This window comes from Nocardia transvalensis NBRC 15921, assembly GCF_000308875.1.
Classification (GTDB): domain Bacteria; phylum Actinomycetota; class Actinomycetes; order Mycobacteriales; family Mycobacteriaceae; genus Nocardia; species Nocardia transvalensis.
Window position 1 is genome coordinate 1 of record NZ_BAGL01000119.1, and the last position, 47,344, is coordinate 47,344.

43 protein-coding genes and 1 pseudogene are annotated in these 47,344 nt (G+C 67.1%); 35 read left to right on the forward strand and 9 right to left on the reverse strand.

Annotated elements, in window-relative coordinates:
- From ON41_RS31430 to ON41_RS31495, 14 genes and pseudogenes are all read left to right on the forward strand, one after another.
- A pseudogene (locus ON41_RS31430) lies at window positions 1-261 on the forward strand (hypothetical protein); the annotation flags it as partial.
- A gap of 75 nt (window positions 262-336) precedes the next feature.
- The gene (locus ON41_RS31435; protein WP_040751780.1) at window positions 337-1,254 is read left to right on the forward strand and encodes a hypothetical protein; all 918 of its coding nucleotides are present in this window, start codon (window positions 337-339) and stop codon (window positions 1,252-1,254) included.
- A complete protein-coding gene (locus ON41_RS31440) occupies window positions 1,251-2,168 on the forward strand; it encodes a hypothetical protein (RefSeq protein ID WP_040751781.1) in 918 nt (305 codons plus the stop codon). Before ON41_RS31435 ends, ON41_RS31440 begins: the two co-directional genes overlap by 4 nt.
- Complete coding sequence (locus tag ON41_RS31445) at window positions 2,165-3,103, forward strand: hypothetical protein (protein WP_040751782.1); 939 nt, start codon at window positions 2,165-2,167, stop codon at window positions 3,101-3,103. The genes ON41_RS31440 and ON41_RS31445 overlap by 4 nt, the downstream gene beginning before the upstream one ends.
- Window positions 3,104-3,157: 54 nt before the next feature.
- On the forward strand, window positions 3,158-4,123 hold the full coding sequence (locus tag ON41_RS31450) for a hypothetical protein (protein ID WP_040751783.1): 966 nt from the start codon (window positions 3,158-3,160) through the stop codon (window positions 4,121-4,123).
- A gap of 29 nt (window positions 4,124-4,152) precedes the next feature.
- Window positions 4,153-5,097, forward strand: coding sequence for a hypothetical protein (locus tag ON41_RS31455; RefSeq protein WP_040751784.1), 945 nt, complete (start codon window positions 4,153-4,155; stop codon window positions 5,095-5,097).
- 154 nt (window positions 5,098-5,251) lie between these two features.
- Window positions 5,252-6,010, forward strand: coding sequence for a hypothetical protein (locus tag ON41_RS31460; RefSeq protein ID WP_157185681.1), 759 nt, complete (start codon window positions 5,252-5,254; stop codon window positions 6,008-6,010).
- Window positions 6,007-7,311, forward strand: coding sequence for a hypothetical protein (locus ON41_RS31465; protein ID WP_040751786.1), 1,305 nt, complete (start codon window positions 6,007-6,009; stop codon window positions 7,309-7,311). Before ON41_RS31460 ends, ON41_RS31465 begins: the two co-directional genes overlap by 4 nt.
- Window positions 7,312-7,384: 73 nt before the next feature.
- Window positions 7,385-9,247: a type IV secretory system conjugative DNA transfer family protein gene (locus ON41_RS31470; RefSeq protein ID WP_157185682.1), complete on the forward strand. Its 1,863-nt coding sequence runs from the start codon at window positions 7,385-7,387 to the stop codon at window positions 9,245-9,247.
- Complete coding sequence (locus ON41_RS39420; protein WP_051162896.1) at window positions 9,244-10,110, forward strand: DUF4913 domain-containing protein; 867 nt, start codon at window positions 9,244-9,246, stop codon at window positions 10,108-10,110. Before ON41_RS31470 ends, ON41_RS39420 begins: the two co-directional genes overlap by 4 nt.
- 45 nt (window positions 10,111-10,155) lie before the next feature.
- The gene (locus ON41_RS31480) at window positions 10,156-10,824 is read left to right on the forward strand and encodes a GNAT family N-acetyltransferase (protein ID WP_040751787.1); all 669 of its coding nucleotides are present in this window, start codon (window positions 10,156-10,158) and stop codon (window positions 10,822-10,824) included.
- 1,216 nt (window positions 10,825-12,040) lie between these two features.
- Complete coding sequence (locus ON41_RS40740) at window positions 12,041-14,893, forward strand: NACHT domain-containing protein (protein ID WP_083905773.1); 2,853 nt, start codon at window positions 12,041-12,043, stop codon at window positions 14,891-14,893.
- A 442-nt stretch (window positions 14,894-15,335) separates the two neighbouring features.
- Window positions 15,336-16,466 (forward strand): M20 family metallopeptidase, encoded by a 1,131-nt coding sequence (locus tag ON41_RS31490; protein ID WP_040751789.1) that lies wholly within the window; start codon window positions 15,336-15,338, stop codon window positions 16,464-16,466.
- A gap of 18 nt (window positions 16,467-16,484) precedes the next feature.
- On the forward strand, window positions 16,485-17,522 hold the full coding sequence (locus ON41_RS31495) for an NAD-dependent epimerase/dehydratase family protein (protein ID WP_218003584.1): 1,038 nt from the start codon (window positions 16,485-16,487) through the stop codon (window positions 17,520-17,522).
- A gap of 4 nt (window positions 17,523-17,526) precedes the next feature.
- On the opposite strand, the gene ON41_RS31500 is transcribed toward ON41_RS31495, so the two are convergent.
- On the reverse strand, window positions 17,527-18,816 hold the full coding sequence (locus ON41_RS31500; RefSeq protein WP_157185683.1) for an NsdA family TPR-like regulatory protein: 1,290 nt from the start codon (window positions 18,814-18,816) through the stop codon (window positions 17,527-17,529).
- 406 nt (window positions 18,817-19,222) lie between these two features.
- On the opposite strand from ON41_RS31500, the gene ON41_RS31505 reads away from it, so the two are divergent.
- The 14 genes from ON41_RS31505 to ON41_RS40745 all read left to right on the forward strand — a co-directional run bounded on the left by ON41_RS31505 (window position 19,223) and on the right by ON41_RS40745 (window position 29,244).
- Window positions 19,223-19,657 carry a hypothetical protein gene (locus ON41_RS31505; protein WP_040751791.1) on the forward strand — a complete coding sequence of 145 codons (435 nt, stop codon included), beginning with the start codon at window positions 19,223-19,225 and terminating at the stop codon, window positions 19,655-19,657.
- Window positions 19,647-20,099, forward strand: a complete 453-nt coding sequence (locus ON41_RS31510) for a hypothetical protein (RefSeq protein WP_246461647.1) — start codon at window positions 19,647-19,649, stop codon at window positions 20,097-20,099. Before ON41_RS31505 ends, ON41_RS31510 begins: the two co-directional genes overlap by 11 nt.
- Before the next feature lie 30 nt (window positions 20,100-20,129).
- On the forward strand, window positions 20,130-20,363 hold the full coding sequence (locus tag ON41_RS31515) for a cold shock domain-containing protein (protein ID WP_373281375.1): 234 nt from the start codon (window positions 20,130-20,132) through the stop codon (window positions 20,361-20,363).
- Window positions 20,360-21,673 (forward strand): cytochrome P450 family protein, encoded by a 1,314-nt coding sequence (locus tag ON41_RS31520; RefSeq protein ID WP_063709983.1) that lies wholly within the window; start codon window positions 20,360-20,362, stop codon window positions 21,671-21,673. Before ON41_RS31515 ends, ON41_RS31520 begins: the two co-directional genes overlap by 4 nt.
- Window positions 21,655-22,956 carry a cytochrome P450 family protein gene (locus ON41_RS31525; RefSeq protein WP_063709984.1) on the forward strand — a complete coding sequence of 434 codons (1,302 nt, stop codon included), beginning with the start codon at window positions 21,655-21,657 and terminating at the stop codon, window positions 22,954-22,956. Before ON41_RS31520 ends, ON41_RS31525 begins: the two co-directional genes overlap by 19 nt.
- The gene (locus tag ON41_RS31530; protein ID WP_083905767.1) at window positions 22,953-23,951 is read left to right on the forward strand and encodes a nucleoside hydrolase; all 999 of its coding nucleotides are present in this window, start codon (window positions 22,953-22,955) and stop codon (window positions 23,949-23,951) included. Before ON41_RS31525 ends, ON41_RS31530 begins: the two co-directional genes overlap by 4 nt.
- Window positions 23,948-24,547: a hypothetical protein gene (locus ON41_RS31535; protein WP_157185684.1), complete on the forward strand. Its 600-nt coding sequence runs from the start codon at window positions 23,948-23,950 to the stop codon at window positions 24,545-24,547. The genes ON41_RS31530 and ON41_RS31535 overlap by 4 nt, the downstream gene beginning before the upstream one ends.
- A complete protein-coding gene (locus ON41_RS41945) occupies window positions 24,544-25,077 on the forward strand; it encodes a hypothetical protein (RefSeq protein ID WP_040751795.1) in 534 nt (177 codons plus the stop codon). The genes ON41_RS31535 and ON41_RS41945 overlap by 4 nt, the downstream gene beginning before the upstream one ends.
- On the forward strand, window positions 25,074-25,973 hold the full coding sequence (locus ON41_RS39425; protein ID WP_051162901.1) for a nucleoside hydrolase: 900 nt from the start codon (window positions 25,074-25,076) through the stop codon (window positions 25,971-25,973). Before ON41_RS41945 ends, ON41_RS39425 begins: the two co-directional genes overlap by 4 nt.
- A 26-nt stretch (window positions 25,974-25,999) precedes the next feature.
- A complete protein-coding gene (locus tag ON41_RS31550) occupies window positions 26,000-26,323 on the forward strand; it encodes a hypothetical protein (protein WP_157185685.1) in 324 nt (107 codons plus the stop codon).
- Window positions 26,320-27,165: an SAM-dependent methyltransferase gene (locus ON41_RS31555; protein WP_246829639.1), complete on the forward strand. Its 846-nt coding sequence runs from the start codon at window positions 26,320-26,322 to the stop codon at window positions 27,163-27,165. The genes ON41_RS31550 and ON41_RS31555 overlap by 4 nt, the downstream gene beginning before the upstream one ends.
- Window positions 27,162-27,668 (forward strand): phenylalanine--tRNA ligase subunit alpha, encoded by a 507-nt coding sequence (locus tag ON41_RS31560; protein ID WP_040751797.1) that lies wholly within the window; start codon window positions 27,162-27,164, stop codon window positions 27,666-27,668. Before ON41_RS31555 ends, ON41_RS31560 begins: the two co-directional genes overlap by 4 nt.
- 40 nt (window positions 27,669-27,708) lie before the next feature.
- On the forward strand, window positions 27,709-28,395 hold the full coding sequence (locus tag ON41_RS31565) for a hypothetical protein (protein WP_040751798.1): 687 nt from the start codon (window positions 27,709-27,711) through the stop codon (window positions 28,393-28,395).
- A 696-nt stretch (window positions 28,396-29,091) separates the two neighbouring features.
- On the forward strand, window positions 29,092-29,244 hold the full coding sequence (locus tag ON41_RS40745) for a YMGG-like glycine zipper-containing protein (RefSeq protein ID WP_174411380.1): 153 nt from the start codon (window positions 29,092-29,094) through the stop codon (window positions 29,242-29,244).
- Between the two features lie 376 nt (window positions 29,245-29,620).
- Here the strand turns inward: ON41_RS40745 and ON41_RS31575 are convergent, their stop codons facing one another.
- Window positions 29,621-30,406, reverse strand: a complete 786-nt coding sequence (locus ON41_RS31575) for a hypothetical protein (RefSeq protein ID WP_040751799.1) — start codon at window positions 30,404-30,406, stop codon at window positions 29,621-29,623.
- Between the two features lie 531 nt (window positions 30,407-30,937).
- On the opposite strand from ON41_RS31575, the gene ON41_RS31580 reads away from it, so the two are divergent.
- Complete coding sequence (locus tag ON41_RS31580) at window positions 30,938-31,879, forward strand: hypothetical protein (RefSeq protein WP_040751800.1); 942 nt, start codon at window positions 30,938-30,940, stop codon at window positions 31,877-31,879.
- Between the two features lie 534 nt (window positions 31,880-32,413).
- On the opposite strand, the gene ON41_RS31585 is transcribed toward ON41_RS31580, so the two are convergent.
- Window positions 32,414-33,742, reverse strand: coding sequence for an NsdA family TPR-like regulatory protein (locus ON41_RS31585; protein ID WP_040751801.1), 1,329 nt, complete (start codon window positions 33,740-33,742; stop codon window positions 32,414-32,416).
- 229 nt (window positions 33,743-33,971) lie between these two features.
- On the opposite strand from ON41_RS31585, the gene ON41_RS41950 reads away from it, so the two are divergent.
- The 4 genes from ON41_RS41950 to ON41_RS31605 are packed head-to-tail and all read left to right on the forward strand — an operon-like array spanning window position 33,972 to window position 37,232.
- A complete protein-coding gene (locus ON41_RS41950) occupies window positions 33,972-34,229 on the forward strand; it encodes a hypothetical protein (protein ID WP_157185686.1) in 258 nt (85 codons plus the stop codon).
- Window positions 34,226-34,531, forward strand: a complete 306-nt coding sequence (locus ON41_RS41955; protein WP_157185687.1) for a hypothetical protein — start codon at window positions 34,226-34,228, stop codon at window positions 34,529-34,531. The genes ON41_RS41950 and ON41_RS41955 overlap by 4 nt, the downstream gene beginning before the upstream one ends.
- 38 nt (window positions 34,532-34,569) lie before the next feature.
- Window positions 34,570-35,853 carry a radical SAM protein gene (locus ON41_RS31600; protein WP_040751804.1) on the forward strand — a complete coding sequence of 428 codons (1,284 nt, stop codon included), beginning with the start codon at window positions 34,570-34,572 and terminating at the stop codon, window positions 35,851-35,853.
- Window positions 35,850-37,232 (forward strand): radical SAM protein, encoded by a 1,383-nt coding sequence (locus tag ON41_RS31605; protein ID WP_040751805.1) that lies wholly within the window; start codon window positions 35,850-35,852, stop codon window positions 37,230-37,232. Before ON41_RS31600 ends, ON41_RS31605 begins: the two co-directional genes overlap by 4 nt.
- A gap of 410 nt (window positions 37,233-37,642) precedes the next feature.
- Here ON41_RS31605 and ON41_RS40750 read toward each other — a convergent pair whose 3' ends face one another.
- From ON41_RS40750 to ON41_RS31625, 4 genes are all read right to left on the reverse strand, one after another.
- The gene (locus tag ON41_RS40750) at window positions 37,643-38,764 is read right to left on the reverse strand and encodes a helicase associated domain-containing protein (protein WP_169336527.1); all 1,122 of its coding nucleotides are present in this window, start codon (window positions 38,762-38,764) and stop codon (window positions 37,643-37,645) included.
- A 1,221-nt stretch (window positions 38,765-39,985) separates the two neighbouring features.
- Entirely contained in the window at window positions 39,986-40,861 is an 876-nt protein-coding gene (locus tag ON41_RS31615) for a glycosyltransferase family 2 protein (protein ID WP_040751821.1), read from the reverse strand.
- An 85-nt stretch (window positions 40,862-40,946) separates the two neighbouring features.
- The gene (locus ON41_RS39430) at window positions 40,947-42,014 is read right to left on the reverse strand and encodes a phosphotransferase family protein (RefSeq protein ID WP_157185688.1); all 1,068 of its coding nucleotides are present in this window, start codon (window positions 42,012-42,014) and stop codon (window positions 40,947-40,949) included.
- A 460-nt stretch (window positions 42,015-42,474) separates the two neighbouring features.
- Window positions 42,475-42,993 (reverse strand): P-loop NTPase family protein, encoded by a 519-nt coding sequence (locus ON41_RS31625; RefSeq protein ID WP_040751807.1) that lies wholly within the window; start codon window positions 42,991-42,993, stop codon window positions 42,475-42,477.
- 274 nt (window positions 42,994-43,267) lie between these two features.
- On the opposite strand from ON41_RS31625, the gene ON41_RS31630 reads away from it, so the two are divergent.
- Both ON41_RS31630 and ON41_RS31635 read left to right on the forward strand, forming a co-directional pair.
- Window positions 43,268-43,765 (forward strand): hypothetical protein, encoded by a 498-nt coding sequence (locus ON41_RS31630; protein WP_040751808.1) that lies wholly within the window; start codon window positions 43,268-43,270, stop codon window positions 43,763-43,765.
- Window positions 43,766-43,795: 30 nt separating this feature from the next.
- On the forward strand, window positions 43,796-44,866 hold the full coding sequence (locus tag ON41_RS31635) for a hypothetical protein (RefSeq protein ID WP_040751809.1): 1,071 nt from the start codon (window positions 43,796-43,798) through the stop codon (window positions 44,864-44,866).
- Between the two features lie 207 nt (window positions 44,867-45,073).
- Here the strand turns inward: ON41_RS31635 and ON41_RS31640 are convergent, their stop codons facing one another.
- A complete protein-coding gene (locus ON41_RS31640) occupies window positions 45,074-45,583 on the reverse strand; it encodes an HNH endonuclease family protein (RefSeq protein ID WP_246461645.1) in 510 nt (169 codons plus the stop codon).
- A gap of 495 nt (window positions 45,584-46,078) precedes the next feature.
- A partial coding sequence (locus ON41_RS31645; RefSeq protein ID WP_040751811.1) for a hypothetical protein occupies window positions 46,079-47,344 on the reverse strand: 1,266 nt, incomplete at its 5' end.

Here is a 47,344-nt window from a genome sequence, read left to right on the forward strand (position 1 = left end):
ATCCCCACCGATCCCGCCGGCCACACGCTCCCGCCGCTGCCGGAACTGCTGGATCACCTACGCGACGCCCTCGCCACACCATCCGCCCTGCCGGGCCCCGACCGTGAGGCGAGCAGGGGACGGGGCGTGGTGACGGCGGCCGCGGTCGAGGCGGCCGGGCTGGACGGGACGCTCGGCGCCGAGATCACCGGCGGTGGCACCGACCCGCCCCCGGCCTCCCCGCACTCCGCCGCCGACCCCGGCCGAGACACCGAACCCTGACCCGACCCCGGGCGCCCGACTGCGCCGCTGTGCGCCACCGACCCGTGACTACTGCTCGACCCGAAGGGGGACATCATGACCGAACCAGCACCGTGGGATACCCAGCCGCCGTGGAAGATCCGGCTGCTGCAACAGATCCAGGACCTCGCCGCCGCCCGGACCGCCCTGTACCGCCGCGGCTACGAACCGCGCCCCGGCAGCGAGACCACCGCCCTGCGCACCTGGCGCACCGACCTGCACCGTCTCGCCGACCTGCGCACCGACCTCGAAGCCCGCGCCGCAGCGACCGGGGTGCCGCGGCCGTGGATCGACGCCGTCGTCGCGGACGGCAACCGCGGCCACCGCTACACCGACCACCACCCGCACCCGGCCGGCGCGAATCCCGCCCGCGACACCGTGATCGACGCCATCGCCGCGGATGTGTGGCAACTGCAGCACACCGCCGCCCTGGTGGCCGCCCGCCGCGACCGGCTCCACACCGCGGGCGTGCTGACCGAGCCGGAGCCCGCCGTGTCGACGAATGCCGACCGCAACATGGTGTGGCTGTGGCTGCGGGCCGTAACTGCCGCCGACGCGCTGCGGCTGACCGAGACCGAACGAGATCGGCTGTGGGCCACCGACGCCGCCGGCTGGCGGCGCATCATCGCCGCCACCGTCGCCACCTACGACGACGCCGCACTCGACGCCCGCTGGCGCGCCCACGCCGACCCCGACATCGCCCTGCACACCGCACTCACCGCAGGCGATATGGACAACCCGGTCCCGACGGGGGAGCGGGGCCCGATCCCCCCGAGCCCGCCGCACATGATCGCCGCCGCAGAACGCGCCCTGGCGGACACCGACAACCCCGCGATGTCCCCGCCCGATAATACGTTCACCACCGGCATCGAGGCCGTCCTGCCCGACCCCGATGCGGCCCTCGGGATGCACGGTCCGGCTGCCGGGTCGCCGCTGCCGTCGGGGAGAGGGCCGGGATCGGAGGTCGGACCGTGACCGTCGACCGTCCCGAGCCGGTGCGCGCGGCCCCCAGCCCGCAGCAGACGGTGTTGCTGCACCGCATCCACACCCAGGCCGCCACGGCCCGCCTGTTCCGCGGAACCACCGCTGCCGCACCGTATTCGGGACCGGAATGGGCGGCGTGGCCGCTGCTGCAGCCTACGGTCGTCGCCGAGCGTCGCCGCCTCGAGCGCCTGGCCCGCGCCGCCGGTGTCGCCGATCGCACGGTGGTGCTGGCGTGGCTGACCGGGTACCGGGGCCTGCCGTGGCCGTCGGGCGACCCGGCCCGGCTGGGCGGCGCCCTGCGCGAAGGTGCACGCGCGGTGCTGGACGGCGATATCGCGCGCGTGCACGATATGGCGGCCGTCGCCGCCGCGCGCACCTATCACTGGCCGACCGGGCGACGACTCCGACAGCGCCCCGACCCGCACGCGCGGGACCGGTACCTGCGCAACATGACCGCCGTCGGGTGGCAGGCCACCGCGCTGGGCGATCTGCTCGACGTCGACGCGCTGGAGTGGAAGCGGCTGTGGCGGCTGCCCGGCAGCGACCGCGACGCGCTCGCGGCCCGATACCGCGACCCCGCCGCGACCGCCACCGTCGAGAACCGATGGCACCACTACGCCGACGCGACCATCCAGGCCGACGCCCAGGCGGAGCTGACGGTCCTGGGACGCGGCCTGGACACCACCATCCGCTGGCGGTTCATGCCCGACCCGAATCTGTTGATCACCCAAGCCGACCCAGCCCAGAGCCCCACCTCCGGGCCGCCCGGTCGCAGCGCATCGGTGACCGCGATCGACGCCGCCCTGCCCGCCGGACTCGACCGCAGCTGGGAGCCCGGCACCGCCACACCGGCGTCTCTGGCCGAGCAGCCCGGACCGGCGTCGCAGCGCTGGGCCGAACCGTGAGCGCCGCACGCGGCCGGCGGGCGTGGCGCGCGGGCTCGATCCGCCCGGAGCAGGCGGCCCTGCTGCGGGAGGTGCAGCAGCTGGCCGCCGAGGGGGCCCGATTGCGCGACGCCATGTACGAGGCGTCGTCGGACCTGACGGAGATGGCCCGGATCCTGCACGACGCCAACGCCGTCGACCGCCGCCGCATCCTCGCCGAGGTCACCGCACGCAGCGCCGGAGTCCCCGCGGCCTGGGTCGACCACGTCCGCGAACACGGACAACTCGGCCACCCGTGGGACGACCAGCAGCTGCTGCCCACACCCCCGCCCGACCGGCGGCGACGCTCGGAACGCCGCGTCGCCGACGACACCCGCCAGCTCACCGACATGGCCGCGATCAGCGTCGTGCGCGACCACCTCCACGTCGCCGCCGGGATCACCACCGAACCCGAACCGGTCGCGGCCGAACAATTCGGCCGCAACATGGCCGCCCTGACCGCCCGGTCGCTGCGGGTCGCGCGCGCGGTCGGGCTCACCGACTCCGAACGTGTAGCGCTGTGGGAACGCACCGACCGCGACTGGAGCCATGAGATCGCGCCTTACCTGCACCACTACGGCCGCGGCGACATCGACTCCCTGTGGCGCGCCCACGCCGACCCCGCCATCGCCGCCGGGGTTAGCAAGGCAATGACCCGATGGGCCAAGACCAACAGCAAGTACCCCCGCCCGGCCGAGCCGTCCCACGAACACCTGCCGCCCCCACCGACCTACCTGATCAGCCAAGCCCGCCACGCACTCGACACCCTCCTGGCCACCGGCCACCACCACGACGCCTCGATCAGCACCGCCGTCGACGTCGCGCTGCCACCGGCGGCCCGCGACTGGCAGCCCGACCCCGCCGCGGCACCGGACCCCGCACCGGGCCGCGACACCGATCCCGGCCGCGACCCGTAGGCCCGCGGCTACTTCACCACCCCGCCACCGTCTTTCGAGTTGGAGAGAACTGTCATGACCGGATCGGAGCAACCGGTCGGCTCGAATCTGGAGCCGGACGAGGCTGTCTCGCAGTGGCATCAGCGGCTGCTGTGGCAGATCCAGTACTTCGCCTCCGAGCACGCCCGCATCAGCCGTGCCGGGCCCGAGGGCTACGACAACGGCGACGGCAGCCCGGAGGACGCCTGGCGCAGCCATCTCGACGCCCTGGCCGCCCATCGGGAGGTCGCCGAACAAGACGCCCAGTCGGCGGGAATCCCCGCCGACCTGGTCACCCGCGCCCGCGACACCGGTACGCGGGGAGGTACTGCGACTGCGACCGTGGCCGCCGCCGCGAATGCCGATCCCCCCTCGGTCCGCGACGAGGTCAAGGAGTTCTACGGCGACATGCTGTCGCTGGACTGGTGGCACCTGGAACGCATGGCCCTGATCGACACCGCTCGCACGCTGCGGATGCCCGACGGCCTCTACGGCCTGGGCACCGACAGTAACGCCCGAGACTCCTTCGCCCGCAACATGCGTCACCTGCACACGCGGGTGACCGCGCTCGCCGCGGCCGCGGAACTGACCGACGCCGAAGGCCGCCTGCTGTGGGGCGACCCCGGCGTGCAGGCGTGGCGCCGGTACGCCGCGGCGACGGTGGACACCGTCGACGACCTGACCCTCGAACACACCTGGCGCGGCTACGCGGACCCGCTGACCGAGCCCGACATCCCGCCCTACATCCCCACCGACCCCGCCACCGGCGCCCCCGCCGGGCAGCTGCACACCCTGCCACCCACCCCCGACGAACTGCTCGCCTGGACTCGCCACGCCCTCACCGCCACGCCCGAACGGGCGGCCTCGACCCAAACCGCCGTGGACACCGCCCTGCCCGACACCGCCGACCGCGCCTGGACCGCCGAGCCGACCACCGGTCTCTCGCAGCGAGACCACCAGCCAGGCCTGGCCAGCGACCGTGGGCCCGACACCGGCCGCTGACCCGGCCTCACCCGACCCGAAGGACACCGATGCCCGCCGACTCCTCCTCCCGCGCTGCGGATACCGTGCTGGCCGCGCGGATTCCGTGGTGGCAACGCCAGCTGCTGCGCCAGATCCAGACCCTCAGCGCCGACCACACCCGTGCGGCGCAAGGACCACCTGGCGTCGGCAGCGACGCCGCGGTGCTGCGCCGCGACAGCGACCTGCGGTACCTGCACAACCAGCGGCTGGACTGCATCCGCCGCGCCGACATCCTCGGCGTGCCCGGCGCCTGGATCGACTTCGCCCGCGCCGAAGGCGACGCCGCCGTGGACTGGCGCGACGACGCCCGCTTCCCCGCCCCCGGGCCCGGCGCCCGCCGGGTCATGCTCGAGCGCCTGTACGACCAGCTCGCGGTGATCGGCGAGATGGCCGTCGTCGACGCCGAACGCCGCGCCCGACCGGCCATGGCGTACGTCACCGACATCGACGGGCTCGGACCCGACAACGCCTACCAGCAGTGGACCTTCCGCCGGAACATGAACCAGCGGTGGATGCTGGCCGCCACCTACGCCGACGCCATCGCCGCGACCGGCAACGAACGCGACCAGCTGTGGGCCACCGCGACCGCCGCCCGCACGCGCCTGCGCGACACCGCCGCGGCGATGGACCGCTACAGCCTCGAACGGCGCTGGGAAACCTTCGCCGCCGACTGGTTCGGCACCGACGCCGTCCGGCTGACCGACACCCTCGAACCCGACCCCGCGACCGACCCCGGCCACCACCCCGGCACCAGAACCGGATTCCCCACCCCCTACACCGTGGTCGCACAGGTCGACGCCGAACGCCAGGCGCACCGCACCGCACCCGCCCACCCGGGGACGGACGCCGTCGAGGTCACCGTCCCCGCAGACGTCGACCGCACCTGGACCGACAGCCCCCAGCCGGCCGTCGCACCGGAGACCGGACCGTCACCGTCGGGACCCGATCCATAGCCCACGCCGACCCGCCCACGCGCTGCGGTTCTGCTGGCGCCGGCCTCCGCAGCCACATCACATCTTTGCCAGATCGACCCATTTCACCGCGAGGGACATCTCAACCGCCGCATCACGATTCACCGCGGCACCGCTTCGACCGAGGCCAATTGCGATGTCCGACAACACTATTCCTGACCAGGCTCCTGCCACCGATACTCCGATACCGTCGCGCGACGGGTTACCGCTCTCACGCGGTAGCGAGGCCGCCGAGCGGTTGTTGCGGCTGCTGTACCGCGACATGACAGTTCCCGCCGCGTTGCGCGACGGGCCGATCACCCACACCTACCGCGACGCCGCCACCGACACCGGCCACGCGCAGCATCTGCGCGAGATCCAGAACCTGGCCGCGCTGCGAGCGGGCGCGGTGGACGGCATCGTGCTGGACGACGCCGCCGACACCCGCCGCGGCATCCTCACCACCGCACTCGACGACGCCTGCCGCGACGCCACCGCCGCCGGTATCGCGGCCGCCGATATCGCGCTGGCCGAAGAGGTCGGCGCCGCCGGGCTGCCGTGGACCGAACACCCCGCGCATCGACTGCTGGGCCGCATCGAACAACTCACCCACCAGCTCCATGAGGCCCGCGAACAGATCGCCGCGCTCGACAGCGTCCTCTACACGAGCCACCAGCGTGAGGTCGCCGCGACCACCACCATCCACCGGCTGCGCGGCCAACTCGCCCACCACGTCACCACCCCCGCGGCCGGGCTCGGCCTGGACCCCGCCGGTGCGGGGATCACCGCGGCCGTCGACACCGCCTGGCCCGATCCCTCCGGCCCGGCCGGTAGCTGGCCGGGCGGCGCCGATGCGGAGGGTGCGCCTGCGGCGGCGGCCTCGCCGGTGGCGGTGGACCGGGAGGTGGAGCGGTGAGCTGGCCGGAACAGCGGTACGGCCTGACCGACCCGGAGTACTACCGCGACGCTGCCGACGCCACGGAACGACAGTTGCGGGCCGACTTCGCGCACCACTGCTTGCTGATGGATGCCGCAGTATTCGCCGAGTCTCCGCGACAGCGCAGCGAGTTCCTGAACCAAGCCGGTGCCCTGGCGGTGGCCTGGGGCCGTCACCGCGACGAGCGACTGCGCAAGATGTGGCAGGGCTCGCAAACCGCGAGGGCGGCCTACGAAAGCCGCCCGATGATCGCGCAGGCCCGCTACAGCGCCGTCGCCCGCGCTCGGGAGCGGGGCGAACCGACCGTCGACGACGTCACCTGGCGCACCCTGCAGCAGGCGCGCGAAATCACCGGGCACGCCCACAGCGGCCCGATCGCCGGATCCGAACAGGACGCCCCCCACTACCACACGAGGGTCACCGCGCCTGCTCCCGAACGCGCCGTATCGCACAGCCCGGGGCCCGACCACCGGACCGCAGTGCAGAAGGCCCTCGGCGCTCCCCGGGATATGGTGCGCGACAGCGGCGAGGACATGCTGGACCGGGTCGATGCGGTGCTCGCGGCCACCGAAGACGCCCTGGCCGTCGAGGAGACCGAAGCCGCACTCCAAGCCCGCGCGCAGCTGCTGCCCCGCGCGGTCCGCGACGCCCCGATCGCGTTCAACTACGGCGCCGGCGACGACGCGATCTGGACCACCCGACAAACCACCGTGCTGCGGCTGCTGCAGGACCTCACCGCCGAACACACCACCGTCGCCGACGGATTCACCGGCGACCGCGCCGCCGACCAGAAACTGATCCGGCGGTTGGAGAAGCTGCAAGCCGCGATCAGCGCCACCCGCCTCGACGCCGTGCACGCCGGCGTGTCCACCGACGACGTGGACCACGCCTACCAACTCGGCCGCGACGGCATCCACTGGAGCGTCGAACCGGCCAGCCCGCGGCTCGGCCGGATCGCGCAGCTCACCGAACACCGCGACCACGCGCGCGCCGAAGCTGACGCCCTGCGCACCCAGATCGCCGACCTCCAACGTCAACTCGACCACTACACCCGCGGCGCGGGCCGCGACAGCCCGCCTCCCGAACACCTGGCGACGGCCCGCCCGGCACCCGGTCCGGGCATCCGCGCGCACGGCGCCGACATCGGCGACGCCGTCGACGCCGCGCTCCCCACCGCCGAGTCCGGCGGCTGGACTCCGCCACCGGCACCGCACGAGTCCGCGCACCCAGCTGGGGTCCCGGTGATCGAACCGGAGTCCTCGCCCCAGCCGCAGTTGTGAAAAACATTGCGGCACAACGCTATCCACATTCATCCACAGATTCATGCACACCCTGGGAGGTGAGTGGGCCGTGATGGCTCGTCGTGAAACCCGCCGCCGCAGCACCGGCGGCCTCGGAGAGGAAACCTGGCTGCTGATCTGCGGTCTCGCCGCCATCGGAGTCGGACTGCTGGCATGGGCAGCGCTCGAGGTGGGCTGCTGGTGGGCCGCAATACCCGTCGCCGGCCACCCGGTGGCCGCGCTGCTGCAGGTCATGACCGGACGGCAGCGGTGGCCGTGGCAAGCCACCGTGATTCTGGCCGTATTCGCCAGTGTCGCAACCGTTGTGGGGCATCGTGCGTGGCGACGGTTCCCGCGCACGGATGCGATCGACGCCGCCGCCCGCACGATGGTGTCGCCCCGGGCCATCACGCTGGGGCGGCGGGAGGACAACGCGGCCGCGGCCAAGCGGTTGCTGAAAGACGCTCCCGCGGAGATCCGGAAACTGCCGGGCCCGTTGCTCGGCAGGACCGTCGCCGGTGGCATCGACCTGTATCTGCCGGTCGAGCTGGGGATGTTCATCGCGGCCGGGCAGCGGACCGGCAAGACCATGGCGTGGGCGATCCCCGCGACCCTCGGCGCGTGGGGCCCGGTGGTGTGCACGTCGAACAAGCCGGACCTGTACCGGCACACCGTCGCCGGCCGGGAGAAGAAGGGCCGGGTGTGGCTGTGCGACTTGCAGGGAGTGGACGGAGAACCGCGGTGCACGTTCTGCGTCGACCTGCTCGCGCTGGTATCGCGGCTTCCCGCCGCGCGGAAACTGGCGTCGTACTTCGTCGCCGGCGCCACCGGCTCGGCCGCGCAGCAGGCGGTGGCGAAGAAGGACGACTACTTCGACGGCGGCGCACAGGAGTTGCTGGCGTTGCACACGTTCGCCGCCGCATGCGCGCAGGGCGATCTGCTGCACGTGGGGGAGTGGCTGTCGGCGGACCAGGATCAGACCCCGGCCCTGATCCTCAAGGCGAAGGGGCACGAGTATGCGGCGCAACGAATCCTGGATGCGCAAAGCCTCTACAGCAGGCAGCGCGACGGCCTCTACGACATGGCCAGACGGTTTTTGAACACCCTGTCCGACGAGGGCTACGCGCGGATGGTGGTCCCGCCGATCCGCCGACGCTTCTCGGTCTACGAACGAGGCCCCGGGGACATCGTCATCGACGTCGAGTACGAGCAGAAGATCAACCACCATCTGCCGCAGTTCCGGCCCGACGAATTCGTCACCAGCACCGACACCGTCTACGCGCTGTCGATGAAAGGCCCGGACTCGGCTACCGCGCTCACCGCCGCACTCATCGGGCAGATCGTCGACACCGGACTGGCGACCGCGCGACGACGGGTGGACGGCCGGTTGGCGGTGCCGATGACCGCGGTCCTGGACGAGGCCGCGAACTGTGCGCGGGTGGCGGAGCTGCCGGATTGGTACACCTACTGCGGTGGCTGCGGGATCGTGCTCATCGCGATCGTGCAGGTCCTCGAACCGGCCGAGGAGCTGTGGGGGCCGGGCCAGGTGAAGACGATGCGCGCCCAGAGCATCGAGATCTACGGCGGCAGCATCGCCACCCCCTCGTATCTGGAGGAATGGGTGCGTGCGATCGACGACCACGACGTCGCCGATCACTCCCGCTCCCACGGCGCCGGCGGCACCAGCCGCAGCACGTCCTGGCGCGCCGAGCCCATCTTCAACATCGCGAAACTCACGCGCTTGCCGAAGAACCGCGCCCTGATCCGGCTGCCCGGCCACGAACCGGTGCTGGTGCGGAAGGTCTTCTGGTGGGACAACCCCGCCCTGAAAGCCGTTGTCGCCGAATCCCTCACCCGCTTCGACGACCCCGGATTCGAACCAGCACCCCCGCCACCCCCACCGCGCGGGGACGGCGCTGCGGGGGTGGAACTGTGACCGCGGCGACCGGCGGTGGGGGAGCGGGGAAACAGGCCCCGATCCCGCCCGCGTACCCGGACTTCGTGGTCTTCGCCGAGAAATGGCTGCTGCCGTTCGTCACCGTCCGGCTCGCCGAAGCCAACCGGGAACAGACCTACACCTGGTGCACCCAATGGTGGCGCCACCGGCCGGTGTCGGTGCGGATCGCGCACCTGCACACCGCGTTCGAAGCCGCCCGCCGCTCCCGCAGCGGCAGCACCGTCTCGAGCTACCTCACCGCCCACGTCGACGCCCACATGCAACTCATCCTCGACGCCGCCAACGGCCCGCTGCACCGCTGCACCCGCACCAGACACGTTGCCCTGCCATCCCTGTCGGCCGACCCGGTGCCGCCGGGATGGTTCGGACCACCTCGGAAACCCCCGCCCGCGAATGCCGACAGCGAGGGAGGTGACGGGAAGAAACGGCCGCCGCCGCGGTTCGCGCACTACGCCGACTGGGTGGAGCAGTGGCTGCTGCCGGTGACCGCGGTCCGGGTCGCGGGCAACCACCGCGAGGGCCAGTACACGTGGTGCCGGCAATGGTGGGCCCACCACGGCGTCGCCGTGCGGTTCGCCGCCCTGCACGCGGTCTTCGAAGCCGCCCGGCTCGCCGACGACAAAACCGCCATGAGCACGTTGTTCGTCTCCCACATCGACCCGCACCTGCGGCGCATCCTCGACGCCGCCCAAGGCCCCCTGCACCGCTGCACCCCCGACCGGCACACACCCCAACCCGGCCTGCCCACCACCGACGTCCCACCCCACTGGTTCACCACCCCGGTCCCGGCCGAAGACCTCGGATTCGGCCCCGACTTCCGCGCCTTACACCCCAATCCCTGACCCGTTCAGCGTCACTCCGCTCGGCGCCACCGCGCGGCGCTCGACGTGACGCTCCGACTGGAGGACCTCGTGACTATTCCGCGCCGCGGCGACCAACTCGCGTTCGACATCCGCCACCCGAACGGCCGCAACGAATTCCGTGCCCTGTTGCGCCTGAGCGTCATGGCCGCAGATCCCGACCCGGTCCGTGCCGTCCGCATGTGGCTGGCAGACAAAACAGGGCTGCTGTCCTCCGCCCTCACCCCGGCCGCCCACGCCGCCCTGGACCGCGCCCACCACACTGCGGGCATCGAAGGCATGCTGATGGCGCGATCCTTGGCCCTGGTCGCGGTCTCCCACGGCGAAGTGATCGGCGGACTCACCGCCGGACCGCCCGAGCGGGTCATCCACCACCTCGAACTCACCGCCCCCGACACCCTCCGCCACGCACTCACCGCGCTCACCGAAATCCACACCCTCGCCGTCGAACCCGCCTACCAGCGCAACGGTGTGGGCAGCGCCCTGCTCAGTCGCGCCATCACCACCGCCCACACCGCCGGCGCCGACCTGCTCTACAGCCAGATCACCCCCGGCCACACCGACCTGTTCCACCGCGCCGGACTCACCGTCCACACCCCCGCCACGCGACTACGCCTGTTCCGCTACGGAATCCCCGCCATCCGATACCCCGACCCGGACCGCATTCTCGTATCTGTGAACCTTCAGGACCTATGAATCGCAGTTTGTGAGCAGATCGCGAAGACACGAGCTTCACGGCTACCGTCCGACCGCTGGAAAGTCGAAGCCGCCCGGGTCGCCGATGACAAGACCGTCCTGAGCGCCCTGTTCGTCTGGCATCGACCCGCATACGCGACGCATTCTCGACGCCGCGCAAGGCCCCTTCACCGTTGCACCCCCCCGACCGGCGCACTCCAACCCGGCCTGCTCACTATCTAGGTCCCACCCACTGGTTCGCGACCGCCCCGGGCCCGGCCGAAGGCATCGGATTCGGCCCCGACTTCCGCGCTCTACACCACGGCGCATCCAGTTGACCACGATGCCCATAGAACATGCCCGCAGCCGATGCGTATGCGATGTAGCGCCCGTCGACAGAAGGAAGGTATGGCAGTCTCGCGATCCGACGAAAAGACCATTCCAAATCTGACACCCGGAGCGCCGCAACGAATTCCGCGCATTACAACGGGTCAGCCTCGTGGGCGCGGGCTCGACCCGCGCGTACGATGCGGATGCGATTGGCACCTGACCGGACTGCTGTCCTCGGCGCTGACCCACGCCACCCAGTCGCCCTTGACGATGCTCGTACAGCAGCCTGTACCAAGGACATGCTGGTGTCGCCAGCGTTGGCGCTGGTGGCGGCATCCCACGGTGAAGTGATCGGCGGACTCACCGCCGGACCGTCGGTCCCAGTCGATCGGCAAACCGAACTCGCCGCCAGCGACAGCACCGTGATCACCGAAATCTGTGCTTCGCAATCGAACCCAACTACCGACGCAATGGCATCTGCAGCACCGTGGTCATCCGAGCCGTCACCACCCACACGACTGCGGCGCCGGCCTCCTCTCCAGCCAGGTGCCGCCCGGGTACGCCGACATCTACCGGCGTGCCGGACTGACGGTCCAAGCCCTCCGCAACGATGCGGTTGTTCCGCTACGGCGTTGCGGCCGTCAGATACTTGAGTGTCCAGGTCGCTCTCTCGCATCCACAAACCTGTGGCAGCTGTGAGTGACAACATTTGCGAGTGGTGGCCATAGGAGAGGATCAGATCGTGCTTCGGCAGGGAGGGGGCTGTAAGGTCCATTCGTTTCGGTCTCCGAGGAACTGGCGCCGTTGCTGTAAGGGAGGCTGATACGGAATACCCACAGTCCTGCGAGGTTTGCCATCCCAACGTCGGCAGGGTAGATATCCTTTCACAGAGGAGGAACATCGTCTAATGGTCCAGTCGGAAGAACAAGATAGGTCGCATTGGTCCAGAATTGGCGTGTGGATCTTCAGAGGCTTTGGTTTGTCAGGCATGCTCCTGGCGTTATTGAAGAGCTTCGGGTCGGACCATCCTCTACTTGCCGCCTTCGTTATTGTTGTTCTCTTTTCCGCCTTATGGTTCTTCAGTTACGTGGTGCGCCCTTTTCGTGTCTGGCTTGCGCGCATCGGGGAGGCAACTGAGGTCGCAGTCCGCGAATTGCTGTTCGGTGCGGGACGCCGCTATAGGCAGAACTTGCGCGTCCTTTTGGATGAACTTGACCAACGCGGATTCGAAACCCGAGAACCGGAAGCCCCCTCGGCTCATCGCGCGTTTGTTGAGGCGACGTTGGTCGCAGCTGACCCGGGTTCTGTCGGTGCGCATCTACTAAGTGACCCGACTGCGGTGGGACGAAAGTCGATCGATTATTTTATTGCCGACCGTGGTCGCCGAAATCCCGGCCGGTTGCTCGTTGTGCTCGGGGTTCCAGGTGTGGGTAAGACAACACTGCTACGCCACATGGCGCGCGAATGGTCCAACAAAACAGTCCTCGCGCGGGTGCGGCAAGATATCCCGATATTAATCACTCTGCGAGAGTGTTCGCCGCGTGTATTCGATGACCCCAATCGTGATATCTCTATCGTGAGTTCCGAGGTCACTGAACTTGATGTGGAATGGCTAAAAATCAAGCTTCGCCGTGGACGGTGCCGGATACTACTAGACGGTGTTGATGAAATAGTCGATGTTGAGGAGAGGCAGAAGATTTTTCGCTGGATTACGGTTCAGCGCCGCCGCTATCGGCATAACGACTTCATGGTAACATGCCGGCCTGGGGAATATGATAAGAATATTCTGGAGCCAACGCTCGTTATTAGGCTGTGTCATTTCTCAAGTGCGCAAATAGAAAAATTCGTCCTTCAATGGTATGACGCAGTGCGTCTGGTGGAGTCAGAGGCGACTCCTAATTATTTGATAAACCAATTGAATGGCAATGAAACTCTCCGTTCGCTAGCTGCAAACCCGCTGCTGTTGACCTTTATAGTTATTGTATTTAGGCATGCAACCCGGGGTCGCGGACATGTGGAAACGTCGTTCCAGCTCCCTCAAAGCCGGGCGCATCTATACCACGATATTTGCGTCCACATGCTCTCCGGCCGCCCGCTAGCCAAGGGTTTATCGGTACTTGAAGGGCAGATGGAAGTGCTGCAGTTCGTGGCATTTACGATGATGGAAATGCAGGTGACCGAAATAACTCGAAAAGACGCATTGAGTCTCCTTGCGAAGAGCAATTCTCCGCTATCTGCTGATTGTTCCCCTGAAGATTTGTTGATGAGAGCAAATCATGACGGGCTGTTGTCGGCACCCGTGGGTTCCAGGATCGGTCGAGATAGTGTCTCGTTCACTCACCGCACGTTTCAAGAGTATTTGGCCGCGCGTCATGTTTACGAAAATGGCATGCATGCCAGGCTTAGAAAGCGAGTCATGGACTCGACCGGATGGTGGCGCGAGACCTGCCTTTTCTACGCGGCGCTCGGAGATGCTGGCAATGTAACCGCTGATCAAATAGTTGTAGCTTGTCTAGAACGTCGCGACAGTGCTTTCGCCATTGACCTCGCGTTATCTATCTGCGATCAAGGTGATCATGTCTCCGGAAATCTTCGTCGAGAGGTTGACGGAATTATCGAATCTGCGGCGACTTCGCCTCCTGATATTCGTCGAGTGGTCGCGCGAGCATTGCTTTTGAGGCACTTTAGACACGCGCCGATATTGGACAATGGAAATCGTTGCAGTTCTCCAATAACATGGAATATATATGAACTGTTCTGTCAGGATGTCAATCTCGTGAGTGAGTTTACATCAGATTTTATCGATCGGGTGGATCGGTCCTCCATCGTGATGGGTATATCTGGTGAAGCTGCTGTCGCATTCGTTGCGTGGTCGAATTCTCTCATGGCGAGCGGATCCGGTGCCACGTGCCGTCTGCCCTCCCATCGTGACGTCACCCTGGTGAAGCAAGGATATTCCAATGTTTGGATAGAATCAGCCGGCGAACTTCTTCCAGCTCGGTGGAGCGCGAATGGAAACACGATAGAATACCCTTACCTGGTAGCGGTGGATGATTATAATAGTAGCTTTGGGACTGCAAATGCTTTTGTGGCTGGGAAAATCGGACGAGAAATTGAATCGCTCGATTCTGTGGTTAAGTCCGTACCGAATAATAGCTTCGATCACTACTACTCAAGTATCGTAGATCTGGCGTTGGATAGGGCTTTGGGGGCGCATATCCCCGAAGTGTCTAGTGTTCCATATGGCGGCTTGAGGCTACCCGCTGTGAATCTTCGAGAACTGGGTCGTATAGCCAAAGATTTAGTTCCAGACCTTGCTCTCGCTATCGCGATTTCAGAGGATCCTGAAGTTTGGCGGCGGAGCGGGATACCTTTCGAGGAGTCGAATGCCCCCGAGGGGCAGTCTGATTATGACGTGGAGCGGAGAGAGATAACGCTAAGATTGCATGTAAAAATTGCAGATCTAATTCCCAGTATGTATGGGGTTGTTGATTCTGCTAGAGCTTTTTTGGAGGACGGCAGCAGTATCTTGGATATCCTGGATGGCTTGCATGAGACGGCTAGTCGCTGTGGTATCGATACGAATGCCGCTGTCGCTGGGCGAATTCGGATACTGATGCTCTACCTGGCAGCGAAAGCGGGAAATCGAGGTGCTCTGGATGTAGCGACCCTGTGTCATCGAGCAATTATCGCAAGCATTCTGGCGGAGCGGCGCCGTGACGAGGCGCGAGATGAGGTTCTGATCCTTTCGCTTGACTGATGTGCGACACCGGCATCTCACGGAGCAGCTCCGCTTGCTGTGGCGCGCTCTCATATTGGGAGAACGGGCGACAGCACGTACCTTGATGATTTCAGTAAAGGTCGACCGCGGACTGCGAGTGCTCAGTTCCTCCCGAGCCGCGAGCGGTGCCGAGTGTCGCTTTCGAAGGATGCCTTCGGTCGTCGCGAATGCCGCCCAGCCGCTGGGAATGACGTGGCACCATCAGCTCTAAAGGCGCTCGTCTCCGTCCAAATTCTTCTATCTTGAACTCAAGAGTGCTTGCTGTTTGGTGATTTCTTGAGCCGTGAACATGCTTCGAACGACGTGCGGGAGCGTTGAGAGTAACTTCGACCTGCGTGATCGTCGCAGCCCAGAATGTGGCAACCGAACGACGTTGACCCCCAGCCAGGCGTCGTCGATGGGTAGGTACGAAGATCGGGGGATGGGTATCGATCGTGCTGTACTGGAACACGCTGAGAACAAGCTCCCGGCAATGCTTGATTGGCTCCGTCTACTCGTGAGCTGCGAATCGCCGTCGAACGACCCCCGTGGTCTCGAGGCCTGCGCCGCGTTGCTTCAGCCGTGGTTGTCGAGCGCTCTTCGTCGGTCCGTGCGATTGGAAGCGGTTGGGGCAAACGTGCACCTGCTCGCGGAGGCCGAAAGCCCGAAGGTGTTGCTACTGGGGCATTTCGATACTGTTTGGCCAGTCGGTACCACCGTGGAGTGGCCATTCTCGATCTCGGAGGGCGTTGCGTCTGGTCCGGGCGCGTTCGACATGAAGGCCGGGATCGTTCAGGCGATTGCGGCGATCGAACTCCTCGCTGATGCGTCGCATGTGAGTGTGCTGCTGACCAGTGATGAGGAGGTCGGATCGGCAACATCCCGCGGGCTGATCGAGGAGCAGGCCCGCCGGTCTGGAGCGGTGCTCGTGTGCGAGCCGAGCGCCGACGGTGGCGCGGTGAAGACGGGCCGCAAGGGGATCGCGAATTACCGAGTGGGGGTCAGGGGCAAAGCTGCTCACGCAGGGCTGGAGCCGGAGCTTGGCGTCAATGCCGGCGTCGAGCTGGCGCATCAGATTCTCGCTATCTCAGGCCTGGGCAACGGTGGCACATCCGTCACGCCAACGGTTCTGTCTGCTGGCACGACGGTGAATACCGTTCCCGAGCGTGCTCAGTGTGCGGTGGATGCGCGGTCGTGGACGACGACGGATCTGGAGCGCGTGGATCGGGCGATATTCGCACTCGCACCGCGCCTGCCGGGTGCCGAGGTAGTGGTGACTGGTGGGATCGACAGGCCCCCGTTCGAAGAAACCGTCGCGCGGTCGCTGTACGCCGAAACAGTCGCCGCAGCACAGGATCTCGGGCTTGTACCGCCGGCGGCGGTACGGTCGGGCGGAGGATCGGATGGCAATCTGACTGCCGCGATCGGTGTGCCTACCTTGGACGGGCTCGGCGCGGTCGGTGGCCATCCACATGCGCGCAACGAACATGTCGTTGTGGACGCGATGCCCGAACGCGCGGCGCTGCTTGCTGCGTTGCTTACCCGGCTGGGTGATCGTTCGCTCTCCGAGTGATCGGCCACAATGGACAAGGTGACGCGAGTTCTCATTTTGGGCGGGTCCTGGTTCCTCGGCCGCGAGATCGCCGAGCAGGCGGTTGCACGGGGCTGGGAGGTGACGACATTCCGGCGCGGCCGAAGCGGGGCGGACGTGGACGGCGTGACAACGATCCGTGGTGATCGAACCGAGCCCGACGATCTGAAGCGGCTGGCCGCGGCCGGGGTCTGGGACCTGGTGGTCGACACATCCAGTTTTGTTCCGCGGGAGACATTGCAGCTCGCCCGCGCGCTGGCGCCGGTCGCTACTCGATATGTGCTGGTGTCGACGGTGTCGGTGTATGCGGGCTGGCCGGTCGAGCCGTTGGACGAATCGTCGGAAGTATTGGACTGCCCAACGGACGCGGGCCCGGATTACGGATACGACGGTGATCCTGGCCCGTCGACCTACGGGTTCGGAAAGGCCGGTTGCGAACGCGCGATCGTCGAGACCTTCGGACCGGAACGGACCAGCATCCTCCGGCCGGGAGTCATCCTCGGTCCACGTGAATATGTCGGCCGGTTGGAGTGGTGGCTGCGGAGAATGCGGCGGGGCGGACGAGTCCTTGCCCCGGGCCGGCCTGACCGTTCCATCCAGCCGGTCGACGTCCGTGACGTCGCCGCTTTCGCGCTCACCCCGGCGTTGACCGGGGTTTTCAACCTCACCGCGTCGGGCCGCGAGACGTTCGGTCAGATGCTCGATGCCTGCCGCGAGGTGACGGGCAGGGAGGCGACAACAACGTGGATCACCGATGAGAAGTGGCTCATGGACCAGGGCGTCCAGCAATGGACCGAACTGCCGCTGTGGCGCATCTACCGCGGCGCGTGGGCAGTCGACTCCCAGCGTGCCCGCGATGCCGGATTCACTACGCGTTCGATTCGTGACACTGTGTCGGACACCTGGGGCTGGCTTGCGGGTGGCGGGCATGCGATCGCACACGAGCGCGCCAGCGAACTAGGTATCTCACCGCAGCGCGAGCAGGCACTGCTCGGCCTGTGGGATTCCACGCAGCTCGATCACTGCGGCGGAGACTAGCGGGTCACTGCGCAGCCGGTAGGGACCGGATTGCGGCCGTCCGCGACAGCGAGATCGCGGTGAAATTCTCGATGGCTCCACCGAGTTCCACAGCTTCGGCCGCTCCTCGGTACCGCGCGGTGCCCAGTACTCGAACGAGCTGGTGGAGGCGTTGCGCGATCGCCTCCGTCCGGCGAGTCGGGGGCAGTTCGAATACCGGTTGGAGGGCTGCTGCCGCCCCGGCTAAGTCGCCTCGGAGTGTTCGTGCCGAGCCGAGGTCGACGTGGGCTCCGAGTGCGCCTGCTCCCCATCGCTGCTCTGCCGGTATGTCCGCGAACAGCTCGACTGCGGCGGCGGCTTCCTGTTCAGCTTGGTCACCATCGCCGAGCGCGACGTAGGCCGCGCCTGCGCACAGCCCGCGCCGGGCACGGTCGAATGCCAGCTCGCCGCCGATCTCGTCGAGGAATGGATCATCGCCTGCACGATCGAGTTCAAAGGTTGCGGCGTTCAATTCGTCACGGACCTCGCCGCGGGCACCGATCAGGGCAAGAGCTCGGGCGTTGACGCTGTGCAGTCGCACGCGCGCAGTGCCCATCGGTGCCGTTTCCAGGGCGCCAGCGGCGATCTTGGCGGCGCGACGCGGGAATCCGGACCAGAACGCGACAGTGACCTGTAGGGCACGAGCCCAGGCTTGTAGTGAGGGGTGATCGATCACGTTGCCGTAGGTATAGGCGGCGCGTGCCTGCTCCTCGGCCGGACCGAACAAGCCCAGATCCCACGACACCGACGACAGCAGCCCGCACACCTGGCCGGCGAGGAGGTACAGCTCAGCCTGCTGGAGGGGTTTGTGGGTGCGGTCGAGCTGAACGTAGATGGTGTCTCGCAAAGCGACCAGGTCGGTGAGCATGTCCAACGGTGCCGTGGTGTAGTAAGCACGTGCCGCGTGTCCGGCCGCCGCTTGAAGGTGTTCGAGCGCTGATGGGTCCAGCGCTGTGGCCGCTTCGATTGCATGGCTGACCGAATCGTGTGCTGCATTCACCGCGAACTCCTGTTCAGTGACGTGTCGAGACTGTGACAGGGGTGGCCCGAACAGGTCCGCGACAGGTTCTCCGAACCACGATTCGAGGACACGCCGCGATGGCATGCGAGGAATCCCGCCAGCGCCCTCGAACCACCGCTTCGCTGCGGATCGGGATGTCTCGACGTCTTCGCCGATGTCCTTGGCATGACGTGCGAACTCACGGAGAAAGTCGGCTACACCAAGCCGACGTTGGATGACGAGCTGTTCCAAGCGGGTCCGCGGTTCCTTATCCATGTCGCCCACCTCCACCCACGATCAACATATGCCCATTTCACCTCGTGCCGGCAGGGCCGGATTCGAAATGGGCCACAAACGGGCTGATGTGAGCCGGTTGTGGGCCATTGGCGGGCCATTGCGCAAGGCCAGGGTGAAACGGCACCCGGCACCGGGGCCTGATCCCCATCACTCCGGATCTCGCGGTCGAACGACTTCATCGTAAATCGTCCGGCCGTGGCCTACTCCGGTCGCGCGGTGCGCCCGACCGCCAGCAGGGGAGGCACACCATGTACATCGACATCGAACACGCCGACGGTCGCGATGGCCGGAATCTTCCACAGCACACCGAGCGGTGGTCACTGCCGTCCGCGTGTCCGCGAGGACTGCGCCAGGTACCCGCGACCGTGCAGGAGCGTGGGCTGCGATGAACGTGTCCGCGGTCGACCGGGGTGTCGGGTTGCCGGATTGGCATGAGTTGCTGGCGGCGTTCGTCGGTGCCACGGCTGCCAGTCGGCATCCGATCACGGTGTGGGCGTGCGAGCTGGGTGCTCTGTACCGGAAGTCGTGTCCGCAGCATCCTGTGGTCGCGATCCGCCGGATGGAGTTGATCGGGGCGATCGACGGGTGGGCGGCCCGGTATCTGCGGCGTTCCTCGTCGGCGAAATCTGTTGGCGCGCATGTCGATCGTATGGCGGCTGCGACAGCGCGTGCGTTGCGGGCGTTGCGGGTGTGTGAATCGGTCGGTGACCGGGAGCATGCCGCGTGGACTGCGGCGGCAGCGCTGGCGGACGAGTGGGCGGACATCGTGTCCGGCATGCCGCCCCGCAGGTATGGAGGGCCGGGCGCGCATGGCTGGTGATCGAGTGGCGGACCGGTTGTTTCCGCCCAAGGACCTGTTGCTTGCGGCCTGGCGGGGACTGCCCGGTACTCGTACGCATCCGGTGCTGGAGGCGGCGGCGGAGCTAGCGCTGCTGTATCAGGCGCACGGGGACGAGCCCGCAGCGTGGGGCGGAATGGGTGGTCGGCGAGTGCGTTTGGTCGGCGAGATCGACCGGTGGGTGACGATCGCAGCACCGCCGCCGCGTGAGAGTGCCCGTGTCCATCCCGAGTCGGTCGGCCAGGCGCTCGATCAGCTGGCGCAGCTGACGGTGCGTGCGTACGTCGCGCTCGCCGACGCCCCGGACGCGGCGTATCAGGACGCGTGCGCGGTCGCGGCCGGCGTCGCCGAGGGCTATCAGGACCTGATCGCCGAGGTCGCGGACGGACGCGTGCAGTTACCCGCGCCGCCCCCGCCCTCGTGACCGTGCCGCTCACCGGTCGCCTGTCCAATCATGAACATTCAGAAGGGGTTACGTATGCCGGACGGCATCGTGCAATGGTTCAACCCGCACAAGGGATTCGGGTTCATTCGTCCTGAAACCGGTCGCGGACCAGATATTTTCGTGCACTACACGCGGATCGCCGGGTCGGGGTATCGGGTGCTGGAAGCCAACCAGTACGTGGAGTACACCGTCAGCAGAATCAACGGACGCGTGGAAGCCATCGACGTGCGGGTGTTGTCGTGAACGCGCCGCGGACGACCGGGTGTCCGGTGGTGCACGGGTCGCCGGTCGGTGACGACGAGGCGCGGGTGGCGATGTATGTGCCGGAGTTCGCTGCCGACCCGCACGCGGCGTATCGGCGGATGCGGGCGCGGTACGGGTCGCTGGTGCCGGTGGAGCTGGATCCGGGTGTCCCGGCGACGCTGGTGGTCGGGTACCGGACGGCGTTGCGGATCCTCAACGACCCGGAGCATTTCCCGGCCGATCCGCGGATCTGGCAGCAGAGTGTCCCGGACGAGTGCCCGGTGAAGCCGATGCTCATGTATCGGCGTAACGCGTTGCGCACTGCCGGGGAGGAGCATGCCCGGTTGCGGCGCGCGTATTCGGTGCTCGGTGACGTCGACGAGAACCGGCTGCTGGCCGCGGTCGACGGCGCGGTGGAACCGTTGATCAACCGGTTCCGGGCGCAGGGCTGTGTCGATCTGCGGGCGGAGTACGTGTTCCCGGCGGTGTTCGGGGTGCTGTCGGATCTGATGGGCCTGCCGGCGGATCTCGCGTCCCGCACCTACGACGGCATGGCGAAGATCATGGACGGCGTCGACGCCGCCGCCGGGGAACGGGAGTTCGGGGCGGCGTTGTTCGAGGCGGTGCAGCTCAAACAAGCGCATCCCGGCGGCAGCGATCTGATGTCGCGGCTGATGGCGCACTCGGCGGACCTGACCGTCGAAGAGGTGGTGATGCAGGTCGCGTTGCCGTTCGCGGCCGGCTGCGAGCCCACGGTGAACCTGGTGTGTAATGCGTTGCGGCTGTTGATGTCCGACGAGCGGTTCGCCGGTGACGTGCTCGGCGGGAGCCTGACGACGCGGGACGCGTTGGACGAGGTGTTGTTCACCGATCCGCCGCTGCCGAACTTCGGGATCACCTACCCCCGCCAGCCGATCCTGGTCGACGGGGTGTGGTTGCCCGCGCATCAGCCGGTCGTGATCAGCTACGCCGCCTGCAACAACGACCCCGAGATCGCGGGCGGGGACCGGGCCGGGAACCGGTCGCATCTGGCCTACGGCGCCGGAGTGCACCGCTGCCCGGCGACCTCGATGGTGCTGGTGATCGCGATCCACATCATCGACCAGCTCCTCGACGCCTTCCCCGACCTCCGACTCGGAGTCGCCCCGGAGGAGTTGCGGTATCGGACGGGGATATTCCACCGCGCTCTGGCCGCGCTGCCCGCCGCGTTCGACCCCGTGCACCAAGACATGGAACTGGCCATGACCTCGCTGCTGGCCCCGCGCACCCGCCCCGACAGGAAGACCCCGCCATGGCAACCGACCGACTGATCCTGGACCCGACCGGCGCCGACATCCACGGCGAACTCGCCCGCCTACGCGAACTCGGCCCGGCTTTGGAAGTTGACCTACCGGATGGAGTGCCCGCATGGCTGGTCACCGACCACGGGATGGTGCGGCGACTGCTCACCGATCCGAAGGTGTCGAAGGATCCGCGGGACTGGCCCGCATTGCAGCGCGGCGAGATCCCAACGGGTTGGGTGATGTTCCCGTGGGTGCGGGTCCGCAACATGCTGACCACCTCCCGCCACGACCACGCCCGCCTCCGCAAAGCCCTCGCACCGGCGTTCACCGAACGCCGCACCAAGGCGCTGAAGTCGCGGATCATGCAGATCACCGACGAGGTCCTCGACGCCCTGCCCGCCACCAGCGAGGACGGGATCGTGGACCTGCGGGCGGGTTTCGCGCGACCGCTGCCGATCCGGGTCATCAGCGAATTGATGGGCGTGCCCGCGGATTTGGCGGGCCCGTTGTGCGTGCACGCCGACGGTGTCCTCGACACCACCGCTACACCACTGCAGCTGGAGGATCATTTCGCGGCGATGATGGCGGTCACCGCCGAGATCATCGACCGTAAACGCGCGGACCCGGGCGAGGACCTGACCACGGTACTGCTCACCGCAGCCGACGGCACCGCGCCCCAGCTGTCGCAGGCCGAGCTGATCGACACACTGATGCTGGTCGTCAGCGCCGGCCACGAAACCACGGTCAACCTTCTCGATCACGCCGCGGTGCGGCTGCTCACCGACGCGCAGCTGCGTGCCGACGTGCTCGCCGGGGAGGTGCTGTGGGCGCATCTGGTCGAGGAGATGCTGCGGTTCGAGCCGCCGCTGGCGAATATGCCGCTGCGGTTCGCGCTCGCCGATCTCGACCTCGGCGACGGGCTAGTGATTCCGGCGGGTTCGGCGATCGTGCTCAGCTTCGCCGCCGCCAACCACGACCCCCAAGTGTACGGCGACACCGCGGAAGTGTTCGATCCGGGCCGGGAACCCAAGAGCCACTTGGCGTTCGGGTACGGGACACACCACTGCCTCGGCGCGCCGCTAGCGCGTCTGGAGGCCCGGGTCGCGTTGCCCGCCTTGTTCGCGACCTACCCGGACCTGCGGCTGGCCGTCGACCCGGCCGAGCTGGTGCAGGTACCGAGCTGTGTGCTCAACGGCCACCGGCGGATCCCGGTCACCCTGACCGGCGGCACGGCCGACGACACCCGCGCCGAGTCGATCACCCGGCCAGACCGGGACCAGACGACCTCGGAGGGATCCCCGTGTCCATGACGTCTGCTCCCGCCTGGCTGTCACCGAATACGCCGCTGGCGGTGTTCACCGATATCGGCGACGATGTCGACGACACCGCGGCGCTGCGGCTGCTGGCGACCGACCCGCTCCTGAAATTCGTGGGAACCGTCGACGAGCGTCCCGGGCACCCACGCGCGCAACTGGCTCGCCGTCTGCTGGATCTGGTGGGCCGCACCGATGTGCGGGTGGTGCCCGGCGCGATTCTGGGTGACAGCCCGTATTGGTGCGCCGACGGTTTGGCGCCCGCGGATACTCCGGTGTGGTGCGCGGATATGTACGACGCGTTCGCGCAGCTGTGCGAATTCGCGCCGGGTCCGCTGCGGGTGGCGAGCCTGGGCCCGCTGACCGATATCGCGCAGTTGTTGATCACCGATGCCCAGCAGCCGGCACCGCTCGGGCTGGCGGACCGGATGCGGATCGTCGCGATGGCCGGCGGTCTCGACGGCTACCTCGACCCTCGTGCCGAGCACAACGTCCGGATGAACCCGGCGGCGGCGCACACGGTCCTGACGCGGGCGCGGCATGTGGCGTTGGTGCTGGCCGACCACACGTTCGTCCCCGATATCGCGATCGACCAGGACCACCCACTGTACCGGCGGCTGGCGGCGTCACCGCAGCCGTGGGCGCAGCTGATCGCCGCCCACTACCGCGCCTATTGCACGACCTATTGGCGGTCGAGCAAGCTGCACGACGGCGCCGCCGCGAGCGTGGTGATGGGACTGCCGTTCGTGCGCGGCGCGGTCAGTGAATTCCACCTGTATCGCGACGGCCGCATGCGCACCGGGACCGGCGTGCAGGCGTGGGTCTCGACCGGCATCGACTACCCGGCGCTCATGGCCTGGGTCGAGGACCTGTTCTTCACCGCCACGCCCGCACCCGCGGTCGGGCACGGGCCGGGGTTGCGGCAGTTGATGGCCGATCTCGACGACCTCGCCGCCGGCGCCCGCGACCTCCCCGGGCGGTGGCGGACGTGATCACCAGTTCCCTGCTCAGTCCGGCACGCGCTCTTTCCGTACGGCCGCGCTCCGGCGCCGGACCCGACCACCGCGCATTCCTGGTGCGGCCCGACGCCCCGGATATCGTCGAAGGTGTGGCGGTCGAAACGTATCGACCGTGCCCACGCTGCCTGGCCCCGGCGGGCGACGATCGTCGGACGGTGACGGTGTACCGGGTCCGCGACCGGGTGCCGTGGTGGCTGACGGTCGAAATCCACTGCTGCACAAAGCACAGCGAACTCCATGTCCGGGGCCAGCAGGGGTGGATTCGACCGGTCACCCACCTGGCCGGCCAGCTGCTGCCGATCTTCACGATGCTGGGTGCCGACCGCGGACGGCCGCGGCTGGCGGTGCTCGCCGGGGAGCAGACCGCGACGCGTCTGCGGTGCGAAGCGTGTGAACGCCCGTACGGGCGTTGCGCTTTCGACCTGACGCACGCGGCACCGCCGTGGCTGGGGCACCTGGAGCTGCATCACTGCACCGGATGCGGTGCGGCTTCCTTCTGGTCCGCAGGCGCTGGCGGTCCCGTGGCACCAATCGAGCACACCACCGGCGCGGACGGGGCCGTCGGGTGAATGTGCTGCCGGATTCGGAGCTGGCGGTGATGCGGGCGATCCATTCGGCGGCGGGGCCGCGGAGTGTCGAGGACCTGGCCGTCGAGGTCGGCGACCGGCCGAGCGTCGTGCGGGCGACCGTGGTGCGGCTGGCCGACCGCGGCTACGCCGGTGAGGTGATCGCGTGGACGCTGACCCGCAGCGGCCGCCGACTACTCGCCGACCTCACCACGCACGCCCACCTCACCGCCCTGCAACGCAGAGTTCTGGCCGCGGCCGATGCCGCCGGTGGTGCGCGCACCGTCCCGGAACTGGCCGCGACCCTCCGATGCCGCTGTGGCGCGGTGACTTACGCGATGCACCAGCTGGCGGATTACGCCTGCGTCCGCCGGGTCGACGCCTGGCAGGCCACCGCTGCGGCCCTGCGCGATCTTCCCGAACTCACCACGCGACCGCCACTGGTCCGCAGAAACGGAGTCTCCATGCCGTCCGTCGTCACGGCGACATATGTCGCGGTCGATGCCAGCGTTGCCGGGGGAGGAGGGTCGTGACCAGTCTCCTGTTCGACCGGCGCGGCCGGGCTCGGCCGCCGCTCGTGGTGTTCAGTACCGACGCCGGGTACGACGTCGACGATTTCGTGTCCCTGGTGATCGCGGCCCGGCTGTGCGAGCGGCTGGCCGTGGTCTCCAGCGACGAAACCCACCGGCGGCGCGCCCGGATCCTGCGGAGCCTGCTGGCCCTGCTGGGGCGTCCGGACGTCGAGGTCTTCGAGGGCGTCGACTTAGGCGGCCACCGCCGTTTTCTGCTCGACCACGAACTACCCACCTCCCCAGGGGCTGCGTTCCGGCAACTCGGCGATCTCGCCAAGATGATCGCGGCCGAACACGAGCCGGTGATCTGGGTCGGGCAAGGCGCAATGAGTGAACTCGCATACTTGCTCACCGCGGCACCGCACCTGGCGCACGCGATCCGGGTGACGCAGATGGGCGGGTGGCTCGACAACTACCGGGACCCCACGCGTGCGTCGCACAACCTGCACATCGACCAGCCGGCCGCGGGGGTGGCGTTGCGGCTGGCGCACCGGCCGCGGCTGGTGCTGTCGGACCACACCAACACCGACCGCCTCGCGGCCTGGCCGCATTCGCCGATGCCGCACTGGCTGGCCACCTCCTCGGAGCCGTGGGCGCGGCTGGTCGGCGAGAACTTCACGACATGGTGGTTCTGGCAGCAGAAACGCGGCAAACCCGCCCGGACCCGCTTCCACGACCCCGTCACCCTGCTCGCGGCGCTCGGCGAACCGTACGTGTCGTTCACCCCCGAACGCATCCGGATCCTGCCCGACGCCCGCACCGTCCGCGACCCCGACGGCATCCACGCCGAGGTCAGTACCGGCATCGACCACCAGGCCGCCATGACACGCATCCACCACATCGTCTGCGCGGCATGACAACCCACCCCCACGGAGCCACACCGATGACCTTCCCTCCACCCGCCGAATGCGTGATCATCCACGACCCCGCCCGCACCGAGGACACGATCACCGCCGTGCTGCGCAAGCACGGCACGGAGAATGTCCTGGCCCTCACCCAAGCCAGTGAATTCGCCGACCACGGCGACCGCGACCAGGCGCTGCGCAGCCTGCGCGACGCGGCCACCGTGCTGACGCGCACGGAAATCGGCCGGGCCGACGCCGAAAACCTGGTATCCGAGCACGCCCTGCACCTGGCCGCCGCGGTCGGCGCCGACTTCCAGACCGGCAGCACCGATGCGGCGGCGCCGCCCAGGCTCGGCCGGTGACGGCGGCGATACGGATCGACCCCGCACGCTCCGCGCCGGACGGGGTCGATCCGGGCCGACCGGCGGCGGCCCGCATCCGGGACTATCTGCTGGGGGGTAAGGACAATTACGAGGTCGACCGGGTCGCGGCCGACCGCCTGCTCGAAGTGGCTCCCGAGGGCCGGACGCTGGCGGGGTTCGTCCGCAAATTCTGCACCGGCGCCGCGGTCTTCGCGGCCGAGGCCGGGGTCCGGCAGTTCGTCGACATCGGCGCGGGAATCCCCACCTCGCCGGCTGTGCACGAGGCCGTCGGCACGATCGACACCGCGGCGACGGTGACCTATGTCGACTACGACCCGGTGGTGATCGCGCACTCGCACGCCATGGTCGGCGACGCGACCGGGGTGTCGGTGCTGGAGGCCGACCTGCGTGACCCGGACTCGCTGCTCGATCGGCTGTATACCCAGGCGGGCGTGGACTTCCGGGCTCCGGTCTGCATCCTGCTGATCGGCGTGCTCGACCACATCACCGACGACGAGCAGCCCGCCACGATCATCGCCCGGCTGCGGGAGGCGATGGCACCAGGCAGCTACCTCGCACTCACCCAGGCAGCGATCGAGTCCGCCGACGAAGTGATCGAACGCGTAGCCGGGACCACCTGCGGTTCGCTCGCCGAGACCACCTTCCGCTCCACGACCGAGGTCCACTCCTGGCTGCACGGCTTCGAGATCCTCGACCCGGGAGTAGCCCGAATCCAGGACTGGCTCGGCGACGACCTGCCCGCCACCCGCCTCGTACATCTCGGCGCGATCGCGCACCGGCCCGCACTCCACGGCGGCCGACCGGTAGGGCGGCGCCGGTGAACGCCTCCCAATCCAGCCCACCCGAACTTCCGGCGCTGGAGTACGACCTGCTGCGAGCACTGGACAGTGCCGCCGGTGCGCGCGGCGTGGCGGAGTTGGAAGCGATGATCGCGCGTAGACCGGGCAGCATCGAGGCGACCGTGCGGCGGCTCGCCAGCAACGGGTTCGCGCGGCAGCGGCGCGCGTGGCTGCTCAGCCGCACAGGACGCGCCGCCCTCGCCGACCCAGCCAGCTGGGAACGGTTCACCGTGCCGCAGCAGCGGGTGCTGGGGGCACTCGACGAGGCCGACGGTGCCCGCACCGTCGAGGAACTGGCCTCGACCATCGGCGACGACCAGGTGGTCGCGGCGATCGGCTGGCTGGCAGCGCACCGCTACGTGCGGCCGGTGCCAGCCTTCGAGGCCACCGACCGCATCCACCACCTGCTGTCCGGGGTGATCACCCCGCCCCCGACGCAACGAAAGACGGGTCGCAGGCGGGGGAAACCCAGCCCCACGGCGTAATTCGGCAACGCAACGATTCTCACGAGGAAGGAGCCGTGTCGTGACCGGCACTGACGACCCCGCCCCGGAGCGGGCGAATACTCCCGCGGGCCCCGCCGCCGAGCCCCGCACCGCCGAGCCCGGGGGAGGACCGGTGACACCGCTCGATGACGGGCCGGTGTATGAGGCCCGGTTCGGATTCACCCCGAAAGGTGTGGTGCTGATCGTTTTCAGCGTCGCGTTCGTGGTGCTGGCAGTGGTGTTCCCGGAGTTCCCGCACCGTGTCGCGACCATCGTGTTCATGTCGGTCGCGGCGGTGGCGATGACGGCGATCTGTCTGTCGGGGTGGCTGGGGTTGCGGGTGGACCGCACCGGGGTGACCCTCGGCCGTCCGATGACGCGGTACCGCGACACCGATGGCGGCGTGCCGTGGGACGACATCGCCGCCGTCGTCCTCTACACCCAGCGCTTGCCGTCCGGGACCCAGCAGTCCTATATCGCGGTGCGACGACACCCCCACGCCGCCACCGACCTGTACTGGGTGTCGCGGGCGGTATCGCGCGTGGCGATCCCTGGCGTGGCTCCGGAACTCGTCGCGGCGAGCCGCGCGATCGTCGCCTGGCGCCTCGACCACGACCGGCTCACCGCCGCCGTCGGCCATTGGGCGCCGCACGTGCCCGTCCTAGACCACAGGCGTGTGTCCCGATGGGGCACCGCCGCCCGATTCTTCCTCGGCCGCCGCCGCTGACCGCGAAACCCACACGGCCGCTGCGCAACACCAGCCCAGCCCGCGCCCGATTCTCGAGCCATCCCCGATGAGGAGCGTCTCATGCGTGAACTCTGCACCTGCCTCGCCGGTGGGCGGCGTCGGCTGCCCGCTGTGGTTCCGGGCAGCGGTACGCCGCGCCGAGGCTCCCGACCAAGCCGAACGAATCCGCCTGCCGAACCGCTGACGGCGGCCCAGAAACCCGTTACTACCAATCCCTTTTCACCTGCCTGGCAAGGCGCACCGTTCAGGTCGGCGAATCCGTCGCCGTCCACGGGAAGGAGAACCGCGATGTCATCGTCATCCCGCTCCATCGCTGCCGCCCTACTCGCGGCACTCGCAACCACCAGCATCGCCGCGACCGCCCACGCCCACCCGGCACCCGACACCGAGACCGCCCCTGTCGTCTCGGCGGCTGATCACGGTCTGGCCTACACCGCCCCCCGACCCCCGACGGCGGCGTGCGTGCAACCTCACCGATGGTGGCCGGGTCGCCCCGGTCTCCGATGAGACGGTCGCGCTCGCCGAACCCGCAGGCAGCACTGTCACCACGATCGGACTGGGCCTGCCCACGACCACCGGCATCACCGGAATCGCCGCCGTATCACCGACGACGGCCATACTCTCACCCTCACGCCCCGCGCGACCGCAGCACCGGTCGACGAGGCGTCGGACACCGTGGACCGCAAGCTGCACAACGCCGGCGTCGGCGCGCTGGTCGGTGCCGGGGTCGGCGCTGTCCTCGGCTTCTTTCTCGGCGGTGTCGGTGCCCTGGTCACCGCCCCGATCGGTGCCGGACTCGGTGCCCTGATCGGATACGCCACCCCGTAGGCCGCCGTACAGGACCCGACAGGTCCACGCGGAGCCGCGCCCAGCGGCCGAAACAACGGACCCGGCAGCTCCTCCCGCGCGTTCTACGACAAGAAGCGAGCCGAAGGGAAATTGCACGCTCAAGCGCTGCTGTGCGTGTCACGGCAGCTGTGCCGCGTCCTCTGGGCGATCCTGCGAGACCAGCGCCCCTACACGGCGCTTCGACCCGCGAATGACGGTCGGCCAGATACTGATTCGCGCGAGGCACCTCGATAGCCGGGGCACCGCCCGCCGAAGGCACGAGCCGCACCGTGACGCCCGGATGCGGCCGCGGCGAAACGTGGCGGGTGTGCGCTGACCAGCCCTCGATCGCGTGAGTCTGACAAACACGGTCGTTTCAGAGATCCTTCTTGGCCGGGGTACTCACCTCGACCGGCTCCTCCGGGCTATCGTGCTCGCGCAGGTAGGTGTTGTTTAGGTAGTACATCTTGCGCGCGTGCAGGTCAGTGGACCATATATCCGTTGCGACGCGGCCGGTTTCGGTTCGCACGAGTTGCAGGGCAACCAGTTCCTTGAGTCCTCGTTGCCAGGTGTCGTCGCTGATCGCGAAGCACTTGCGGTCCCACGACGAGATGTGGGCGCCCTGCTCGTCCGGCCTGCCGGCCAGGACGAGTCGGAGGCACAGGTACACGAACAGCGCCCGCGCCGACATCACATTGAGCCAGCCCTTCGACCAGAGCTGGATCGGGATCGTGATGTAGGGCGCGGCCAAGGGGCCCGGTGGGTGAACGACGGTGATCTCGAACCCGCGTCCGGGGACGCGTTCTCTCGTGAGCAATGTGTTCTTCCTCAGGCGGTCCATGCCGCGCCTGATCCGGCGGGTGCCAGCGCCGGGGATCGGGTCTGCCTCGTTCAGTTCCTCGTACCCCAGCAGCACGGCCCAGTAGTGGTCCGCGACGATGCGGTGCAACTGGTGCGGCGCCTTGCGGGTCAACATCAGCAGGGTGAGGTACAGCTTGAGCGGAACCTCGCCCTGGCGGAACAGATCCGACAGCTGCGGCGCCTGCTCGCCGGGGTGCCGGTTCCTCGCGAAAGCGGCCGGTAGCTGCACGGAGCTTGTCCGGCCCGAGTTCTTGACCGCCAGCTCAAGCAGGCGTCTGGCCGTCCCGGTGAAGCTTCCCATCCCTGTCCTTTCTCCAGCACGCCGACCATCTCAGCGGCTCCCGCAGGAGTCATGGGATAACGGGGTAACGGGGTCTAGACCTAGTAGGAACTAGCAGATAAAAAGGGCTATTTCGACCGCTGAAAATAAGAATTCTACCGCTGATTCGGATCAGAGTACCCGCTGCTGTGGCACAGACAATCCGCCCGGAGTGTAGGGCAAGAACCGCTCAAATGGTCATCGAGACGAGTTGTCCAGGTGGTGGGGATGACCGGAACATGAAGAGGCGGGCCCGAAGTGAGTGTTCGGGCCCGCCGTCGATTCGATCCCCTGGGCAAAAGGAGGTGATGCTCGATGAAGCGTGGTTTTCGGCTCACGGTGACGTGGTCCCGTGGGTCTTTCCGGATCTCGCTGGAGCCTCACTAGCTAGGGGACGTCCCCTGCCGTGGCCGCGGCAGGGATGTCCCAGTATGTATACGCTCGCCGCTGAGCCGCAACTCTGGCCTCGACCCCGGTCGCGGCCAGAGTCTGCGAAGAAGCGGATTTCAGCCGGTGAAGGAGCAGGACGTGATCGCCGACGACGGGACCTGGCAGCGCATGGCCGACAAGGTCGAGGAGATCACCGCGATGTTCGCCGTCAGCGCTTTGGGGATAGGTAAGCCGTACAAGGACCGCTGCCTGGCGCGCAAGGACGACATCGGCCAGCGTCGGCTGGCGTGCGAGTGGCGGCAGCGTCCGGTCGACGAACTGCACGCCGAGATCCAAAGCCAGCTCGAGCAGGCCAACGATCACCTGCGCATGCTCGCGCGGGCGCTGGCCGTGCCGCGAATCATCTTCAGCCCGTTCAGTCTTGCCCGCGGCGTCATGCTCGCCAGCGCGCAGGCGTTCTACCTATGCGACCCCGGGGTCAGCCTCGTCGATCGCGTCGGGCGGCTCCTGAACTTCCACTACAAGGCGAATCGCTTCCTGCGCACGATGGTCGACGACGGTCCTGGCACTCTGGCCCCGGCTGAGCGATCCCAGCTCGCGCAGGTGATCGACGAACTGGTGCGGTCCACGCAGCACCTCGGCCTGACCATCAAGTATCCGAAGGACGACACCTCCAAGGAACCGGCGTACCTCGGGGACAAGTTCCCCGACGACATCGATCTGGTGGGTGCGCTGCTCGGGCAGGATGGCGAACTCGAGTACGGGCAATTCGCCTTCCGGCTGTTCTCGGCGGGCGTGCATGCCCAGCCGCACCTTTTGACGATCCTGTCCACACACACGACCGGCGCCGGTCGCGAGGGGATGATCGCCGCCCAGCGGGGCGTGGCAGGCGAGGTGCTGACCGGCATCGCCGCCTCGGCGGCCGCCGGATACGTGACTGCCTGCGAGCGCGCGATGAGCTACTTCGGTGTCGAGAGCAGCACGCCGAGAATGGACTCGGCGATGGCGATACTGGTCGACCTGTCTGCACCGGCCAGGACGACCGCCAGCCGCTCCACCAGCTGACACCGGCGTATGACCTTCAGCGGATCATTGATGGACTCGCGCACATCGGGGGTAACCGCGCAGGTATCCGTCGTCGCGATAACTCCGGAGCAGCAGATCCTGCGATCTGTCGAGGACATCCACGTGCCGGCGTTACGCGAGGCTGCGGCTGCCCTGGCGCTGCGCTCGACATCTGTGGCAGACATCGCCCAGGCGACGGGAGCGCCGGCCAAAACGCGTATGAGCGCTACTCGCCGATCGGGCAGAGCATTGTCATCGGCAACCGCCGAAGACACCGCCGGTCCCGCCCAGTCCGCCGCGTCCACGCCGAAACGGCGCAGGAGAGCCACCATCTCCTCTGTGGTCGCTGACCACCCTCGTATGTCGTGCCCGCCGTGTCGTGCGGTGAATGCTCCCGAGTCAGCTCGCTGGATGACCTGGGCCCCTCATTGCGTCGCAATCCCCAACGGCGACCGATGATCGCTCGCTGCGGCCGGCCTCAATCGGTGTTCGCGACACCGGCTCCGTTCTCCGGCAATGAGTCTGGGCTGCGATTCAGGTGTCGCGGCCGCTGGATGCTGTCATCAACTGGTCGAAGCGGGCCCGGAACAGTTCGGCTTCGCTGCTGCGGGTGCCGTCGACGGCGGTTCGTACGGGTTCGAGTTCGGCGACGAGGCGGCGGGATTTGACGGGGCCTTCCAGCAGCGCGAGTGCCGACAGGCCCTCGGTGACTGCTGCGTTGTGGTCGCCGAGGCGGGCCAGGGATGAGGAGTGGTAGGCGCGGTAGGAGGCTTCGTCGCGGGGTTTGCTTTGTGCGCCGACGCTGGCCTGGTAGATGTCGGCGGCCTGGTCGTGTTGTCCGAGGTAGGTGCGTGCTTGCGCGGTGATCGACTGGATTTCGGCGGGTGTGACGAAATGCAGCCAGATCGGATCGTCGGGGTCGTCGAGGCCGCGGTCGACTTCCCGCAGGGCGCGGATCATGGCGGCTTCGGCGGCGCGTCGGTCGCCGACTGCGGCGTGGGCGACGGCTTCGCGGGCGGCGTGCAGGGCGTGCAGGCGGGTGGATCGGACGGGCCGGATAGCGTCGGAGATGCGCAGACTCAATTGCAGCCCTTCGCGCATGTTGCCGATCTTCCATGCCTGGTTACGCAGGTCGTCCATGACGTTGGACCACAGGTAGGCGTCGCCGCTGCGTTCGGCGAGGATCAGCGCCTCGGTGAAGCAGTCCCGGGCGATGCGTTGATTCCCGGAATCGAACGCCAGCCAGCCCGCGCAGTCGACCAGGTTGCCGGTCGCCCGCGCCAGCTCGACGCCGGTCTGCTGGTCGTAGCTGGCACGCTCGAGCAGTTCCCGGGCGAGCGAGCACTGCTTCAGCGCGGACTCGACCAGTCCGCCGGATCCGTGCAGGCTGTCGTGTTCGAAGAAAGCGTCGGTGACCTGGTTGAAGTAGCTGATGTGGTCGGCGCCGATGGTCATGGGAGACCCTGCCGCTGAGGCGGCGGGAGGGAATGCCGCGGCTGCCAGCGCGCTACCGAATACCGTCAGGCCGAATTGTCTACGGTCCACGTCTTCGACTCCTTTGCCTTCGGTACCTTCGATAGTGCCGATCTCCGTGGTTCCGAGCAACACGGGCAGCAGGGCGCGGCGGGGAACGCCGAGCACATCGGCTACCCGGGTCATCTCACGCAGATCGAACAGTGTCGCGACTTCTTCGCGCTCGACCCGGCCGGTATGTGACCGCTCCCAGTGCAGCAGCACCCCGAAATCGGCTTGGGATAGCCCGTGCGCGCGGCGGATCAGGGCGAACGCCGGTCCCGGGTGTAGACCGGCGAGCAACTGCTGAAATTCGTGGCCTTCCCACACGAGGTCGGTGTCGTCGTTCACGGTCTCCCCTTCGACCGGTAGCAGTAGGCCTAACCCTAAGTCGTAAGTGTTCCGTCAGCACCGGCAACGGCACATATTGCGCAGCACCGGTTGCGCACTTGACAGCGTCGCGTGGGCTCCCCTCATCGGGTGACGCTAGGTGGTGCCCGTCGCCGGGTCGTAGTGGACCGCTCTATCCGGCTCCTCGGCGACGGGCACGCAACAGTGCACCTGATGTGAGGGAGACACGATGCGAGGCAACGCAACACGGGTCCGGGACACACAGGCGCGGACGGAGGTGGAATCCGCTGTCCTCGCGGTGCTCGATCTCGGCGGGATGTTGACGCGGCGGCAGATCGCGGCGGGCACGTTGTCGACGACCTGGGCGACGTGGCGGGCGGTGGCCCGGTTGGCGGCACGCGGCTTGGTCGTGGCTTCACCGTATGACCGGGACCGCTACTCGATCACCGCCTGCGGGCGCACCGAGTTGTGGAGGCGCCGGTCATGAGCCCGGTTACGGCCGGGCTGGTGGCCGGGGTGTGCGGCGCGATCTTCGTAGCCGTGGCGGCGCTGATGCTGTGCGCGGACCGCGGATACGAACGGTCACTTCGCGAGGCGCCGACACAGATCCTGGCGATCATCGACCGCACCCACGACGCACCGGACACACCACCGTCGGTACCCGAGGCGCACCGCGACATGCAGCGGCACCGGCTATGCGCCCGGGAGGACTGCCCGCGCAAGCGAATTGCGTACCAGGTGCTCGTCGACGCTGGCCACCTCACACCCGACTCGGGACGAATCCCATAGCGCCGCAACACAACAACGAAGAGAGCGGGAAGCACACCATGAACGAGCCTGAACCCGTCGGCCGGCTGCTGAGGCTGGTCGTCGACGCGGTCAACGAATGCAATCTGCGCTGCCTGTACTGCCACCCGGGAGAAGTCTGGAAGACCCAGCAGCTCCCGGTCGCCGCGATCGTGTCGGCGTTCGAGGCCGCCGAGCAGGCAGGAGTGCTGGAGGTGGTCCTCACCGGCGGTGAGATCACCCTGCACGAGTCGCTGCCTGCGGTCCTGGACGCCACCCACCAGCTGGCGCAGTGCGCGGCCACGCTGATCACGAACGCCACGAAGATCACCGACGATCTCGCACAGCAACTCGCGGCTTCGAACCTGTCGCGGATCTGCACCAGCGTGGACGGAATCACCAACGATCTGCACGGCAGCGCACGGGGCAAGAACCTGCCGAAGGTGCTCGACGGCCTCGCCCGCCTGCACGAGACCGGCAAACCGGTCACCGTGATCACCGTTGTGCACCAGAGCAATTGGCGGCAGGTCATCGACCTGTCGGATCATCTGGCCGAGACCGGTCTCGCGGTGCAGCACCACCTGTGCGCGCCGAGCTTTTCCGGGCAGGCCCGCGCCCACTATCCGCGATTGGCGTTGGCGGAGTCCGATTTCCTGGGTGTGCAGGATCTGGTGGATCGCCACCATGCGCGGCTGGCGGCGGCCGGGCTGTATTTGACGTTCAATTCCTGCTGGCCCGCCACCGGCAGACGCACGCTCAGGGTGAACCCGTCCCGCACGATCACCCTGCAACAGCTGTCCGAGCAGGTCAAAGACACCCTCGCCAACATCCGCCCCGACGGCGAATTCCGGTTACAGGCCGCCACCTGGGGCAGGGAGATGATCGGCAACGCGGCCCTGGGATCGGTTCACACACAGGGAGTTACGCCGCTGCTGGTGGACGCGGAGATACTGCTGGCCCGTGGAACGGCCCGGCAGCTACCCCGCGCGGTCGAGGCGCAGCACAAGTTCCAGCTCGGTCCCCGGGCGGATTCCCACACCACCGACACCCTCATCGGCCGCGCAGAGGGCACGGCGGGGGAGGTGGAGCTGATCCCGATCACCAGCGTCGACGAGCACTGGCTGATGAACAATCCCGCCGACCTCGACGCCGTCGCCACGGGACTGCGCACCGCACCGGACACTCACCGGGTGGTGCGCCACCCCACTGGAACCGTGCTGGCCTTCGACCGCGCCCGCTCCCAGATCACCCTGCTGACCGGCGCGGAATGGCAAGCCGTCCAGCACCTTTCGACCATCGACGCGAGCGCAGAGGTGTCGCTGTGAGCACCACGACCGTCGTCGAAGCCGCCCATCACTATCTGGACGCTGATCCCGGCTTGGCTGCGTTGTTCACTGCGGTCACCGACCACGCCCCCGCCGATGCGGCGGTGCGCCGGGCACTGGCCTGCCATCTCGCCGCCCCGCACACCCCGGCTGTGGATCTCGCGGCCGACCTCGGCGGCGATCTCGAGGCCGTCCGCAAGGCGTATCGGTTCGCCCGCACTAATGCTCAGGTCGCGGCGTTGACGGGGTCGTGGTTCTATCCGCATCGGATGCGGTGGGCCTTCGCCGCGAGGACCGTCGCCGAGTGGCAGCGCCGCCCCGAGGTCCCCGCCGCGATTCTCGACAACCGGCCGGTGCTGGGCGACACGATGGAGATCCACCCGACCCGCGGCACCTGCAACTACCGGTGCCGCATGTGCCTGTGGTCGGACCAGCAGAACCTCACCTACGCCACCCGCCAACTCGACACCGGCGGTCTCATGGCCGTCGAGGACTGGCTGCGGCTGCTGGGCGAGCTGCGCGAGGCCAGTGTGCGGCGGCTGGTTGTCTCCGGTGGCGGCGAAGCCCTGATCAATCCCGACCTCCCGGTCATCCTGCACCGGGCCGCCGATCTCGGATTCGAAATCCACATCTACACCACCGGTTTCAGCATCCGCCCCGGCGGACCACTGTTCGACGCCCTGCTGCGCTGCCACCGAATCCGGTTCAGCATCCATTCCCCCGACCCGCAGGTCTACGACCGGATCGCCGGCACCCGGCCCGCCCAGCGCGCCCTGGATCGGGTCACCGCGAACCTGACCGTACTGCGCAGCGACCGGGATCACCTGCCCGCTGTCGGGATCGGGTTCGTCATCCAGCCGTTCAACTACGACCAGCTCCTCGCCATGACCGACTACGCCGAAACCATCGGCGCCGACTGGCTCGACCTGCGCAAAGACGAAGTCGACGTCACCGACGCCCTCACCACCGACCAGAACGCCACGGTCGCCGACCAGGTCCGCACGATACGCACCCGCCCGGCCGGCGCCACCCACGTCGACATCGGTGACGAACTGGCCGCCCTGGCCAACGGCATCACCCCGGACCGATCCCGCACCAGCGAATGCCTGGGCCGCTACTTCCGCCCCACCATCGGCCCCTACGGGCACCTCACCCCATGCGACCTGAAAGCCGAACCACGCTTCGCCGCCACCGGATACACCCTCGGCCACCTCAAACAGTCCCGGCTGCTGGACGTGGTCGCGGTATCCGCCGGCCGCGCGATCAGCGACGACTGCGCCCAATGCATGCCTAGCTCCCGCACCGGCAACAAGATCGTGCACAAACTCCTCGCCGACCTCACCACCGGAACCACGCTCGGCGAACAGCCCTTCGGCTAGGTTCTGTGCCGAAGTGAAGCGAGGGCGTATCGAGTGGCTCGTCGTCATTGGTGCCGGGGCAGCAACGGCTCCAGCCAGGCCCATTGGGCGTCGGTCAGATCCGCCTGCCCCGCCACCGTTACGCTAGTCACGAGGTCTCCGGTATTCGTTCTGGCTTGGTGTGGCGGAGCATCGTAACCGTCATCGGCCGTGCATCCGGCCTGGTATTCTTGGCCGACCGAAGCGCGGTACCTGTCACCAGATTTGCAGGCCTCTTGTCACAAACACCGCTCGAGCGTTTGGAGACATTCAATAAGGGCCCGAACGCGGCAAAGGCAGCAAAAGAGGTCATTTCCTCAGTGGCCGACGCCCTCCGTGCACCGCCATGTTATGACCTTTTGCGCCACCTTTAGACTTGCTCGGGTGAGCGATCATAGTGCGCTCCATGTCCAGCCTGGAATGCCCTCGAGGCGGCTGCAATGTTCATCACTCAGAAGGCCTTTGGCTTTTTTCGATCTAATATTAGTAACCCACCTTCCGAGCCTGACTTCATTCTCGATATGAGCAAAGGGAACGTTCGTATGACCCGTGCGACTGACGAAGCTTTGCAGGGCGGCGAAGTTCCTGTTCCATACATCATCAGCCAAATTCCAACTCCATCCTGGGAGCGCTTCCAGCGACGCACGACGTTTATCGTCCATCACATTGCCGACTCGACGCTGATTGGCGACCCACTGGCCAAGCTTGAAACCGCTCTGGACGTAGGAATGGGGTACCCTGGAATGCCCTTCGCGTTCAACAAAAATCTGAAGTGAAGTGAAGGACTCTGTCCATTTATCTGTATGGCGATCCCAGCTCCATCCCGGCACGTGTTCAAGTCGACGGAAGCGTTCAACGTCCATCGAATCTCGTTGCGCACGCTGCTGTGAGACCCACCGTCCGAGACTTATCCCTTGTTCAATTTTATCAATTGGGACGCAGGCGTGACCCTCGCGCGCGACAAACTTCTCTAGGGCAGAGTAGGCGTCATTCCAGGGATTGGAATTGGCACCCCAGTGCCAATTCGGTATCCTCTCAAGCTGTGCTCGACGTGAGCGGGATAACTGATCTCTGTTTCTTCGCTGCTCAACGACCCATTGGCCCAGTTCAACGCCATTTTTGACATATCTACGAGGTATCCGAGCGTGACCATGGCGCGCCACGTACTCGCGGAGGGCAGCTAGACCCTCTCCCCATTGATCGGATTCGCTGCGGCAGGACCAGTCGGATGGTGAAGCCGAGTAATCTGCGTAACGGTCTATATCAACGCCTGCATCGGAGCTGTCGCGGAGTGATTGTTCCAAGTCACGTCGGAGTCGATACAGTAGTGGTTTGGCAAGATTATGGACACCGGTAACGCTCTCACTATCAACCGAAATCTGGTAGGCCGCATGGTATGCCATCCGCCAGATCTCCCCGGTTACGTATCGCTTCCAGTCGAGCTGAGCAATATCGTCTACTCCATCGACGTAGGGATCGTAGCGGCGCGATGGCTGGTGAAATTCGGTCACCATCGCTCGTACCACCTCGATCTGGCGCGGTACGCTCTTCCCGCTGAGCCAATCGCTGATCGAACTAGCTGATATCGGTCGTCCAAGCTGACGGGAAACGAGTTCCGCGACTTCGCGTACAGGCTCGGTTCCTCCAAGTCGATGTTGCAGGCTCAAGGCTTCGCCTAATGCTTCGCGAGCATTGAAGCTGACTCGACGGTCGTATCGACTAGATACGAGAGATGAGTCTGCTGTGGAATCCTCATGAATCCCCGATATCCGAAGGGATCTCGGCGTTTGCGATCGAGAGGGCACTGCTTTGCTGGCGCCGGGTTCCGCGTCTGTGTGACGTGAGGGTCGCTGAGAGCGTGCCTCCGAAACGGCGAGCTGCCAGCGGTCGAGCATCTGTCGGAGCTCGGAATCACGATCGCTATCGTGTAGCCCATCGACCGTCAGGGCTTTCACAATCCTTCCGACCAGCTCCCTGTTCGGCAATTTTGGTCCGCGGAGTGCTCGGTGCAGGACCTGTCGTGAGACTGGAACTCGGCGGGACAACTCCGCGAGAGATGGATCCCCGCATCGAAGTACCAGGTGCTGCATCGCATCGAAGAAGTCCATCTGTGCGCCGGGGGATGCCAACGGACGACCAAGCGGCCTTTTAGCCAACGATGCACTCCCACCTGTGTCACCCGTGTGTCACCTTGCTGTGACCGATCCGGACCAATATTAGTTCAATCCGTTCAGCTGTGGTTTCGGTTGCAGTAGAAATTTTATGTACGGAACCACCCGCAGGCGACTGCTGGTCGTGCGCCCATCGCAGATGCCATCAGATTGGCAGCCTGTTCTACCAGCCTCGGCAACTACGACACATTGGAAGCGAGAGCATGTCCCCCTACGCCGTCAAGACGTTGATTCTCCTCGTTGCGATACTCATCGGGCTGAATGTAGGGATAGCCACGGCTTGGCTCGCCCAAGTCAGAGGCGCGCACGTGGCACTGGCCATTCGTGACGGTGGCGTAGCGTTCGCGGGCGCGGTCACCCTTACGGTGTTGTTGCTCGCACACCTGGGGCTCCTCTAGATGGTATTTGAGGAGCCGGAGCCGGACACTCGGTGACAGGTCGGGGCTGCTGCTGCCGATGTGACAGATGTGGTGCTTCGCCAAACATTGTCGCTGAACGACATGCCGGAGAAATCACACATCTGCTAACGCGGACAAGCCCCCTCACTTCATTTCGACACAGAACCTAGCCGCGACTCAGGCGCTGCGCGATGGCGGTCCGCACGATCGCCACCGCGCCCCGCGCGACGAGTCCGGCCGCGACCAGCGGGGCGAACACGATCCAGGGCGAGCCCTGGTGGTAGTCGCAGTAGAACCGCAACGCCGAGCGGTGATGGGTGCGGACCTTGCGGAACGGCGCGGAGCGCATGCTGCCGCCCTCACGGTGGCGTATCTCCACGCTGGGATCGAGCACGACGCGCCACCCGCCCCGATGCATATCGAGGGCCATCTTCGTTTCCTCGAAATACAGGAAGTAGCGGCCGTCGAACCCGCCCACCGCGTCGAACGCTGCACGCCGAAACAGCATGCAGCACCCGGAAATCCAATCCACATCGCTCAGCGTCGTTACCGGCGTCCCGAAGTAGCGTCGGGTCGCCGGGTTCGACGGCCAGATCCCGCCCAGCACCGCGTGCGCGATGCCGACCGCCAGCGACGGGAACCGCCGCCCACTGGGATACGGCTGTCCGTCCAACCGGGCGATTCGGGGGCCGATCATCCCGATCCGGTCATCGGTGGCGGCCGAATCGACCAGCGCCGCAATCGAACCCGCCGACAACTGGGTGTCGGGGTTGGCGACGAGGATCCACTCCGCGTCGGTCGCGGCGGCACCTTGGTTGATCGCCGCCGCCAGGCCCACGTTGCGGCTGTTGCGGATCACCCGTCCGCCGAACTCCTCGACGATATCGGCGCTGGCGTCGGTCGAGACGTTGTCGACCCCGATCACCTCCACCGCATACGGCTCCACCGCCGACGGCAACGTGTCCAGGAAGCCCGGCAGATCCTCCGCACTCTGATACGTGACCAGAACCAAGCCGACCGTCTTCTCTCGCGCGCTGGGCATGACCGGCAACATATCACCCACCGCACACGCCTTCAGACCATCCGTCCGAGACCGTCGCACCCCCGCGACGCCGGGCACGGCACGATCAGCGCCAGCCCCGTAGCGCAGCGTCGACCTCGGCTTCGTCGATCGCCGGCGGCAACTCCCACACCGGCGCCGCCTCCTGCAGTTTCTGCGCCAGTTTCCGGACCAGAAGGCGTTCGCTGTCCGGGGCGCAGCCGCCGTCGGCGATGATTTTGGCGTAGCGGACAGCGTCGAGGACGGCGGATCTGACCCGCGCCTGGGCGAGGTAGATCTCCACATCGTGCTCCCACCCGCTGTGCGCGGCGTCGGGTTCGGCGGCCGTCCACGCCGCGACGAACCGTTCCCGCTCGGCGGGCAGGTAGTTCATCTTGTGCAGATGGATCGCGACGTCATAGAGAGGATCACCGTAGAGCGCCAGCTCCCAATCCAGAAACACCGTCTCCCCGTCACGAATGATCATGTTCTTGCGATGCAGATCACCATGCGTGAGCCGAAACTGTCTGGCCTGCAAACTATTACAGGACTCGTCCAACGGTTCGAACGGGTCCGCCGGGATCCGCAGCCGCCGAAACAGGTGATGGAAGGAGCTTCGGTGGTCCCGATACGCCTGCCGGGACGCACCCCACACCCGGCGGGCGAACCGCTGCGGATCGTCATCGAGTCCACCGGGGGCGTAGGGCAGTGCCTCGCGCGGGATGGCCCGCAATTGCGCGAACAATCGTGCGACATCGGAGGGAACATGTGCCGGGAGCGGGCGTCCGCGCGGCGCCAGCTGGTCGAGGACCTCGCCGTCGATGTACTCGTGAATTTGATACGCCGGACACACCGACACCCAGTGCAGGGCAGGAACCGAGGTGACGCGAGAGGCGACGACCGCCAGAACCTGCGGCTCGGGCCACTGGCGATAGTCCATCACGTCGGCACCCTCGATAGGGATCCGCACATTGACCGCCCGCGCACCGGCCGCGACACGGATATTGCGGTTGTAGAAACCCGCCGGCCCGTCCGGTTGCGAGCAGGCACGACGGTAGAGCGCCTCCGGATCCACCAGCGGTGGCCCCGCTGTCAGTGCGGCATCCGGCCCGAACACCTGCTGTCCCGAAACCGCCGGGCTCGACTCCCCAGTCACGACCCCAGAATGCCATCGACCGCCGACTATCTCGGCGTCGTTCCCTGGGTGCATCGTCGGGCTGCCCGGCCGCCCGGTGGCCAGGCGAAACGCAGCTGGGTCCGCTGTAACAAAAACGGATCGAGCGCGCCGGCCGCCACCGGCCGGTGGGAAGCTGGCCAGCGCGCTCGCGATAGCCGCATCATTGATCGTCACGGGCCACCCTCGCGACAACCCGACGCGAGACGATCATCGTCGTGGTCACCGCATGATGTAGAGAAGTGCCCGTTGTTCTTCGGCCGGGCGGGTGCCGGTACACGGACCGGGCCGCTGTCGCCGGTGACCTGGACGAAATCCGTTGGCGTGCTGCCGGAACGCTATCGCTCCCGCTGCGCCGCGGCATCGGTTCTCGCCGGCCTCGGTGCGGCGTCGACCCAGGTGTCGTCCTGGGGTGGGACGGTGGGTGGTCGTGGCGGTGGTGTCACGAGGTGGGCTCGGCGGTGTGGGTGGTGTGGAGGAACTGGGTGGTGTGGCGGCGGCTGGAGAGGGTGATCAGCTGGGCGTGGCGGCCGTGTTCGGTGATGAGCCGCCGTACGCGGGGCGCCGTGGTCGCGCGGTAGCGGCAGATGTAGCGAACGAAGTCCCAGGTGATCCGGTCGTAGACGCCGTCCGCGGGGTGCTGGCCGCCGCGGTAACGCCAGCGGCGTTGCGCGACACCGGCCAGGCAGGACACCGCGGGTAGGTCGAGGAAGATCACGGTGTCGGCGGCGGCCAGCCGGATCGGCAGGGTGCTGACATGGTTGCCGTCGATCAGCCACCGCGGCCCGGCGACGAGGTCACGCTGCCGGGCCGCGAACTCGGTGTGGGGCAACGGATTCCAGTCGCTGTCGTAGTACACCGCGTCCAAATGCGTGACCGGCAACGCCAGCACCGCCGCGAGCCGGTTCGCCAGATGGGTCTTGCCGGAGCCCCCGCAGCCGAGAACAACAATCCGGTCCATACCCGCGACCCTAACGACCGCCCCCGACAGGACACGGCGATTCGATCCGAGCAGAGAACCGATCCGGGAGAAGTAAGCATCGTTGCCGTTCCGGGGAGACGGTCGAGCCGGTGGCGGCTAGGGTTCGGTTCGTGCATGGTGCCGACGTCCTTGCTGCACAGCGCGACGTCGTCGCCGCTCGCCCAGGTGTGGTTGGAGGCCGAGGGGCCGCCAGGGTGGGTTGTCGCGCGGATACAGTGACGGCCGACCACAGGACTGTAGAGGGGAGTCAGGCGTGGGTGACGAGCAGATCGGTTTCGACATCGACTTCGACGAGAAGACACAAGCGTTCCTGGACTGGGTCGCACCCGAACTCATGGAATCACGGGTTCGCGCGTTCCTCACCGACACCGTGCCGGGTATCGCCGCGTACTCCGACGAGTGGTGGAACGGTCCGCTGACCGAACGCATCCTGCACGCGGCACTCGAACTATTCGGAAACCGCGACAGCTTCCTCTCCCCGGAGAACACCGACGCCGCGGACCAGTTCGTCCGGTTCTACGGGGAATGCTTCGTGCGTCGTGCCGGTATGGCGTGGACAAACCGTCCGGAATGGAGCGGTGCGCCGCTGTATACGGATTTCAGTCCCGCCGTACACGACGGCGACGGCGGCAATGTGCACAGCCTGGTCGCGGTGACCGATTACCTGTTTGGCAGCGACGGGCCCCGGATGGCCGACTACGCCATCACCGGGGCCGCCCGAGACATCCGGAAAGCCAGAAACCACACGTAGTACCGGCACGCTCAGGTAAACGGGGGGCTTGTGCCCGACGAATACGACGACTATCGGCGAGGGCTGACCAACTACGAGCGCGGGTTGTATTTCGAACTCGGGCGGGCGCACGAGCGAGGCGAGACCCCCGATCGCGGGTGGGTGCGGCAATTCAAGATCGAGACGGGCCTCGGCGCGCGTATCCTCGACAACGCCAAAACCGAGGGCCGCGGCACGGAAGCCATCGAACGAAAGTCGGGGCGGCTCAACGAGGTCGAGACACGCAGGCAACTGCGCAAGGAACGCTCCACGCTGGGCGCCGGCCATCTGACTCGGTCCCGGTGGGAAACCGTGGTCGGAGAGAAGATTCCGGCCACCGTGCGGCAGGACTTGGCGGAGTTGGCTCGCGACTTCCCGGACCGATTCCGGCACGAACCCATTTCCCGCGCGGATGCGTTGCGCGCGATGGAACTCGGTCGATCGCTGGCGTCCCAGCAGCTGGAACTCATCCGCTCCTACGAGCTGGGCCGCGCCGACCGCGCCCGGAAACGACTCGGGCACATCCGCGAGATCGCCAGAGCCCGCACCCGCGCCGAATCACTGCGCAGGGCACAGCAATTCCGCGACGCCGTCGACCGCGGCCGCGCCGACGCCCGCACCCACCGGACCGAACGCACCGTGCGGGCACGCGAACACGACGGACGCGTCCGGCCCGGGCACGACACCGCAGGGACCAAGGGCCCGAGCGAGCGGGCGCGGATCCAGCGCGAGGCGGCCGAACGGGTGGCCCGGGAGTTCACGCCCCTGGATGCCCTGGTGCTCGGGCGCGACGCCGGTGACACCGCCGAGCGTGACGGCCGCGAGGTCGCCGAGGCCCGCGAGCACCAACGGCAGCGAGACGCGGCGGACGCGGCGGAGAAGGCCCGCAAGGCACGGGAATTGGAGGAGGACCGGCTCCGCTCGAGACTCCCTCCGCACATCGTCGAGCTGGTGGCCAAGGGACGGCCGACCCCTGGCCTGGAGTCGCCGTTTCGCGAACCGCCGGAAGCGGGCTCGACCCGCGCCGGCAGGCAGGCAATCGGCAGGGAATTCCGGGGCCCGGAACGCAGCCCTGGGCGCTGAGCGCGTGTGGACCGCCCGTGCGGCACGGCCTACGAGACGCGGTTCGCCGCCGCTACCGAGCTGATCTTCACCGCCAGCTCGAGCGATATCGGTAGAACTGTGCGTTCGGGCGACGCCGGGATGGGCATGCCTGATTGGTCCGGAGCAGCAGGTGTGCTCATGCTCTTCCCTGTCGGGTCTGCGTGTTGAAGCTTGGTGTCGCGGTCGTCAGCAGTTGCGTAGAGTCTGTGTGAGAGCGTCCTTTTCGGTCTGCTGGATCGTTAGGTGCCAGGCCGATTTCACGCCGATCCACATCTGTACGTAGGTGCAGCGGTAGGCGGTGTTCGGAGGAAGCCACTGTGCGGGGTCCTGGTCACCTTTTGCTCGATTGATCGACGCGGTGACCGCCTGTAGCTGGGGGTGTTCGAGATCGTTGGCGAACCGTTCCCGCTCGCTGATGCTCCAGCCACTGGCGCCGGAGCGCCATGCCTCGGCCAGTGGTACGACGTGATCGATGTCGATCTTGGACGGGTCGGTCACCGTCTGATCGTCGTACGGTGAATACCAGCTGCCTGTGGTCGGTCGGCATTGCGCGTCGACGGCGACGCCGGTGCCGTCACGCTGTAGCACGGTCTCGCGGGTGGTGCATTCCCCGGCGACGACGCTCCAGTGCGGAAACTGTTCCCTCGCATAGCCACTGCTGGAACCTTCCTCGGCGACCGTCAGCGCATCGAGCATGGTACGAGCGTCGTCCACGCTCGGCACGGCAGGAGGCTCGGCGTGTGCGGTGACCGACGACAGCAGAGCGGCCGCCGTGGCACATGCCGCAGCGCCTGCGGAAATCCGAGATCGATGTCGAGACATTGCCGTTCCTCCCGCTTGTGACCGAGGCTGCACCGTGAACCTAACGACCCATGGTGACCACCACGTGGACATTCGGTGATCACATGCCGCCGTCGGCCCGGCCGTCCCGCAGCTGTACCCAGGGACTGGCGTTCGGGCCCGAGTTCGACCCGCGTCGACAGTGTCGACGCATGCGGTGATCGGGGCGAGCGGTCGATGGGTTCCTAGACCTGCTGCTCTGAACGCCCCACGCAGGTGGGCCATGTCGCCGTCGATGGGCTGGTAACTGGGTGTCGGTTTGCCCGGGTGCTCGGCGACAGCGAAGCTGCCCGCTGGAACAGTCCATCAACCCGACACTCGGTTACCGATGCGACCTACCTGGACGAGGCGCTAAATCTTGCGGAGTAGTCCCGTGACGCCGGCAAGGAGCACGGCGGTGAAGATCCAAGCGAAGATGCGTAGGACGGAGAGGGCGACAGTAAGGGCTGTGGGTGCGGTGGAGTTGATGGTCCAGTCGGGTTTCGATGTTCCGGTTGCGGCTGGTACAACCGCGGCGAGGGAGTAGTTGAAGACGTTGAAGCACGGATAGTCGGGGTATTGGGTACAGGGCTCGGCGGCGGTGATCGGTTGTGTTGGGGGCGTGTGGGTTTCGGTTGCGTGAGTGGCTGCGGACTTGTCTGTGCCGGTTCGGTCAGTGGGGATGAAGTGTGCGGTGTTGTGGTCGGTGATGATGAGCCCGAGGAGGAATGCACCGGTGAGCCATACGGCCGCTAGGAGCGGATAGTAGCCGTGCCCGGCGATGGCCAGATACGTCCAGCGAAGTGGCTTCGACGTCCACGGGGCGTATTTGGTGGTTTGGTTCGCGGCTGTGACGCGGAGCCGCCGGGCATCGGCGGGTTGTCCGTTGCGGTCGTAGACCGCGGCCAGTGCGTGCCAGGGCTGGGCGGCGAATCCATGCCCGGGAGGAGTCGACTTCAGCCACTGTGCCGCGGTGCGGCGGTCGGTACGGATCCGTCCGTGTATATCGGAGATTTGCCAGCCGGTGGCGATCAGCCGCCCAGGCGGCTGAGTCTTCGATGGAGTCTGTAGATCGGTGATCGCAGCTCGGGTCAGATCGATCGATCCATCGACGCGGGTAGGCATCAACCTCAACGTTGTGATGGTGCTGGACTCGAGGTTGAGGGCGGCGCTGTCGGGGTTGATGAGGGTCGCGCCGTCGAGTCGGAATTCACCGCCGATATTCGCACCGCGGGCACGGATCGGCCCGGTGGTGGTGAACCCGTCGGCGGCGAAGACGTCGCCGCTGATCGTCGCACGGTCGAGGTTGAGGGCGGTGCCGCCGGGATTGTTGAGGGTGGCGCCGTTCAGTAGAAGGTGCATGTCGATTTTCGCGTTGATCGCACGAATATGCCCGTTCGCGGTGAATCCCTCACAAGCGAAGATGCCTCCACCGATGGTCGCCCCGTCGAGGCTGAGGGCGTCGCCGTCAGGGTTGCTGAGGGTGGCACCGTTGAGTGCAAGCTGGCCGGCGATATTCACTCCGACGCCGCGAATTTGTCCGTTGACTGTGAATCTCTCGCTGGCGATGAGGCCGTCGGTGATTGTGGCCCGGTCGAGGTTGAGGGCGGTTCCGGCGGGGTTGTTGAGGGTGGCGCC

Coding starts and splice junctions, on each gene's coding strand:
- ON41_RS40750 (WP_169336527.1), bottom strand. CDS start 38,764: ATGGTGACCGAATTTCACCAGCCATCGCGCCGCTACGATCCCTACGTC.
- ON41_RS31525 (WP_063709984.1), top strand. CDS start 21,655: ATGGCAACCGACCGACTGATCCTGGACCCGACCGGCGCCGACATCCAC.
- ON41_RS31550 (WP_157185685.1), top strand. CDS start 26,000: ATGACCTTCCCTCCACCCGCCGAATGCGTGATCATCCACGACCCCGCC.
- ON41_RS31505 (WP_040751791.1), top strand. CDS start 19,223: ATGAACGTGTCCGCGGTCGACCGGGGTGTCGGGTTGCCGGATTGGCAT.
- ON41_RS31510 (WP_246461647.1), top strand. CDS start 19,647: ATGGCTGGTGATCGAGTGGCGGACCGGTTGTTTCCGCCCAAGGACCTG.
- ON41_RS41950 (WP_157185686.1), top strand. CDS start 33,972: ATGCGAGGCAACGCAACACGGGTCCGGGACACACAGGCGCGGACGGAG.
- ON41_RS31615 (WP_040751821.1), bottom strand. CDS start 40,861: ATGCCCAGCGCGCGAGAGAAGACGGTCGGCTTGGTTCTGGTCACGTAT.
- ON41_RS31435 (WP_040751780.1), top strand. CDS start 337: ATGACCGAACCAGCACCGTGGGATACCCAGCCGCCGTGGAAGATCCGG.
- ON41_RS31625 (WP_040751807.1), bottom strand. CDS start 42,993: ATGGACCGGATTGTTGTTCTCGGCTGCGGGGGCTCCGGCAAGACCCAT.
- ON41_RS31575 (WP_040751799.1), bottom strand. CDS start 30,406: ATGGGAAGCTTCACCGGGACGGCCAGACGCCTGCTTGAGCTGGCGGTC.
- ON41_RS31450 (WP_040751783.1), top strand. CDS start 3,158: ATGACCGGATCGGAGCAACCGGTCGGCTCGAATCTGGAGCCGGACGAG.
- ON41_RS31490 (WP_040751789.1), top strand. CDS start 15,336: ATGGGTATCGATCGTGCTGTACTGGAACACGCTGAGAACAAGCTCCCG.
- ON41_RS31470 (WP_157185682.1), top strand. CDS start 7,385: ATGGCTCGTCGTGAAACCCGCCGCCGCAGCACCGGCGGCCTCGGAGAG.
- ON41_RS41955 (WP_157185687.1), top strand. CDS start 34,226: ATGAGCCCGGTTACGGCCGGGCTGGTGGCCGGGGTGTGCGGCGCGATC.
- ON41_RS31600 (WP_040751804.1), top strand. CDS start 34,570: ATGAACGAGCCTGAACCCGTCGGCCGGCTGCTGAGGCTGGTCGTCGAC.
- ON41_RS31455 (WP_040751784.1), top strand. CDS start 4,153: ATGCCCGCCGACTCCTCCTCCCGCGCTGCGGATACCGTGCTGGCCGCG.
- ON41_RS31460 (WP_157185681.1), top strand. CDS start 5,252: ATGTCCGACAACACTATTCCTGACCAGGCTCCTGCCACCGATACTCCG.
- ON41_RS31640 (WP_246461645.1), bottom strand. CDS start 45,583: ATGCTCGATGCGCTGACGGTCGCCGAGGAAGGTTCCAGCAGTGGCTAT.
- ON41_RS31500 (WP_157185683.1), bottom strand. CDS start 18,816: ATGGATAAGGAACCGCGGACCCGCTTGGAACAGCTCGTCATCCAACGT.
- ON41_RS31515 (WP_373281375.1), top strand. CDS start 20,130: ATGAACATTCAGAAGGGGTTACGTATGCCGGACGGCATCGTGCAATGG.
- ON41_RS31530 (WP_083905767.1), top strand. CDS start 22,953: ATGACGTCTGCTCCCGCCTGGCTGTCACCGAATACGCCGCTGGCGGTG.
- ON41_RS40740 (WP_083905773.1), top strand. CDS start 12,041: ATGGTCCAGTCGGAAGAACAAGATAGGTCGCATTGGTCCAGAATTGGC.